This is a genomic window from Sphingomonas adhaesiva (assembly GCF_002374855.1).
Classification (GTDB): Bacteria; Pseudomonadota; Alphaproteobacteria; order Sphingomonadales; family Sphingomonadaceae; genus Sphingomonas; species Sphingomonas adhaesiva.
Genome location: NZ_NWVC01000004.1, coordinates 170,726 through 228,396 on the forward strand (window position 1 = coordinate 170,726; position 57,671 = coordinate 228,396).

Below are 57,671 nucleotides of genomic sequence, written 5' to 3' on the forward strand. Positions count from 1 at the left end.
CCCCGGGGGGCGTTCCCCCGAAAGACCCCAGCCTTCGCTGGGGTGACGGATGGGTACACAGCGCGCATCCCGCTCGCCCAAATCGCGTCGCCCCTGCGACGATGCCCGAACGTCATCCCAGCGAAAGCTGGGATCTCCCGTCACGATGCGCCCGGCCTGCCCCGCGGGCACTTCGGCCTGATCGCTACCGCCCCGCGCTCACCCGCCAGATCGCATTGCCCACGTCGTCCGCCACCAGCAGCCCGCCGGCCCGGTCGGTGATGACCCCCACCGGGCGGCCGTGCGCCTTGCCGTCGTCATTGACGAAGCCAGTCAGCACGTCGACCGGCTTCGCGCCCGGTACGGGCCAGCCCGCTTCGTTGAACGGTACGAACACCACCTTGTAGCCCGACAGCGGCGAGCGGTTCCATGATCCGTGCTCGCCGATGAAGGCGCCGCGCGCGAAGCGGTCGCCCAGCTTCGCGTCGGCGGCGAAGGTCAGGCCCAGCGCGGCGACGTGCGGCCCCAGCGCATAGTCGGGACGCTTGGAATATTGCTGGAGCTGCGGGTTCTTCGGCTCGACGCGATTGTCGACATAGCCGCCCCAATAATACCACGGCCAGCCGAAATGGTCGCCCAGTTCCACCGCGGTCAGGTAATCGGGGACCAGGTCGGACCCCAGCATGTCGCGCTCGTTCACCACCGTCCACAGCCGGTTGGTGCCCGGCACCAGCGCCATGCCGTTGGGGTTGCGCAGGCCGGCGGCGAAGACGCGATAGGTCTTGTCCTTGGGCCATACCTGCAGGATCGCGGCGCGGTTGCGTTCGGCGGCCAGCCCGTTCTCGGCGATGTTCGACGCCGAGCCGACCGACACGTACAGCGTCCTGCCGTCCTCCGCCGGGATGACGTTGCGCGCCCAGTGGTTGCCGCCGCCGGGCAGCTTGACGACCAGTTCGGGCTTGGCGGTGATCTTCGTGGCGCCCGCGGTATAGGGCACGCGCACCAGCGCGTCGGTGTTGGCGATGTACAATTGCCCGTCCAGCAGCGCCATGCCGAACGGCGAGTTCAGCCCGGTCATGAAGGGCGTCTTCAGTTCCGCCACGCCGTCGCCATCGGAATCGCGCAGCAGCGTGATGCGGTTGGCGGACGGCACGCCCGCGCCGACGCGGCCCATCATCACGCGCATCACCCAGCCGGTGATCCCGCCGCCCTCGCGCGGGGGCGAATTGGTCTCGGCGACCAGCACGTCGCCGTTGGGCAGGCGGTACAGCCAGCGCGGATGGTCCAGCCCGGTGGCGAAGGCGGCGACGCGCAGCCCCGCGGCGGCGGTCGGCGTCTGTCCCTGGGCCCAGCCGATCGGCTTGGCGGTCTTGACCGTCGGGATCACCTGTTCGCGCGGTTGCGTGATGTCCGGCCGTGCGCCGCTGACGGCGGCGATATCCTCGCGCGCCTTGTCGGGCCAGGCGAGCCACGCGAACGCCGCGATCGCGATGACGATGAGGAGGGCGAGCACGCGAAGGATGTGTTTGCGCATGGGCTGGGTCTATCGCCTTGGCGGGGCGGGGGCCATCCCCATGATGCGCCCCCCCGGGCGTCCTACGTGGCAGCGGCCGCACGGTTCCGCCCCTTTCCCCAAACGACGTGCCACAAACGAAACGCGCTGCCGCCCCCGGTGCGGGTGGCGACAGCGCGTGAGTGGTCGGGGAAGGCCGCCGACGTGGGGGGCACGCCGACGACCCCCGGCCTGACAGCGTTCGGGCGACCCGAAGGGCTTGCCTGGCCGGTAAGCGAGGGAGGGACGGGCCATCGACGGGTGTGTCGGCCGATCCCTCCCAATTCGTCAAAGGCTTGCTAGCCGATCGATCAGCGCTTGGCCAGATCAAATCGGTCAGCGTCCATGACCTTGCACCATGCCGCGACGAAGTCCTTCACGAACTTTTCGTGCGCGTCGGCGCTGGCATAGACCTCGACCAGCCCGCGCAGCTGCGAGTTCGAACCGAACACCAGGTCGGTGCGAGTCGCGGTCCACTTCCGCTCGTCGGTGGCGCGATCGGTGCCCACATAGGTCTCGTCGCCCTCGCCATCGACCTGCTTCCACGCCGTGCCCATGTCGAGCAGGTTGACGAAGAAGTCGGTGGTCAGCTGCCCGACGCGGTCGGTCAGCACGCCGTGCGGCGAGTCGCCATGGTTGACGCCCAGCACGCGCAGCCCGCCGACCAGCGCGGTCATCGCCGGCGCGCTCAGCCCCAGCAATTGCGCCCGATCGACCAGCAGTTCCTCGGTCGGCACGTTGAACCGCACCTGCAGGTAGTTGCGGAACCCGTCCGCCTTCGGCTCCAGCACGTCGAAGCCTTCGGCATCGGTCTGTTCCGCGGTCGCGTCGGTACGGCCGGGGGTGAAGGGCACGGTCACGGCATGCCCGGCATCCTTCGCCGCCTTCTCGATCCCGGCGGCGCCGCCCAGCACGATCAGGTCGGCGATCGACACCTTCTTGCCGCCCGTCGCCGCGCCGTCGAACTCGGCCTTCACCTGTTCCAGCACGCCCAGCACGCGCGCCAGCTTGGCGGGTTCGTTGACGTCCCAGTCCTTCTGAGGGGCCAGGCGGATGCGCGCGCCATTGGCGCCGCCGCGATGGTCGGACCCGCGATAGGTGCTGGCCGATGCCCAGGCGGTGCGCACCAGATCGGCGACCGACAGGCCGGACGCCAGCAGCTTGCCCTTCAGCGCCGCGATGTCGCCCGCGTCGATCAGCGGGTGGTCGACCGCGGGGATCGGATCCTGCCAGATCAGGTCCTCGGCCGGCACGTCGGCGCCCAGGTAGCGCGCTTTCGGCCCCATGTCGCGGTGGCACAGCTTGAACCACGCCCGGGCGAAGGCGTCGGCGAAGTAGGCGGGGTCCGCCCGGAACTTCTCCATCACCTGGCGATATGCCGGGTCCACCTTCATCGCCATGTCGGCGGTGGTCATCATCGTCGGCACGCGGCGGTCGGGGCTGTGCGCGCCGGGCGCCAGCGTTTCGGCCGGGTTGCCGACCGGCTGCCACTGCTTGGCGCCCGCCGGGCTGCGCACCAGTTCGTATTCATGGTCCAGCAGCATGTCGAAATAGGTCATGTCCCACTGGATCGGCGTGGGCGTCCACGCGCCCTCGATGCCGCTGGTGATCGTGTGATCGCCAAAGCCGCTTTCGTGCGTCGATTGCCAGCCCAGGCCCATCTGCGCGATGTCCGACCCTTCCGGCTCGGCCCCCACCAGCGAGGCGTCGCCCGCGCCGTGCGCCTTGCCGAACGTGTGGCCGCCCGCGGTCAGCGCGACGGTTTCCTCATCGTTCATGCCCATCCGCGCGAACGTCTCGCGGATGTCGCGCGCCGACTGCGCGGCGTCGGGGTTGCCGCCCGGCCCCTCGGGATTGACGTAGATGAGGCCCATCTGGATCGCGGCGAGCGGGCTTTCCAGCACCATCTCGCGGTCGGGCTGGATGCGGGTCTGGTTGTCGGCATGGCCGACCCATTCCTCCTCGGTGCCCCAGTAGACGTCCTTCTCCGGCTCGTAATCGTCCTTGCGGCCGCCGCCGAAGCCGAACACCGGGCCGCCCATCGATTCGATCGCGACGTTGCCGGTCAGGATGAACAGGTCCGCCCAGCTGAGCTTGCGGCCGTATTTCTGCTTGATCGGCCACAGCAGCCGGCGCGCCTTATCCAGGTTGGCGTTATCCGGCCAGCTGTTGAGCGGGGCGAACCGCTGCGCGCCCGACGACGAACCGCCGCGGCCGTCGCCGGTGCGATAGGTGCCGGCCGAATGCCACGCCATGCGGATGAAGAACGGGCCGTAATGGCCATAGTCCGCCGGCCACCACGGCTGGCTGTCGGTCATCAGTGCGCGCAGATCCGCCTTCACCGCCGCCAGGTCGAGCGACAGGAATTCCTTCGCATAGTCGAAATCGTCGCCCCACGGATTGCCGGTGACCCCGCGCTGGTGGAGGATGTCGAGGGGCAGCTGGTTGGGCCACCAGTCGCGGTTGGTGCGGCCCAGCAGCGAGCGCAGCGCGCCCGGCTCCTTCATCGGGCAGCTCAGCGGGCTGCCATCGGCGATCTTGTCCATCGGGGTCATCTCCTCTCAACCGCCGCCCGTTCCGGGCGATCGACGCGGACAATGTGCCCGCGCCTTCGTACGGATCAATGACAGGAAGCTAGATCAGACCCACTGATCGGGAAAATGCGAATTACTGGATGGTATGATCGACCGGGGCGATCAGATGCCCTCGTCGCTCGCCAGCGGGACCGGGGGATGCAGCCGGACGCGGTTGATGCGCCGTTCGTCGGCATCGACCACCTCGATCCGCCACCCGCTGGGGTGGTCGATGCAGGTGCCGGCCTCGGGCACATGCCCGACCAGCACCGCGGTCAGCCCGCCGATCGTGTCGACGTCGCTCTCCGCTTCGGCCAGTCGCATGTCGACCGCGCGGCCGACATCCTCCAGCTCGACGCGCGCGTCGACGTCCCATGCGCCGTCGTCCAGCGGGACCAGCAGCACCTCGGGCGCCTCGTCATGCTCGTCCTCGATCTCGCCGACGATCTCCTCGATCAGATCCTCGATCGTGACGAGCCCCTCGGTGCCGGAATATTCGTCCAGCACCACCGCCAGGTGGATGCGCGACTGGCGCATGTCGGCCAGCAGGTCGAGTGCGCCGCGGCTCATCGGCACGTACAGCGGCTGGCGGATCAGCGCGGCGATGCTGGCGGGGCGCGTGCCGCCGGCCGCCATGATCGCGAACACGTCCTTGATGTGGACCATGCCGATGATGTGGTCCAGGCTCTCGCGATAGACCGGCAGGCGGCTGACCCCGGCCTCGGCGAACACCTGTACCAGATGGTCGAAGGTGGTGGCTTCCTCCACCGCGATTACGTCGGCGCGCGGCACGCCGACGTCGCCGGCATCGCGTTCCCCGAAATGCAGCAGGTTGCGCACCATCTGCCGTTCCAGCGGGGTCAGGTCGCCCTTGGCATCGGGTGCGGGATCGCCCTCGTGCCGGTCGATCACTTCCTCCAGCCGGTCGCGCAGCGTTTCCTCGTGCTGTTCGCCGAAGATCAGGTTGCGCAGCCCGGCCAGCAGGCCATTGTCGTGATGGTCGCCGTTGCCGGCGCTACTTCGGTCGTCGGCCATCGCCGTTCGTTCAGTCCTCGCGTATCTGATAGGGGTCGGCGATGCCCAGACCGGCCAGCGCGGCGCGCTCGATCTCCTCCATCGCATCCCCCTCGTCGTCGGTCAGGTGGTCATAGCCTAGCAGATGCAGCGTGCCATGCACCATCAGATGCGTCAGGTGATGGTCGACCGGGATGCCACGCTCCGCCGCCTCCGCCGCGCAGACGCCATGCGCCATCACGATATCGCCCAGCAGCACCTCGCCGTCGTCCGAATTCTGCGTGACGGTGTCGATCAGGTCGGGCTGCACCATCGGAAAGGACAGGACGTTGGTGGGCCGGTCCTTGTCGCGATACTGGCGGTTGAGCGCCTGCACCTCGTCGTCGGCGGTCAGCCGCACGCTGATCTCGACCTGCGCGCGCGCGGTCAGCAGCGCGCCATGCGGCGTCTGCGCGATCGCGGCCCGCGCGGCGGCGGCGGCGATTTCCTCCCACGCGGCATCGGCGGGCCACGGATCCTCGCGGGTCAGTTCGATGTGGATCATCCGAGGGTTGCGTCCTTCAGGTCGGTAAGGGCAAAATCCTCGCCCTTGAACAGGATCATGTCGGCGTGCCGGCGGGTCGCGGCATAGGCGAAGCAGTCGCCCATGTTGAGCGCCGCGGCGTTGACGCCCTTTCCGAATCTGACATGCGCGTCGACCGCGCCATCGGCGTCCGCCGGCTCCACCGCTACCGTGTCGATGCGTGCGTCGCTAAGGAAGTCCAGGATCAGCGCGTGCGCTTCGCCGACGTCCACGCCGCGGATCCGCTCGACGGCCCTTGCCGCCTCCCAGATGGCGATGGGCGAGGTCAGCCGTGCCGACATGATCCCCAGCACGTCGGCCAAGGTCGTCGCCTCGGGCTCGCGCCCGATGATCGCCGCGATCGCGGAGGCATCGACGAAGACCTTCACTCTTCGTCGTTGAGCGAATCGTAGAACCGCTTGTCCGCCTCCAGCCCGGTCGGCAGCGGCAGGGGGTATTCGCGCCAATAGCGTTGCAGCCATTCGGGTGCCGGGCTGGCGAGCGCATGGCGCGCCGCATAATCCTCGATCGCCAGCGCCACGATCTGCCGCATCGCGGTACCGCGTTCGTCGGCCAGCCTCGCGATGGCGCGGACGACCTCCTCGTCCTCGATCAGGAACGGGGCGGACAGTGCCTGCCGCTCGGCGCGTGTCGGGGGGGAGTGCGGTGCATTCATCTCAAGCCTCCTTCCCCTCATACGCCTCCACGATCCGGCCGACAATCGGATGGCGCACCACGTCGGCGGCGGTGAAGCGGCACAGCGATATGCCCTCCACCCCCTCCAGCCGCATCGTCGCGTCGGCCAGCCCGCTGGCGGCGACCCCGCCGGGCAGGTCGGTCTGGTTCGGGTCGCCGCAGATCACCATGCGGCTGTTCTGCCCGAACCGGGTCAGGAACATCTTCATCTGCGCCGGCGTGGTGTTCTGCGCCTCGTCCAGGATCACGAAGGCGTCGCCCAGCGTGCGCCCGCGCATGAACGCGATCGGCGCGATCTCGATCTCGCCCGATGCGATGCGACGCTCCACCTGCTCGGCGGGCAGGCAGTCGTACAGCGCATCGTACAGCGGGCGCAGGTACGGATCGACCTTCTCCTTCATGTCGCCGGGCAGGAAGCCCAGCCGCTCGCCCGCCTCCACCGCCGGGCGCGACAGGATCAGCCGCTGGACGCTGCCGGTGATGAGCTGCGCCACCGCCTGCGCCACCGCGATATACGTCTTGCCCGTGCCCGCCGGGCCGAGCGCGAAGATCATGTCGTGGGTGGTCAGCTCGCGCATGTAATGCGCCTGCGCGGGGGTGCGCGGGACGATCGTCTTCTTGCGCGTGCGGATCATCACCGACGGCGCGGCACCGCGTTCGGCCGAGATGATGCCGTCCAGCACCGGTTCGGCCGCCATCGCGATCGCGGCGTCGACCAGCCCGGTATCGACCTCCTCGCCGCGCTGGATGCGCTGGTACAGGTCGTTCAGCACGTCGCGGGCCAGCGCCACCTGCTCGGCGGTGCCCTCCAGCCCGATGCGGTTGCCGCGCGCGGTGATATAGACGCCCAGCCGGTTCTCCAGCGCCACCAGATGCTGGTCGTACTGGCCGAACAGCTGGCTCAGCAGCTGCGGCCGGTCGAACAGCAATTCGACACGCGAACGTTCGCCGGTGCGGGCGGGAAGGGGCTTGCGGCTCATGCGGCTCCTTGGTGGTTCGACGATGGGCGGTGGCACGATGCACGGCCGGGTGATGCGCCGCGGCGGCGGCGCGACGGGCGCGATTCGGGGCGGCGCACGGGCATCGGTGGTCAGTGTGACAGGCCCGGCGGCGGGCGAACAGCGCAAAAATCGGCGCGGTGGATGATCGGCGTCAATTCCCGAACGGGCGCGGCGGGCGGCCGCGCAGATACGCCGATGCGATGTCGCGGAACGGAAAGCCCTGCGCCGCCAGCGCGCCCAGCAGACGGCGGAGGTTCGCGTGGCTCTCCCCGCTTGCCGAACGCGCCTCCTCGGTGGCCAGCCACACGTCGTTGATGCTCAGCCCGCCCGGCCCGACGATCAGCGGCCCTTCCAGCAACCGTTCGACGCGGCGGCGCACGGTCGCGTCCGACAGGCCCAGCACCTGCGCGACGCGCGGGATCCGGATCGGCGCGCGCATCTGCGACGGCAGCGGTTCGGCATCGGGGGTGGCGAACCGCCGCGCCAGCGCCGGATCGGCGACGATGCGCTGGTCGTTCGCGGCCAGCACGGTGGAAAAGATCACCAGGTCCAGCCGGTCGTGATGCGTCTGCTGGTTGGCGCGCGCCACCGACAGCATCAGGTCGACCGAGGCACGGACCCCGCTGTGCCAGTGATAGGGCCGCGGCGAGGCGGGGAAGGCGGGCAGCGCGTCGATGCGAGCCATGTCCTCGATGAAGCGCACCAGCGCGTCATGCGCCAGCGCGCCGATCGAGGCATAGGGCTCGTCCTCCAGCGTCGCGACCGTCACGATGCCGCCGCGCCGGCGCGCGCACAGCCCCGCCTCCACCAGCCCCGCCACATGCCGCCGCGTCGTCTCGAACGGCAGCCCCAAGCTGTCGGCCAGCGCCAGCACCGGCGTGGCCAGCCCGCCGTCCAGCGTGCGGCGCACCAGCAGGGTGTAGATCATGAACCGGTCGACCCGCCCGTCGAACAGCGGCAGCGCCGCCGACATGATCGACGTCTGCATTTCCGCCAGCAGCCGCGTCATCGCGCGAATCGGGGGAGTGGGGGCGAGCATGTCCCCAAAATAACTGATCCGGGTTGAAAGCCAGCCGCACTTCGTCAATTCGGGTATACGAATTCCGTATATGCGCGCAGGCCTGCTTCCGGTCGATCAGGCCGGTTCGGTCACCGGCGGCGCGACCATCCCCGCCAGCGAATTCGGTCCCGCCTGCATCAGCGTCACGCGCACCAGATCGCCCGGCGCGTGATCGCCCACGACATGCACCGATTGCAGCCATGGCGACTTGCCCAGCCACTGCCCCGGCAGCTTGCCGGGACGCTCGATCAGGACGTCGCACGTGCGCCCGACCGATGCGGCGTTGAACGCGGCCTGATCGCGGTTGAGCGCGGCCTGAAGCCGCTGGAGCCGCTCGTCCATCACCGCGGCGGGCACCTGGTCGGGCATCGTCGCGGCGGGGGTGCCGGGGCGCGGCGAATATTTGAAGCTGAACGCCTGCGCATGGCCGACCGCATCGACCAGGCTCAGCGTGTCGGCGAATGCGGCCTCGGTTTCCCCCGGGAAGCCGACGATGAAGTCGCCCGACAGCGCGATGTCCGGGCGCGCGGCGCGGATGCGGTCGATCAGCCGCAGGTAGCTGTCGCGGGTATGGCTGCGGTTCATCGCGCGCAGCACGCGATCGTTGCCTGCCTGTACCGGCAGGTGCAGGAACGGCATCAGGCTTTCGACGTCGCGGTGCGCGTCGATCAGCCCCTGCGCCATGTCGTTGGGGTGGCTGGTGGTATAGCGGATGCGCGCCAGCCCGGGGATGCGGTCCAGCGCGCGGATCAGGTCGTGCAGCCCGCGCCCGTCGCCGCCGTCCCACGCATTGACGTTCTGCCCCAGCAGCGTGATCTCGCGCGCGCCGGCATCGACCAGCGCCGTCGCCTCGTCGACGATCGCCACGAACGGCCGGCTCACCTCGGCCCCGCGGGTATAGGGGACGACGCAATAGGTGCAGAATTTGTCGCACCCCTCCTGCACCGTCAGGAACGCGCCCGGCGCCACCTTGCGCCGTGCGGGCAGCGCGCCGAATTTCGACGCGGCGGGCATGTCGGTGTCGAGCGCCGGGGCGCCCCGTGCCGCGCGTGCGACCAGGTCGGGCAGGTTGTGATAGGCTTGCGGCCCGACCACCACGTCCACCTTGGCGCGGCGGACGATTTCCTCGCCCTCCGCCTGCGCGACGCAGCCGGCGACCGCGATCATCGGCGCGGCCCGGCCATGTTCGCGCGCGTCCTTGCGCAGCCGCCCGATGTCCGAATAGACCTTCTCGGTCGCCTTCTCGCGGATGTGGCAGGTGTTGAGGACGACCAGATCGGCATCGCCCGGCGCCGCCGCCGCGGTCATGCCCTGCGCCGCCATCAATTCGCCCATGCGTTCCCCGTCATAGGCGTTCATCTGGCAGCCGAACGACTTGACGTGAAAGGTTTTGGGCGGGGCGGCGGCGGGGGCGGACATGGCGCGCGGCCTTAGCCGATAATGACCGCCCGCGCCAACCCGCGCCGGATCAGCGATACAGTGCGGACACGTCCGATTTCCACCCGTGCAGCCCGGTGACGCGGCGTTCGGTGACGATCGGCGCGGCGACCAGCCGCATCCACCGCACCCCCGCCCCGCGCAGGCGCACGTCGATCGTGAAGCCGCGGCAATGGCGGATCGCATGGGCGCGCAACCGCTCCATCGCGGCGCGCGACAGTTCCTCGTACCGCCACAGCGCGTGGGTGCGATCGGCGGCGGCATCCGGCGCCATGCCGAACAATTCGCGCACGCCCGGCGCCCATGTCAGTTGCCCGCTGGCCAGATCGCAATGCCAGTGGCCGGCACTGCCGGCGCCCGCGGTCGCCGCCCCGTCCGGGCCGGAATCGAGCAGCAGCCCCAGGTCGAGGCGGGCATCGCGCTCATAGAGCGGCCAGCTGTGGTGAAGCGGCAATGGTTCCTGCGGCGCCATATCCTGTCCTCGTCGGGCTTGATATGGATCAACAGACTTAAGTGTGCGTTACCGCACCGGAAAAATCCTCGCCGGCGGCCAGGATGCGCGCACGCGCCTGCGTCGCGATCGCCTTTCGCCCGCCCGCCGGGGCGAAGGGAGGCAGGAAGTGCAGCGTCGCGGTGAAGCTGCCGCGGCGATTGAGCACGCGCGTCGCGTGCGACTGTCCCGGCTCGTCGCCGACCCATGCCAGCTCGTCGTTGGCCGCGCCGTAGTCGATCCGCACCGGCTGGATCATCAACCCCGGCGGCGGCGGGTCGATCGCCCCCAGCAGCGCGGCCTTGAACGGCAGCAGTTCGTGCCCGTCGCCGGTCGTCCCTTCGGGAAAGATCGTGATCGCCCAGCCATGCGCCAGCGCGTCGCGCAATTCGGCCACCTGCCGCTCGATCCCCATGCGGTCGCCGCGGCGGACGAACAGCGTGCGGTTCAGCGTGCACAGCCAGCCGACCAGCGGCGCCGTGCGCAATTCGGCCTTGGCGACGAACGCGCTGCCGGTCGCCCCGGCCAGCAGCAGGATGTCCATCCAGCTCAAATGGTTGGACAGGAAGATGACGTCGCGGCGCAGCGGCGTGCCGATGATCCGCGCGCGCGCACCGAACAGCCGCGCCGCGCTGCCCAGGAACAGCCGCGGCCATGGGGAGGGCAGGCGCAGCAGTCGCCACAGCCCGTGCACCGCCAGCGCCGCCGCCAGCAACGCCACCAGCGCGGCCAGCCGCGCGACCGCGCGGGCGGACAGGCGCGGGGCGGGGCGGGCGGTCAACCGCGCCTCGCCGTCAGTCGCGGCGCAGCGCGACGCCGTACAATTCCATCCGGTGATCCACCAGACGGAAGCCCAGCCGCTCCGCGATCGCCTTCTGCAACAGCTCCAGCTCGGGATCGACGAATTCGATCACCCGCCCGCTCTCCACGTCGATCAGGTGATCGTGATGCGCCTCGGGCGAGGGTTCGTAGCGGGCGCGCCCGTCGCCGAAGTCATGCCGGTCGAGGATGCCGGCCTCCTCGAACAGCCGCACCGTGCGATAGACGGTCGCGATCGAGATGCCCGGATCGATCGCGGAGGCGCGGGCATAGACCTTTTCCACATCGGGATGGTCTTCGGCTTCCGACAGGACGCGCGCGATGACGCGGCGCTGCTCGGTGATGCGCAGACCCTTTTCGTGGCAAAGGGCTTCTAGATCGATCTTGCGGGGCATGGACCCCATGTAGTGCGAACCGCTTGTTGCGAAAAGCGCTACCGACTCGCAATTGAGGCGGGTCGAACGAATTGCCGGCCACTCACCGACGTCCGCAGGGGCATCGTCACCCCGTGACGGCGCGAAACCTGCGCGAAGGCCCGCTCCGTCATGCCGGAACAGGTCCGGCATGACGATCCGCTCGCACCGCTGGCCCCTCGCGCTAATCCCCCAGCGTCCGCGCATAGGTGTGCGCGTCGAACGTCGCGCCGTCGCGCCCGCGGTAGTAATTGCGGCGCACGCCGGCGGGGGCGAAGCCGTGCGCGGCGTACAGTGCGATCGCCGGATTGTTGGCGCGCACCTCCAGGTGCAGCTTGGCGACGCCGCGCGCGCGGCAATCGGCGATCACCCCGCGCAGCAACGCGCCGCCCACGCCCGCGCGGCGGTGCGCCGGGTCGACCGCGATCAGCAGCAGTTCGGCCTCGTCCATGATCGCGCGGGTCAGTGCGAAGCCCGCCGCGACCCCGTCGACACGCGCCAGCGTCAGCCACACGCCCGGCATCGCCAGGATGCCGATGCACTGGCTGCGCGTCCACGCCTCGCCATATTGCGGGTCGAAGGCGGCGGCCATGATCCGGTCGACGGTGTCGGCGTCGGCGGCCCCGGCGCTGGCCAGTTCGACCATCCGCGATCGCGTGCTCATGCCGCGGCCACCCCGCCCGGCAGCTTGGCATCCGGCGCGCGGCCGTAGAAGGGCGTCGCCGGCAGCGCGCGGTCCCCGGCGGGCAGCAGCAGCGCATGGCGCGCATCGGGCAGCGCCTCGACCGTCGCAATCGCGGGGTCGATCGCGGTCAGCCAGCGCGTCCCGCTGCCGATCGCGCGGCCGCCGCCCAGCGCCGCCAGCGCATCGGCGGGCGTCAGCGACCGGGGCGTGTCCAGCGCGGCGAACGGCGCGGCGAACGCCTGGACGAACACCTCGCCATGCCCGCCCTCGGCCACCACGGTCAGCATGTCGCCATCGGCGGCGCCGTCCAGCGCGGCGGCGGCGACCACAGCCAGCGCGCCATAGCCCGATACGATCGCGCCCCAGCCCAGCGCCAGCCCGCGCGCCGCGGCGATGCCGACGCGGATGCCGGTGAAGCTGCCCGGCCCAACGTCCACCAGGATATGGTCGGCGCGCCCGCCATCGGGAAGTTCGGCGATCATCGGCACCAGCCGCTCGGCATGGCCGCGCCCGACCACCGCGTGGCGTGCGTCGATCAGCCGCCCGTCCTCGAACAGGGCGACGGAACAGGCGGCGGTGGCGGTGTCGATGCTCAGGATACGCGGCGGCATCGCACCCTCATGCCACGGGGCGCGCGCTTCGCAAGTCCCGCGCCCTGCGCGTCACGCGATCCGGTTGAACTTTTCGAACGCCGGCCGCGGGCTGCGGTCGAAGATCGACGCGGGATCGCCATAGCCCAGCGTCGAGATGAAGTTGGTGCGCACCGATGGCGTATCGGCGAAGAACGCCTTGTCCACCGCGCCCGCGTCGAACCCGGACATCGGCCCGGTATCCAGCCCCAGCGCGCGCGCCGCCATGATGAAATAGCCGCCCTGCAGCGAGGAATTGCGGAACGCCGACGCCTCGCGCAGCTCGCGATTGCCGTCGAACCAGCTCTTGGCGTCGGTGTGCGGGAACAGCTCGGGCAGATATTCGTGGAAATCCACGTCCATCGCGATGATCGCGGTCACCGGCGCGCCCAGGATCTTCGGCTTGTTGGCGGCCGAACATGCCTCCGCGACCTTCGCCTTCGCCTCGTCCGACACGCACCACACGATCCGCGCGGGCAGCTGGTTGGCGGACGTCGGCCCCATCTTCATCAGGTCCCAGATCGCGCGCAGCGTATCCTCGCCCACCGGTTCGTCGCGATAGCCGTTGTAGCTGCGCGCGGTGCGGAACAGCTGGTCGAGCGCGGCATCGTCAAGGGCACGGGACATGGCGGGGCAGCCTTTCGCGAAGGGGGGCAGGGGGGCGACGGGCGCGCGCCGATCAGACCGCGCGCACCTCGGTCACTTCGGGGACGTAATGGCGCAGTAGCTGCTCGATGCCGTTCTTCAGCGTCGCGCTCGACGACGGACAGCCCGCGCACGCGCCCTGCATCCTCAGGTACACCTTGCCCTTGTCGAACCCGCGATAGACGATGTCGCCGCCGTCGTTGGCGACAGCGGGGCGCACGCGCGTTTCGATCAGGTCGCGGATCTGCGCGACGATATCGGCGTCGGCGGGATCGTCGGCGATGCCGTCATCGTCCGCCGGCACCGCGAAATCGGCGGAGGCGGCGCGGAACAGCGGCATCTGCGCGGTGAAATGGTCCATCAGGATCGCCAGCACGTCGGGCTTCAGCATCGTCCATTCGGTGCCGGGCGCGGCGGTGACCGACACGAAATCGCGGCCGAAGAACACGCCGGTCACGTCGCCCAGGTCGAACAGCGCGGTCGCCAGCGGGCTGGCCTCCGCTTCCTCGGGAGTGGCGAAATCGCGCGTGCCCGCTTCCATGACGGTGCGGCCGGGCAGGAATTTCAGCGTGGCCGGGTTGGGCGTGGCTTCGGTTTCGATCAGCATGGCCGCGATGTGGCGCGGGACGCGGCGCGGATCAAGCGCACGGGCGGAAAGGAAGTGTTTCCGCCCGCCAAGCCGTCATGGTCGGCGCCGCATCCACCGCAGCATTCGCCCCGCCACCCAGCGCCCCGGCTGGCGCAGCGGGCGCGCGAACCGGATCGCCAGGACGATGCGCGCGCCGCTGCTGTCGTTCCACATCTCGTGCGGGCAGGTGTCGTCGAACACCAGTGTCTCGCCCTCCGCCCAGCGGACGATGCGGTCGTGGACGCGCATCCGCACGTCGCCGTCGCGCGGCACCGCCAGCCCCAGGTGACAGGTCAGCAGCGCGCGCGTCGGCCCGCGCCGCGCCGGAACGTGCGCGCCCGGCGCCAGCGCCACGAACGCGGCCTCCTCCACGCCGGGGATCGCCGCGATCAGCGCGCGCGTCGCCGGCCGGTGCGCCAGCGCGGCGTCGACCGGCGCGCCGCCGCGCCACAGCGGCGTGTCGTCACCGCCGCCGGGGATCGCTTCCGCCCGGATCACCCGCCAGTCGGCGCGCAGGCCGGCGGTCCAGCCGAACCCGCGCATGTCCAGCACCGGATCGCCCGGCACCAGCGACCAGCCCGCGATCGGCCGGTCCATCAGCCGCCACGCGCGCCCGGCAAGCGTGACGCGCGGCGGCGGTGAGGGGGGCGGGGCGGGGACGGGCGCGGGCGCCAGCACGCGGGTGCGCGGCGCGGCCGGCTGCGCGGCGACGGTGCGCGCCCGGTCGTCGCCCTCGTCGCGCAGGCGCACGGCGGCACGGTCGATCATCGCTCCACGTCCTCCCGCTCGCCGCACGGTGCGCCGGCATGGCGCCCGATCCCTGATCGCTACCGACGCAACGCGACCAAAACATGGCGCCTTGCGGGCGATGTCATGGGCGGGGTCATGGGCGGGGCCACGGGCAGCGACGATCTGCGGCGATCGGCGGCAGCGATGTTGCCGCCGCCGGGGCTGGCGCCTACAAGATCGCCATGTCATCGTACCCGCGCGCCGTTGCGGCGCCGCTCACCGCCCTTCTCCTCCTGTCGGTCGCGCTGCCGGCCCCGGCGCAGCAATCGACGCATCGCGCCGCCGCCGCCGCGGCGGCGCCGTCGATGGCGGGGGTCGATACCGCGCCGTGGCTGTTCAAGGGCTCGGACATTCCGCCCGATCCGGAATGGTCGTTCGGGCGGCTGCCCAACGGGCTGCGCTATGCCGTGCGCCGCAACGGCGTGCCGCCGGGGCAGGTGGCGGTGCGCGTGCGGATCGACGCCGGGTCGCTGTATGAGCGGGACGACGAACAGGGGTTCGCGCACCTGATCGAGCATCTGTCGTTCCGCGGCTCGAAATATGTCCCCGATGGCGAGGCGAAGCGGGTGTGGCAGCGGTTCGGCGCCACCTTCGGTTCGGACTCGAACGCGCAGACGACGCCGACGCAGACCGTCTACAAGCTCGACCTGCCCGGCGCGACCGAGGCGAAGCTGGACGAAAGCCTGCGCATCTTCTCCGGCATGATGGCGCAGCCCGCGATCACCACGGCCGGGCTGGCGGCGGAGCGCCCCGCGGTGCTGGCGGAACAGCGCGAGGCGCCGGGGCCGCAGGTGCGCTACGGCGATGCGATCCGCCAGACCTTCTTCGCCGGGCAGCCGCTGGCCGAACGCTCGCCGATCGGCACGATCAAGACGCTGGAGGCGGCGACCCCGCCCGCGGTGCTGGCGTTCCACCAGCGCTGGTACCGGCCCGAACGCGCGGTCGTCATCATCTCCGGCGATATCGACCCCGCGGTCGCCGCCGCGCTGGTGGTCAAGAATTTCGGCGGGTGGAAGGGCGTCGGCCCCAATCCCGCCGACCCGGACTTCGGCAAGCCGGATGGCAAGGAACCGGCGACCCGCACGATCGCCGAACCCGCGCTGCCGCCGGTCGTGGCGACGGCGGTGCTGCGCCCGTGGATCTATCGCGACGACACGATCATCTTCAACCAGAAGCGGCTGGTCGATTTCCTGGCGATCCGCCTCATCAACCGCCGGCTGGAAACGCGCGCGCGGGCGGGGGGCAGCTTCCTCCAGGCGTCGGTCAGCCTCGACGACGTGTCGCGCTCGGCCAACGGCACCTTCACCAACGTCATCCCGATCGGCGACGATTGGGAAGCCGCGCTGAAGGACGTGCGCGCGGTGATCGCCGACGCCATGGCCTCGCCCCCGACGCAGGGGGAGGTCGACCGCGAACTGGCGGAATTCGACGCCGCGATGAAGAACGAGGTCGCCACCGCGCGGGTGGAGGCGGGCGCCAAGCAGGCCGACGACATGGTCCAGGCGCTCGACATCCGCGAAACCGTCGCGGGGCCGAAGACCAGCTACGATATCCTTCAGAACGCCCGCGCCAAGGGGATGTTCACCCCCGCCGCGATGGTCGAATCGACCAGCCGCCTGTTCAAGGGCGACGCGGCCCGCGCGCTGGTCAACACCCGCACCGCCGATGCGACCGCCGCGGCGAAGCTGGCGACCGCGCTGACCGCCGACGTCTCCGGGCTGGCGGGCAAGCGCGCGCAGCAGGCGGCGGTCGATTTCTCGCGCGTGCCCAAACTGGGCGCACCGGGGAAGGTCGCCGCGCGCAGCACCGTCGGCGATCCCGCGATGGATCAGGTGACGTTCGCCAACGGCGTGCGCGCGCTGGTCTATTCCAACCCCTCCGAAACCGGGCGCGTGTACCTGCGCGTGCGGTTCGGTCGCGGTTATCAGGCGCTGCCCGGCAATCGCCCGACCCCGGCCTGGGCGGGGGAAACCGCGCTGATCGCCAGCGGGATCGGCACGCTCGACCAGGGCGATCTCGACCAGCTGACCACCGGGCGGCGGATGGGGCTGGATTTCGACATTACCGACGATGCCTTCCTGTTCGGCGCGCAGACGACGCCGGGCGACTATGCCGACAATCTGACGCTGATGGCGGCGAAACTGGCCGCGCCGCGCTGGGATGCCGCACCGGTTGCGCGCGCGCGTGCCGCGATGCTGGCGGGCTATCCGGGGTTCGACAGCTCGCCCGACGGCGTGCTGTCGCGCGATCTGGAAGGGTTGCTGCGCGACGGCGATCCGCGCTGGGGCATCCCCCCGCGCGCGCAGGTCGAGGCGCTGAACGCCAAGGATTTCCGCAAGCTGTGGGAACCGCTGCTGGCGACCGGCCCGATCGAGGTCGACGTGTTCGGCGACGTCAAGACCGACGAGGCGATCGCCGCCGTGGCGAAGAGCTTCGGCGCGCTCAAGCCCCGCAAGCCCGATGCCACCGCCCCCGCGCCGGTGCGCTTCCCCGCGCATGTCGACACGCCGGTGATCCGCACGCATGACGGCGACGACAACCAGGCCGCGGCGGTGATCGCCTGGCCGACCGGCGGCGGATCGGCGGACCATGCCGAACAGCGCCGGCTCGACGTGCTGGCGGCGGTGTTCGCCGACCGGCTGTTCGACCGGCTCCGCTCGGTCGCGGGCGCCAGCTATTCGCCCAGCGCGCAAAGCCAGTGGCCGGTCGGCCAGCCCGGCGGCGGCCGCCTGATCGCGATCGGCAAGGTCGCGCCCGACAAGGTGCCGCTGTTCTTCCAGCTCTCGCGCCAGATCGCCGCGGAGCTGGTCGCCACCCCGATCGCCGACGACGAACTGCGTCGCACAGTCGTCCCGATGCTGCAATATATGGCGCGCGCCTCGTCCGGGAACCAGTTCTGGCTGGCGCAGACCTCGGGCGGCACCTTCGACCCCAAGCGGATCGAGGCGACGCAGAGCATCGTCGGCGACATGACCGGCATCACGCCGGCGACATTACAGGAAACCGCCGCCCGCTATCTGCGCCCGGACAAGGACTGGACGATGGCGGTGGTGCCGAAGGGCGCGGCGGCCAAGCAATAGCGCCGCCGCCCCGCGGGATCGCCGATGCCGTGGGTCTACGTCATGACCAACGCCCCCAGCGGGACGCTGTATATCGGCGTTACCGCACATCTGGCGGCGCGGGTCATGCAGCACCGCGAGGGTCGCGGTTCCGGCTTTTGCCGCGAACACGGGCTGACTCGGCTGGTCCATGTCGAGGAACATGCGACCATGCTGGACGCCATCGCCCGCGAAAAGGCGTTGAAGAAGTGGAAGCGGGGCTGGAAACTGAACCTGATCGGCCGCACCAACCCCGACTGGCACGACTTGTGGGATGTCATCAACATGTGACGCGGGCCAGCCATCGACCCTGATGGCAGGATTACCGCTGACGGGGAACGCATACCTACCGCCAACCCCGTCGCCCCTGCGCAGGCAGGGGCCCATGACTGCCGCGTGTCGCGCCCTCGCTGACGCAAACCGGGCGCCGCCGTGTCGACGATCGGTCGCGCCGTCGCTGTCGCACCTCCAGCCGCAACAGCGATAGGCCCCTGCCTCCGCAGGGGCAACGGGGGGTAGAGGCGCGCGCGTCCTGCCCAAACCCTGTCGCCCCTGCGAAGGCAGGGGCCTATCGCTGTAGATTGTCGCGCGCCGGCTCGCCTTCGCAGCGGGCGGCTGTGTCAGTGAGGCATTACGCCCCCCACCCCCATCACCCCCGATGCAACGCGTTCAGCCGCTCCCCGTACACGCCCCGCAGCACATGCCGCCGGATCTTCAGACTCGGCGTCAGCTGTTCGTTCTCGATCGTGAAGGGCGCGTCGGCCATGATCCAGCGGCGGACGCGCTCGATCACCGACAGGTCCTTGTTGGTGCGGTCCACCGCCGCCTGGATCGCGGCGCGGTACGCCGGGTCGTCGGCCAGCGCGGCGTCGTTGGCGCGGCCGTTGGCCTTCGCCCAGTCGGCGGTCCATTCGTCGTCGGGCACCAGCACCGCGACCATGTGCGGCTTGCGGTCGCCCGCGATCATCGCCTGCGCGATCTCGGGCTGGAGCGTCAGCATCCCCTCCACCTTCTGCGGCGCGACATTGTCGCCCTTGTCGTTGATGATGAGGTCCTTCTTGCGGTCGGTGATGCGGATGCGCCCGGCCGCGTCGATCTCGCCGATGTCGCCGGTGTGCAGCCACCCGTCCTTCAGGACGCGCGCGGTCTCCGCCTCGTTGCGCCAATAGCCGTGCATCACCAGTTCGCCGCGCACCAGGATCTCGCCGTCCTCGGCAATCCGCACCTCGGTATCGGTCAGCGGCGGGCCGACCGAATCCATCGTCACCCCCGCGCTGGGGCGGTTGCACGAAATGACCGGCGCCGCCTCCGTCTGGCCATACCCTTGCAGGAAGGTCAGCCCCAGCGACTGGAAGAACAGCCCCACCTCCGGGGTCAACGGCGCCCCGCCCGAAATCATCGCCTTCAGCCGCCCGCCGAACTTCTTCGCGATCTTCGGCTTGAACAGCGTGTCGACCAGCAGCGCCCTGGGCCGGTCGGCCAGCCTGAGGCCGCCGCCCGCGCGCTTCGTGCCCACGTCCAGCGCCGCCGCCAGCAACCGCGCGGACATTCCGCCCTGCCGCTCGATCGCCTTGCTGATCCGCGTGCGCAGCACCTCGAACAGCCGCGGCACGACGAACATGATCGTCGGGCGCACCTCCTCGATATTCGCGGCCAGCTTGTCGATCCCCTCGGCGTAATAGATCTGCCCGCCCATCCCGATCGGGAAATGCTGCCCCCCGGTATGTTCGTAGGCGTGGGACAGCGGCAGGAACGACAGGAACACCTCGTCCCCCCAGCCGAAATCCTCCGCCACCACCGCCGAACAGCCCGCGACATTGTGCAGGATCGCGCCGTGGTGCTGCATCACCCCGCGCGGCGCCCCGCCGGTGCCGCTGGTATAGATGATGCACGCCAGGTCGCCGCGCGCGAAATCGGCCTGCGCGGCGACCTCCGCCGCCGTCGCGTGGTTGCCCGCGATCAGCGCGTGCCAGTCATGGACCTCGACCGGCACCTGTCCCAGCCGCATCGGCTCGATCCCGATCAGCATCTGCGGCCGGATCGACCGCAGGATCGCGGGCAGCAGCGTGCGCGCCAGCTTCGCGGTCGATACGATCACCGCCTTGGCGCCCGAATTCTCGATGATGTGCGCGTGGTCGCGTTCGGTATTGGTGGTATAGGTGGGGACGGTGACGCAGCCCGCCGCCATGATCGCCAGATCGGCCAGGCACCATTCCGGGCGGTTTTCGCTGACCAGCATCACGCGGTCGCCGCGCTCCAGCCCGATCGCCCTCAGCGCCGTCGCCAGCCGCGCGACCGTCTCGGCCGCCGCGCGCCAGCTGATCGGCTGCCACGCGCCGTCATGCTTGTGCCACAGGAACGGGGCGTCGCCCTTCTCCTGCGCGCGGGTGAAGAACATCGTGACCAGATTGGGGAAATGTTCGAGCCTGCGCATCGCCTCTCCTCGCGGCCCTGTTCCCGGGCCGTCGCATGTCGTCGGTCGTCGTCGTTACTGTTGCAGCGAATTGCCCGGGCTGCGCGGGTCGGCCGCGCCGATCCAGCGGCCGTCGGGCAGCCGTTCGGCGGCATTGGCCTTCAGCCCCAGTCTGCCCAGCGTGACATGCTGGCCGCGCGCCTCCAGCGGCGCCTTCATCGCCTCCAGCGTGGTGCCCTGTTCCAGCACCAGCCCGTCCTTGTCGAAGAAGACGAGGCCCAGCGCGATCGCGTCCTGCGCCGACAGGCCCCAGTCGAAATGCGCGATCAGCGCCTTGGCGATCTGCATGATGATCGTGCGCCCGCCCGCCGCGCCGATCGCGAAGACCGGCTTGCCGCTGCGGTCGTAGACGATCGTCGGCGACATGCTCGACATCGGGCGCTTGCCGGGCTGGACGCGGTTGGCGACCAGGGCGCCGTCGGGGCCGACCGGCGCATGGCTGAAATCGGTCAGTTCGTTGTTGAGGACATAGCCGTTGGCGGTCAGCTGGCTGCCGAACGCGCTTTCGACGGTGTTGGTCCAGCTGACGATATCGCCCGCGGTGTCGACCGCGACGAAATGCGTGGTGCCGCCCAGCTCGCCCGGCGCGGCCGGGGTGCGCTTGGGCGCGCCCGGCGGAATCCCCGGCTCGTACCGGCCGCGCGCCTTCGTGACGGAGATCAGCGCCGAGCGCCGCTTCAGGTAATCGCGGTCCAGCAGCCCGGCGACCGGCACGTCGACGAAATCGCGGTCCGCCTCGTACAGGTCGCGGTCGGCATAGGCCAGGCGCATCGCCTCGCCGATCACCTGCCACGATCGCGCGTCGTCCTTGCCCCAGCTGGCCAGCGGGAAGCGTTCGACCATCGTCAGGATCTGCAGCACGCTCAGCCCGCCCGACGACGGCGGCCCCATGCCGCACACCGTCCAGCTGCGATACGGGCCGCACACGCCGGGGCGATCCTTCGCGACATAGCCCGCCAGGTCGGCTTCGGTCAGCGGCACCGGGTTCTTCGGCGCGTTGGTGACCGCGTCGGCGACCGCTCTGGCGTTGTCGCCGGCATAGAACGCCTGCGGCCCCTCCGCGGCGATGCGGCGCAGGATCGCGGCCATCGCGGGGTTGCGGAACGTCTCCCCCTCCGCCAGCGGGCGGCCGTCGCGCCAGTAGAGCGCGCGCATCGCCGGGAAATCCTTCCACACCGGCGCCACCTGCTTCAGCGCGCCGGCCAGCCGCGCGTTCACGACGAAGCCATCGTCGGCCAGCTTGATCGCGGGCGCGAACAGCGCCGCCCACGGCAGCTTGCCCCATTTGGCGTGCGCGCGCTCGGCCAGCCGCAGCGATCCGGGGACGCCCACCGAATAGCCGCCCGGCCAGATCTCGATGAACGGGCGCGGCTTGCCGTCGGCGCCCAGGAACCGGTCGGGCCGCGCGGCGGCGGGCGCCATCTCGCGCCCGTCGATCGTGTCCAGCGCGCCGGTGGCGCCGCCGTGGTGGACGATGAACCCGCCCCCGCCGATCCCGCTCGACTGCGGCTCGACGACGTTCAGCGCCAGCAGCATCGCGATCGCGGCGTCGGTGGCGCTGCCGCCCTGCCGCAATATCTCCTGCCCGGCGGCGGTCGCACGCGGATCGGCGGCGGATACGACACCCTGCGCCGCGGCGGGGGTGGCGGTCGCCGGGGCGACGGGCAGGGGGGCCAGGAACAGCGCGGCGGCGATCAGCTTCTTCATCGCCGCCGACCCTATCGCCGCGCCGCCGCCGCGCAACCCGTAACGTCCGGCATGGCCCCGTGCCCGCGGGCTATGCCCCCACCGCCGCGCGCGCCGCCGGTTTCCCGCCAGCCCCCTCTCTGCAAAACACGCTCCGCCCTCCGCACACCCTCCGTCACCCCGGACGTGTTCCGGGGTCCACCGTTGCGCATGATCGCCGGCCCGTCGCTATGCCCCCACCGCTTCCGCGACGCTCGCAAAGCCGTCGCGCGCCAGCAGCGCGGCCAGTTCGGCGACGATCCGCCGCGGCAGGCCCGGCCCGTCGTAGACCAGCGCGGTATAGACCTGCACCAGGCTGGCCCCCGCGCGGATGCGGGCATAGGCCTCCGCCCCGCTGTCGATCCCGCCGACCGCGATCAGCGGCACCGCCGTGCCGGTCGCGCGGCGCATGTCGGCCAGCCGCGCGCGCGCCAGATCGCGCAGCGGCGCGCCCGACAGCCCGCCGGTCTCGCCCGCGTCGCGCGCGGACAGCGGCGGGCGCGACACGGTGGTGTTGCCCATCACCAGCGCATCGACCCGCGCGTCGATCGCGGCGCGCGCGACGCCGTCGATCATCCCGGCGTCCAGATCGGGCGCGACCTTCAGGAACAATGGCGTGGCGCCGCGCGCGGCCATGCACGCCGCCAGCAGCTCCGCCAGCGCCGCGCCCTGCTGCAGGTCGCGCAGGCCCGGGGTGTTGGGGGAACTGACGTTGATCGTGATGTAATCGGCGACCGGCGCGGCGGCGGTGACGCCCGCGACATAATCGGCGACGCGGTCGGTCGCATCCTTGTTCGCACCGACGTTGATGCCCAGCACCCCGGTGCGCCTCGCGGCGCGCGCGCGGGCGATCCCCGCCGCCAGCCCGCCGTTGTTGAACCCCATTCGGTTGATGACCGCGCGATCCTCGACCAGCCGGAACAGCCGCGGCTTGGGGTTGCCCGGCTGCGCGCGCGGGGTCAGCGTGCCGACCTCCACCGATCCGAAGCCGAGCGCGAACAGCCCGGCGATCGCGCGCGCATCCTTGTCCAGCCCCGCCGCCAGCCCGACCGGATTGGGAAAGTCGATCCCCGCCACCCGCGTCGGCAGCGCCGGGGCAGGCGGCGCCATCGGCGTTCCCGCCGTGCCCCACGCCGCCAGCGCGCGGATCGCGGCGACATGCGCGGTTTCGGGATCGATCGCGTGGATGGCACGTTGCAACAAGGACGGCATGAAAAACCTTTCGGATGATGCGTGCGCGGCGTCAATCGCGCAAAATTGTAAGAATTCTCGGGGTATCTGTCGTATCCATCCAATAATTCGCGTCGGTGATCCGGGTAAGTCCGGCGTGCGACCCGAAGGGCTTCCGGTGGGAAACCCTTTAGACTTGAAAGGCTCGGCCATCGGCCGGGCCTTTTTTTCGTGCGCGCTGCGGCGCGCGGCCGGCACGCGGTTGATTTCGCGCCGGCGAGCGACCATCTGGCAATCGGAACGAATCGGTCTGATTTGAGAGCGGTTCGCAACAGGTGCCCGCGAAGCCATGCGTTTGTCCAGTCTCACCGATTATGCCGTCGTGCTGCTGAGCGCCGCCGCGCGGCATTGCGGCGGGCTGGCGCGGATGAACGCGACGCGGCTGGCGGAGGAAACCGGCGTACCGCTGCCCACCGCGCAGAAACTGGTCAGCCGGCTTGCCGCGGCGGGGCTGATCGACAGCACGCGCGGCACCGGCGGCGGCATCCGCCTGTCGCGTCCGCCCGCGACGATCACGCTGGCGGACATCATCGAGGCGGTCGAAGGGCCGATCGCGATGACCGCCTGCGTCGATGCGGGCCACCATGACTGCGGCATCGCGGGCAATTGCCGCGTGAAGCCGCACTGGAATGCGGTCAACCGGGCGGTGCGCGGCGCGCTCGCCGGGGTGACGCTGGCGACGCTGGCCGCGGAAGCGGCCGCGCCCGAGATGATGAAGGTCGAGGCTTAAGATGGCGACGAAGAACGCAGAGGCCCATGCGGCGGTCGCGAAGAAGTACGAATGGGGCTTCGCCACCGAGGTGGAGCAGGACTTCGCACCCAAGGGGCTGAGCGAGGATACCGTCCGCTATATCTCCGCTAAGAAGAACGAGCCGGAATGGATGCTCGACTGGCGGCTGAAGGCGTTCCGCCTGTGGCAGACGCTGGAGGCGCCCGACTGGGCCAAGCTCAACGTCCCCCCGATCGACTATCAGGACGCCTATTACTACGCCGAGCCGAAGGCGAAAAAGACGATCGCCTCGCTGGACGAGCTCGATCCCGAAATCCGCCGCACCTACGAAAAGCTCGGCATCCCGATCGCCGAACAGGAAGTGCTCGCCGGGGTGGAGGGTGCGCGCCGCGTGGCGGTGGACGCGGTGTTCGACAGCGTCAGCGTCGCCACCACCTTCCGCAAGGAACTGGAGGCCGCCGGCGTCATCTTCCGCTCGATCAGCGAGGCGATCCGCGAATATCCCGACCTGGTCCGCAAATGGCTGGGCAAGGTGGTGCCGCAGCGCGACAATTACTTCGCGACGCTCAATTGCGCGGTCTTTTCGGACGGCACGTTCGTCTACGTGCCCAAGGGCGTGCGCTGCCCGATGGAGCTGAGCACCTATTTCCGCATCAATGCCGAGAATACCGGCCAGTTCGAGCGCACGCTGATCGTCGCCGACGAGGGCAGCTACGTCAGCTATCTGGAGGGCTGCACCGCGCCAATGCGCGATGAAAACCAGCTCCACGCCGCGGTCGTCGAACTGGTCGCGCTGGACGATGCCGAGATCAAATATTCGACCGTCCAGAACTGGTATCCCGGCGACGAGAACGGCGTCGGCGGCATCTACAATTTCGTCACCAAACGCGCGCTCTGTCAGGGCCGGAACAGCAAGGTGTCGTGGACGCAGGTCGAAACCGGCAGCGCGATCACCTGGAAATATCCGTCGTGCGTGCTGGCGGGCGACGGCTCGGTCGGTGAATTCTACTCGGTGGCAGTCACCAACAACCGCCAGCAGGCCGATACCGGCACGAAAATGATCCACCTGGGCAAGAACACCAAATCGACGATCGTGTCGAAGGGGATCAGCGCCGGTCGCTCCGACAACACCTATCGCGGCCTCGTCCGCGTCGCGGCAACCGCGGAGAACGTCCGCAACTTCACGCAATGCGACAGCCTGCTGCTGTCCGACCAGTGCGGCGCGCACACCGTGCCGTATATCGAGGTGAAGAACCCCAGCGCGCAGATCGAGCATGAGGCGACCACCAGCAAGATCAGCGAGGACCAGCTCTTCTACGCGATGTCGCGCGGTCTCGATGCGGAGGCGGCGGTCGCGCTGATCGTCAACGGCTTCGCGCGCGAGGTGCTGCAGCAACTCCCGATGGAGTTTGCGGTCGAGGCGCAGAAGCTGCTGGGGATTTCGCTGGAGGGGAGCGTTGGCTGACGATCCGCTTTCGTGGTTGCAGGATTTCTACGCTACCCTCTGTGACGGTGATTGGGAGCACTCGTATGGTTGCGACATCGGCAACATCGACAACCCTGGTTGGATGTTGAAGTTCGATTTCACCGACACCGAGTACGAGACGGCCACATTTGGCTGCGTCAGAATAGAACGCAGCGAAACGGATTGGTTGGATTGCCGGAAGGAGGGCGCGATTTTTGCCAGCGCCGGCGGGGTGAAGAACCTGTGGGAAATGATCTCGATGTTGCGTCAGTTTGTCGAGGCGGCGCCAGCTGCCAACGGTCAGGATTAAGAATGCTCAAGATTGAAAACCTGCACGCCGAAATTGACGGCAAGGAAATCCTCAAGGGTCTCTCGCTCGAGGTGAACGCGGGCGAGATCCACGCGATCATGGGGCCGAACGGCGCGGGCAAGTCGACGCTCGGCTATGTCCTGGGCGGCCGCCCCGGTTATGAGGTGACCGCAGGGTCCATCCGCTTCCTGCCTCCGTGCTCCGGCGAAGGCCGGAGCGGTGGCGAGCGCGAGGCTGACGACGACCACGGCTCCGGCCTGCGCCGGAGCACGGCGGACGGCTGGATCGACCTCCTCGACCTCGAACCGCACGAGCGCGCCGCCGCCGGTGTCTTCCTCGGCTTCCAGTATCCGGTCGAAATCCCCGGCGTGTCGAACGTCCAGTTCCTGCGCGAAAGCCTCAACGCGCAGCGCGCGCAGCGCGGCGAGAAGCCGCTGTCGGGCGCGGAGTTCCTGAAGCTCGCCCGCGCACAGGCCGATGCGCTGGGCCTCCAGCAGGACATGCTCAAGCGCCCGGTCAACGTCGGTTTCTCGGGCGGCGAGAAGAAGCGCAACGAAATGGTGCAGATGGGCATCATCGACCCGGCCTTCGCGATCCTCGACGAAACCGACTCCGGCCTCGACATCGACGCGCTGCGCATCGTCGGCGACGGCATTAACCGCATCATGCGCCGCCCGGACAAGGCGGTGCTGCTCATCACCCATTACCAGCGGCTGCTCGATTACGTGAAGCCGGATCGCGTCCACGTGCTGGCCGACGGCCGCATCACCCGCTCGGGCGGCCCCGAACTGGCGTTGCAGCTGGAACGCGAGGGCTACGTCGGCGTCGGGGCCGAGGTGGCGGCGTGATGACGGTCACGCGACGCCGCGACGACGCGAAGAACGTTGTTCGCGCAGAGACGCAGAGGCGCAGAGAGGGATCGCGCGCGGCAGCGCGCCCTCATCATCGCGACGGAGATGTCGAAGGGCCGCTGTCGCGGCAGTCTCCCACCTCTCTGCGTCTCTGCGTCTCTGCGCGATATCCCCTTCTTCGTCGCGCCGTCGCGTCTTCGCGTGCACAAACCCCGCGGAGCGCCGCATGACCGACGTCCTCGACCTGCCCTCCACCCGCCAGGAAGCATGGCGCTGGGCCGATACCGGCGGGATAGCCGCCGCCGCCGCGCTCGCGCCGGTCGCGCCGGCGAAGGCCGATTTCCTCGACCTGCCCGGCGCCAGGCTGCTGTTCGTCGACGGCGTGCTGGATGACGCCGCCAGCGACCTGCACCGCGTCCGCATCGGCGACCTGACCCCCGGCGACCATCCGCTGGGCGCGCGCGCGACGCACGGCTGGTCGCTCCACCTCGATGCCGGGGCGGTCGCCGATCCGGTACAGATCGTCCACGTCGCGACCGGCGGGCAGAACCATGTCGCGGCCGAGATCGTGCTCGCCGCCGACACGTCGGCGCAGCTGGTCGAAACCTTCGTCGGCGCGGGCTGGTCGAACCGCCACACGCGTATCCGGCTGGGCCATGCCGCGCGGCTGATGCGCGCGGTGCGGATGACGCAGGACGCCGGCTTCGTCTCGCTGCGCGACGATGCGGAACTGGGGGAGGGCGCCAGCTATGTCGCGACCGTGCTGGGCGCGGGCGATCAGGGCGCACGCGTCGATGCCGCGATCACGCTGGCCGGGGCGGGCGGCTACGCCGAGTTCGGCGGCGCGCTGCTGACCCGCGACGCGACGAAGCAGGAATGCGCCGTCCGCGTCCGCCACGCCGCCCCCAACGGCCAGTCGCACCAATTGTGGCGCGCGGTCGCCGCCGACACGTCGCAGGCCAGCCTTGCCGCCGCGGTCGAGGTGGCGCGCCATGCGCAGAAGACCGATGGCGAACAGTCGCTGCGCGGGCTGCTGCTGCAACGCACCGCGACGGTGAACCTGAAGCCCGAGCTGGAGATCTTCGCCGACGACGTGAAATGCGCGCATGGCGCGACGGTCGGCGAGCTGGATGCGCGCGCGCTCTTCTACATGGCCAGCCGCGGTATCCCCGCGCCGCGCGCCAAGGCGCTGCTGACCCGCGCCTTCGTCGCCGACGCGCTCGACCGGATCGCGGACGATACGGTGCGCGACGCCTTCGCCGCCGATGCCGACGCCTGGCTGGAGCGCGCGTTATGACGCGGCTGTCCTACACCGCCCGATCGGCCGATGGTGCGGCCATGACCACGAATGTCGAGTCTTCCGCGATACCCCGCGATCGTCTCAACATTCGCAACATTGGCGGTGCCGCATGACCGTGTCCGCCACCGAAGCCCCGCTCGACGTCGTCGCGGACTTTCCCGCGATCCCCGACGGTTGGGCCTATCTCGACACCGCCGCCACCGCGCAGAAGCCGCGCGCGGTGATCGACGCGATCGCGCGCGGCTACGACACCACCTACGCCACCGTCCATCGCGGCGTGTACCAGCGGTCGGCCGACATGACGCTCGCCTATGAGGCCGCACGCGGCACCGTGGCGCGCTTCGTGGGCGCGAAGCCGGACGAGATCGTGTTCGTGCGCGGCGCGACGGAGGGGATCAACCTCGTCGCCAACAGCTGGGCGGCGAACCAGCTGAAGGCCGGCGACCGCATCCTCCTGTCGCAGCTGGAGCATCACAGCAACATCGTGCCGTGGCAGATGGTGGCGGAACGGGTCGGCGCCGCGATCGACGTCGTGCCGCTGACCGACGATCACCGCATCGACCTGGACGCGATGGCCGCGATGATCCGGCCGGAACACAAACTGGTCGCGCTGGCGCATGTCTCGAACGTGCTCGGCTCGGTGCTCGACGTGGAGCGCGCCTGCACGATCGCGCATTCGGTCGGCGCACACATCCTGATCGACGGATGCCAGGCGGTTGCGCGGCTGCCGGTCGACGTGGCCGCGCTGGGCTGCGATTTCTACGTCTTTTCCGGCCACAAGCTCTACGGCCCGACCGGCATCGGCGTGCTGTGGGCGCGGGGCGAACTGCTCGACGCGATGCCGCCGTACCAGGGCGGCGGGTCGATGATCGACCGCGTGTCGTTCGAACGCACCACCTACGCCCCCGCGCCGACCCGGTTCGAGGCGGGCACGCCGCATATCGTCGGCGCGCTGGGGCTGGCGGCGGCGGTCGATTACGTGACCGGCATCGGCCTGTCGCGCATCCACGCGCACGAAACCGCGCTGGTCGCGGATGCGCGCGCGGCGCTGTCGCGGATCAATTCGCTGCGCCTGTTCGGGCCGGCGGATTCGGCCGGGATCGTCTCCTTCGCGCTGCAGGGGGTGCATCCGCACGACATCGGCACCATCTTGGACGAACATCGCGTGGCGATCCGCGCCGGCCATCATTGCGCGCAGCCGCTGATGGGGGTGCTGGGGGTGGAGGCGACCGCGCGCGCCAGCTTCGGCGTCTATAACGGCGCGGCCGATATCGACGCGTTGGTCGCGGGCATGGAACGGGTAGTGAGGATTTTCGGATGAGCGACCCCATCAAGGTCGAGGAAGTGGACACCGTCGCGCCGCCGCCGCGCGCGCGCGTCGAGGATGCGGCGGAGGGATCGCCCCCCGCCCGCGAGCCCGCCCGCGAGCGCGACTATCTGGCCGGTTTCCTGGCGCAGAAACCCGCGTCGGACGGCGCCCCCCACGAACCGGGCGGCGCGCTGTACGAAGGTGTGATCGACGCGCTCAAGGACATTTTCGACCCCGAGATCCCGGTCAACATCTACGACCTGGGGCTGATCTACGGTGTCGAGGTGACCGATGCGGGCCATGCCGTCGTCACCATGACGCTGACGACGCCGCATTGCCCTGTCGCCGAATCCATGCCGGGCGAGGTGGAGATGCGCGTAGCCGCGGTGCCGGGCATCGCCTTTGCCGACGTCAACCTCGTCTGGGACCCGCCCTGGGATCCGCAGAAGATGTCGGACGATGCCAAGCTCGAACTGGGGATGCTGTAATGGCCACCGTCGCCCGCCCGCGCCCCGCGGCGCTCAACCTCACCGCCACCGCCGAGGCGCGCATCGCCGAACTGATGGGCAAGGCGCCGGAAGGCGCGATCGGTGTCAAGCTGTCGACCCCGCGCCGCGGCTGTTCCGGCCTTGCCTATTCGGTCGATTACGTGACCGAGGCGACGCCGTTCGACGAGGTGATCGAGACACCCGGCGGCACGCTCTATGTCGACGGCGCGTCGATCCTGTACCTGATCGGCTCGACGATGAACTGGGTGGAGGACGATTTCACCGCCGGCTTCGTGTTCGACAATCCCAATGCCAAGGGCGCGTGCGGCTGCGGGGAAAGCTTCACCGTCTGACCGGCACGCGGACCCGCCCGGCCGCTCCCGCGTTCCCCCGTCATGCGGGCAAATCTTTCCTCCGCCGATTTCTGGCGTGAATTCCGGCGCGACTGGTGGGGTATGCTGCGGCGCGCCTACACCGCGTCGAACGACGACAACCTCGGGCTGATCGCGGCGGGCACCGCCTTCTACGCCTTTTCCTCGATCGCGCCGATCCTGGCCGCGTCGGTGCTCACCTACGGCCTGATAGCGGATGCGCAGACGGTACAGGCGAACATCCGCGTGCTGTTCGACCTGCTGCCCGCCGATGCCGCGCGGCTGATCGGGCAGCAGATGGACATGGTAGTCTCCGGCAGCGAGGGGAAGAAGGGGCTCGGTCTCGTCATCGCGCTGGTGATCGCGATCTACGGCGGCAGCCGCGCCGCCACCGCGATGATGACCGCGCTCAACGTCGCCTACGAGGCGAAGGAGAAGCGCAACTATCTCGTCTGGATGCTGACCGCCTTCGCGGTCGTGGCGGGCGGGGTGGTGCTGATGCTGGTCGGGGTCAGTTCCAGCACGGTCACCGCCTTCCTGGGCAACCTCATCCCCGGCACTCCCGCGATCGTGCGTACCGCGATCGGGCTGTGCACCTACCTGCTGATGGCGGCGGTGGCGGTGACCGGTGCGTCGCTGCTGTTCCGCTTCGCGCCGTATCGGCCGCGCGCCCGGCTGCGCTGGGGCACGCCGGGCGCGGTGCTGGCGACGATCGTGTGGCTGGCGGCGACCACGGGGTTCAGCATCTATGTCGTGAACTTCGGCAATTACGGCGCCACCTATGGGTCGCTGGGGGCGATCGTGGTGCTGCTGACGTGGCTGTGGCTCAGCGCCTATGCGTTCCTGCTGGGCGCCGCGCTCGACGTGCAGCTCTACCGCGCCTGCCACGCTTCGCCGGTGGAGGGGGCGCCGCCCGCAGCCACCCCGCCGCCGCTCGCGGCGGACAGCGGCCTGCTCGCCACCGCTGGCCTCGCCGCGCTGGGTCTTGCGTTGTTCGCGTGGCGCGCGCGCAGCAGGTGACAAGCGCGCCGCGCTGTGGCTAGGCTCGCCAGCGACATCGCCGCTGGGGGGACGATCTTGACCGTTACGAACGACACCGCGCGCGGGCCGCTGGCGCATGCCATCGTCGACACCTTGGTCCACCGCATCGGCAAGGACGAACATGCCGCGCTGCCTCACGACTGGCTCGCCGCGACGATCCTGACCGTCCGTAACGAGATCGTCGAACGCTGGATGGATTCCACCCGCGCCGCGCATGCCGCGGGGGCCAAGCGCGTCTATTACCTCAGCCTGGAATTCCTGATCGGGCGGCTGCTGCGCGACGCGCTCGCCAATCTGGCGCGCCGTGACGAGGTGGCCGAGGCGCTGGCGCAGCTGGGCGTCGCGCTGCCGGAGCTGGAGGAGATCGAAAGCGACGCCGCACTGGGCAACGGCGGCCTCGGGCGGCTGGCGGCGTGCTTCATGGAAAGCCTCGCGACGCTAGACCTGCCTGCTTATGGCTACGGCATCCGCTACGTGAACGGCATGTTCCGCCAGCGGATCGACGACGGCTGGCAGACCGAACTGCCCGAAACCTGGCTGGCGCACGGCAATCCGTGGGAATTCGAACGGCGCGAAAGCGCTTATTTCGTCGGCTTCGGCGGGGAAGTGATCGGCACCGAACAGGGCGTCGTGCAATGGGTCCCGGCCGAGGCGGTGGAGGCGGTCGCGGTCGACACGCCGGTCGTCGGGTGGCGCGCGCGCCGCGTGAATACGCTGCGGCTGTGGACCGCGATCAGCCTCGATCCGTTCAAGCTCGACGCGTTCAACCGCGGCGATTTCCAGGGCGCGCTGGCGGACCAGCTGCGCGCCGAAACGCTGGTGCGCGTCCTCTATCCCAACGATTCCACCGCCGCCGGGCAGGAATTGCGGCTGCGGCAGGAATATTTCTTCTCCTCCGCCTCGATCCAGGACATCGTGCGCCGGCACGTCCAGTATTTCGGCGATATCCGCACGCTGCCGGACAAGGCGGCAATCCAGCTCAACGATACCCATCCGGCGGTGTCGGTCGCCGAACTGATGCGGCTGCTCATCGACCATCACGACCTGTCGTTCGACGAGGCCTGGGGGATCACCCAGAAGACGTTCGGCTACACCAACCACACATTGCTGCCCGAGGCGCTGGAAAGCTGGCCGCTGCCGCTGTTCGAGCGGCTGCTGCCGCGCCACATGCAGCTGGTCTATGCGATCAACGCCCGCCTGCTGCGCGAGGCGCGCAAGGCCGATGGCGTGGACGAGCGCGCGATCGCCGCGATCAGCCTGATCGACGAGGGCGGGGAACGCCGCGTGCGCATGGCCAACCTGGCCTTTGCCGGCGCGCACAGCGTCAACGGCGTCGCGGCGCTGCATACGCAGCTGATGAAGAGCACCGTCTTCGCCGACCTGCACCGCCTGTATCCCGACCGGATCAACAACAAGACCAACGGCATCACCCCGCGTCGCTGGTTGCAGGAATGCAATCCGGGGCTGACCGCCCTGGTGCGTGAGGCGATCGGCGACGGCTTTTCCGACGATGCGCTGAAACTGACCGCGCTGGTGCCGATGGCCGACGATGCGTCGTTCCGCGAACGCTTCGCCGCGATCAAGCGCGCGAACAAGGTGGCGCTGGTGCATCACCTGCGCGACGCCATGGGGCTGCGGCTCGATCCCGACGCGCTGTTCGACGTGCAGATCAAGCGCATCCACGAATACAAGCGGCAGCTGCTCAACATCATCGAGACGGTCGCGCTCTACGACCAGATCCGCAGCCACCCCGAACGCGACTGGGTGCCGCGCGTGAAGCTGTTCGCCGGGAAGGCCGCGTCCAGCTATCACAATGCCAAGCTCATCATCAAACTGGCCAACGACGTCGCGCGGCGCGTCAATTCCGATCCGTCGATCGACGGGCTGCTGAAGGTCGCGTTCGTCCCCAATTACAACGTCAGCCTGGCCGAGCGGATGGTGCCGGCCGCCGATCTGTCCGAACAGATCTCCACCGCCGGCATGGAGGCATCGGGCACCGGCAACATGAAGTTCGCGCTCAACGGCGCGCTGACGATCGGGACGCTCGACGGCGCGAACATCGAGATCAAGGATCATGTCGGCGACGACCATATCGTCATCTTCGGCCTGACCGCGGACGAGGTCGCGGCCAAGCGCGCCGACGGCTACCGCCCGCGCGAGGTGATCGAGGGGTCGAAAGAATTGTCGCAGGCGGTGAACGCTATCGCTTCCGGAGTGTTCTCTCCCGATGACCCCAACCGTTACCGCGATCTGATGAACGGCCTGTACGACAGCGACTGGTTCATGGTCGTTGCCGATTTCGATTCGTATACGGCGGCGCAGCGGCAGGTCGATGCGCGCTGGGCGGACCGTGACCGCTGGCGGCGCTCTACCATCCTCAACGTCGCGAACATGGGCTGGTTCTCGTCCGATCGCACCATTGCGGAATATGCGCGCGAGATCTGGGGCGTGATGTGAAGCCCCCCGCGGCCGCGATCAGGGCGCTGCTGGACGGGACCAGCGACGATCCGTTCGCCCTGTTGGGGCCGCATGAGGGGCCGGCCGGACTCTTTGCGCGAGCGTGGATACCCGGGGCGGATACGGTGGGGGCGCATGATCTGTCGGGCAAGCCGCTGGGCACGCTCGACCGGGTCGACGACGCCGGCCTGTTCGAAGGGGTCATCGACGGCCCGCGCCAGCCGCTGCGCTATCGCGCGCAGGGCGGCGGCGCCGAATGGTGGGTCGGCGATCCGTACAGCTACGGCCCCGTGCTGGGGCCGGTCGACGACTTCCTGATGAACGAGGGGACGCACACCCGGCTGTACGACAAGCTGGGTGCGCATCTGATCGAGCATGAGGGCGCGGCCGGGGTCCATTTCGCGGTCTGGGCGCCGAATGCGCGGCGCGTCGCGCTGGTTGGCGACTTCAACGACTGGGACGCGCGCCGGCACATCATGCGGCGGCGCGGCGATACCGGGGTGTGGGAAATTTTCCTGCCCGACATCGGTGCCGGGCGTGCCTACAAGTTCTCGATCATCGGGCCGGACGGGACGCTCCAGCCGCTCAAGGCCGATCCCTTCGCCTTCGCCACCGAATTGCGGCCGAAGACCGCGTCGGTGACCGCCGCGCCGCTGGCGCACGAATGGGGCGATGCCGCGCACCGCGCCGCCTGGGCCGCGGTCGATCCGCGCCGCGTGCCGATCAGCATCTACGAGGTCCATGCCGGGTCGTGGGACCGCGACGAAAACGGCTGGTTCCTGTCGTGGGACCAACTGGCGGAACGGCTGATCCCCTATGTCGTGTCGATGGGGTTCACCCACATCGAATTCATGCCGGTGTCCGAACACCCCTATGATCCCAGCTGGGGCTATCAGACGACCGGGCTGTATGCGCCCAGCGCGCGGTTCGGCGATGTGGAGGGGTTCGCGCGCTTCGTCGACGGCGCGCATCGCGCCGGGCTGGGCGTGCTGATCGACTGGGTGCCGGCGCATTTCCCGGTCGATGCGCATGGCCTGTCGCGCTTCGACGGCACCGCGCTCTACGAACATGACGATCCGCGGCTCGGCTTCCACCCCGACTGGAACACCGCGATCTACAATTTCGGACGGCGCGAGGTGGCGGCGTTCCTGGCCAACAATGCGCTGTTCTGGGCCGATCGCTATCATGTCGACGGGCTGCGCGTCGATGCGGTCGCCTCGATGCTGTACCGCGACTATTCGCGCCCCGCGGGCGAGTGGATCCCCAACGAGGCCGGCGGGCGCGAGAATTGGGAGGCGGTGGACTTCCTGCGCCAGACCAATCGCGCCGTCTATGCGCAACATCCCGGCGTCTTCACCGTCGCGGAGGAATCGACGAGCTGGCCCGGCGTGACGACACCCGCCTTTGCGGAAGGGCCGCGCGAAAGCCTGGGGTTCGGGTTCAAGTGGAACATGGGCTGGATGCACGACACGCTCCAGTACATGGCGCGCGAGCCGGTGCACCGCCGGCATCACCATCACGAAATCACCTTCGGGCTGGTCTATGCCTTTACCGAGAATTTCGTGCTGCCGCTCAGCCATGACGAAGTGGTGCACGGCAAGGGATCGCTGCTCGCCAAGATGTCGGGCGACGACTGGCAGCAATTCGCCAACCTGCGCGCCTATTATGCGCTGATGTGGGGCTATCCGGGCAAGAAGCTGCTGTTCATGGGGCAGGAATTCGCGCAGCGCCGCGAATGGAGCGAGGAACGCGCGCTCGACTGGCATCTGACCCGCTCGGCCGCGCACGACGGGGTGCGCAAGCTGGTGCGCGACCTCAACCAGCTCTACCGCACCCGCCCCGCGCTCCACGCGCGCGACTGCGAGGGCGAGGGGTTCGAATGGCTGATCGCCGACGATGCCGACCAGTCGGTGTTCGCCTGGCTGCGCCGCGCGCCGGGTGCGCCGCCGGTCGCGGTGGTGGTCAACATGACGCCCGTCGCGCGGATGCCGTACCGCGTGCCGCTGCCGCATGACGGGCGCTGGCGCGAGATACTCAACACCGACGCGCACGATTACTGGGGCTCGGGCCTGGGAAATCTGGGCGGCGTCGTGGCAAGCGACGGGGGCGCGCACGTGACGCTGCCCGCGCTCGGCACGGTAATGCTGGAATTTGAACCGGCGTGATATTGGGGAGAGGCGACGTGGACGAACGACGGGGGCAGCCGCTGGCACGCGATGCCATGGCCTATGTGCTGGCCGGCGGGCGCGGCAGCCGGCTGAAGGAGCTGACCGACACGCGCGCCAAGCCGGCGGTCTATTTCGGGGGCAAGAGCCGGATCATCGACTTCGCGCTGTCGAACGCGCTCAATTCGGGCATCCGCCGCATCGGCGTGGCGACCCAGTACAAGGCGCATTCGCTGATCCGCCACCTTCAGCGCGGCTGGAACTTCCTGCGCCCGGAACGCAACGAAAGCTTCGACATCCTGCCCGCCAGCCAGCGGATCAGCGAATTCCAATGGTATGAGGGGACCGCCGACGCGGTCTACCAGAACATCGACATTATCGAGGATATCGCGCCGGAATACATGGTCATCCTGGCCGGCGACCATATCTACAAGATGGATTACGAGATCATGCTGCGCCAGCATGTCGACAGCGGTGCCGACGTCACCGTCGCCTGCATGGAGGTGCCGCGGATGGAGGCGGTCGCGTTCGGCGTGATGCACGTCGACGCGAACGACCGCATCGTAGATTTCGTCGAGAAGCCCGCCGATCCCCCCGCGATCCCCGGCCAGCCCGACGTCGCGCTCGCCAGCCTGGGCATCTACGTCTTCCATACCCGCACGCTGATCGAGGAGCTGCGCCGCGACGCCGCCGATCCCAACTCCAGCCGCGATTTCGGCAAGGACATCATCCCGCATCTGGTGAAGGGCGCCAAGGCGGTCGCGCACCGCTTCTCCGCCAGCTGCGTGCGCTCGCCCGAGGAACCCGCCGCCTATTGGCGCGACGTCGGCACCGTCGATGCCTATTGGGAAGCGAACATCGACCTGACCGACGTCGTGCCGCAGCTCGACCTCTACGACCGCGAATGGCCGCTGTGGACCTATGCCGAGCTGACCCCGCCCGCCAAGTTCGTCCATGACGAGGAAGGGCGCCGCGGCCAGGCGGTGTCCAGCCTGATCTCCGGCGACTGCATCATCTCCGGCGCCAGCATCCACCGCAGCCTGGTGTCGACCGGCACCCGCGCGCGCAGCTTCTCCTCGCTCGATGAGGCGGTCGTGCTGCCCTATTGCAAGATCGGGCGCGGTGCGCGGCTGTCGCGCGTCGTGATCGACCGCGGCGTGGTGATCCCCGACGGGCTGGTGGTGGGTGAGGATGCGGACCTCGACGCCCGCCGTTTCCGCCGCACCGACAAGGGCGTCTGCCTCATCACCCAGCCGATGATCGACGCGCTCGGATGACGATGCGGTGGTCCGTGCGTACCGCCGCCGGTTCGTGCCGCGCCGCTGGCGGCGGCCGCGCGCGATGACCATCGCGGCCCTGTCCGTCGCGTCGGAGGCGTATCCGCTGGTCAAGACCGGCGGGCTCGCGGACGTGGTCGGCGCGCTGCCCGCCGCGCTCGCGCCGCACGACGTCGCGGTCACGACCTTGCTGCCCGGCTATCCCGCGGTTCTGCGCTCGCTCGACAAGCCGCGCGCTATCCACCGCTGGCCCAGCCTGATGGGCACGCCCGCGCGGCTGCTGGCGGGCACGCTCGACGGCACGCATCCGCTGCTGGTGCTGGAGGCGCCGGCGCTGTTCGCGCGCGACGGCGGCCTGTACACCGATGCGCTGGGGCGCGACTGGGACGACAACTGGCGCCGCTTCGCCGCGCTGTCGCGTGCCGCCGCGGACCTGGCGTCCGGCGTGGTCAGGGGGCGGCGGTTCGACATCCTGCATGCACATGACTGGCAGGCCGCGCTCGCCGCCGCCTATCTGCGCTACGCCCCCGGTCCGGGCACTCCGGCGCGCACGGTGGTGACGGTTCACAATATTGCCTTCCAGGGCCGCTACGACGCGGCGGTGTTCCCCGACCTCGATCTTCCCGCCGAAGCGTTCGCGATCGACGGCGTCGAATATTACGGCGGCGTCGGCCTGCTGAAGGGCGGGCTGGAAAGCGCCGACGCGATCACCACCGTCAGCCCCACCTACGCGCGCGAGATACTGGACCCCGCATTCGGCATGGGGCTGGAGGGGCTGGTCGCTGCCCATGCCGCGCGCGTTACCGGCATCGTCAACGGCATCGACCCGGCGGTGTGGAACCCGGCGACCGACACGGCGCTGGCCGCGCGCTATACCGATCGCACCCTGTCGCGCCGACCTGCGAACAAGCGCGCGGTGGAGGCGCAATTCGCGCTGGATGCCGGCGACGGCCCGCTGTTCACCGTCATCAGCCGGCTGACGTGGCAGAAGGGGATGGACGTGCTGGCCGAATGCGTCGACGCGCTGGTCGCGGCGGGCGGGCGGCTGGCACTGCTCGGCTCGGGCGACGCGGCGCTCGAACATGCCTTCCGCCTTGCCGCGGATCGCCATCCGGGGCGCATCGGCGTGCGCATTGGCTATGACGAACCGTTGTCGCACCTGTTGCAAGGCGGGGCGGATGCCATCCTGATCCCGTCGCGGTTCGAACCGTGCGGGCTGACCCAGCTGTACGGCCTGGCCTATGGCTGCGTACCCGTCGTCGCGCGTACCGGCGGGTTGGCCGATACGGTGATCGACGCCAACGAAGCCGCGCTCGACGCGGGCGTGGCGACCGGGGTACAGTTCAACCACGTGTCGCGCGACGCGCTGGATACGGCGATCGCGCGCACCATCGCGCTGCACGCGACGCCGGATCGCTGGGCGATGATCCAGCGGCGCGGGATGCGCAGCGATTTTTCCTGGGCGAAGAGCGGCCTGCGCTACGCCCAACTCTACCGGGGGCTTTGCACCGAATGATCCGTACCGTCCCGACCCAGCCGTTCAGCGATCAGAAGCCGGGCACGTCCGGCCTGCGCAAGAAGGTGAAGGTATTCCAGCAGCCCAACTATGCCGAAAACTTCATCCAGTCGGTGTTCGACGTGGTGGAGGGGAAAGAGGGTTCGACGCTGGTGATCGGTGGCGACGGCCGCTACCTCAACCGCACCGTCATCCAGACCGCGATCCGCATGGCCGCCGCCGCCGGCTTCGCGCGCGTCGTGGTGGGGCAGGGGGGCATCCTGTCCACCCCCGCCGCGTCCCACCTGATCCGGCGGCGCGGCGCGCTGGGCGGGCTGGTGCTGTCGGCCAGCCACAATCCCGGCGGCCCGGACGAGGATTTCGGCATCAAATACAATGTCGCCAACGGCGGCCCCGCCCCGGAAAAGGTGACCGAGGCGATCCACGCGCGCACGCTGTCGATCACCGAATGGCACGCGGCGAGCGGCCCCGACGTCGATCTCGACACCTTGGGCGAGGTGACGGTGGAGGGGATGACGGTCGAGATCGTCGATCCCGTTGCCGATTACGCCGCGCTGATGGAATCGTTGTTTGATTTCGACGCGATCCGCGCCGCCGGGCTGACCATCGCGTTCGACGCGATGAGCGCGGTCACCGGGCCGTATGCGACCGAGATTCTCGAACGCCGGCTGGGCTTCGCGCCCGGCACGGTGCGCAACGGCGTTCCGCTGGAGGATTTCGGCGGGCATCACCCCGACCCCAATCTGGTCCATGCGCGCGACCTGTACGATCTGATGATGTCCGCCGACGCGCCCGATTTCGGCGCCGCGTCGGACGGCGACGGCGATCGCAACCTCATCATCGGTCGGGGACGCTTCGTCACCCCGTCGGACAGCCTGGCCATGCTCGCCGCCAACGCGCACCTTGCCCCCGGCTATGCCGCCGGGCTGAACGGGATCGCGCGGTCGATGCCGACCAGCGCCGCCGCCGATCGCGTCGCCGCCGCGCTCGGCATCCCGGCGTTCGAAACCCCGACGGGCTGGAAGTTCTTCGGCAACCTGCTCGACGCCGGCATGGCGACGATCTGCGGCGAGGAAAGCGCGGGCACCGGCAGCGACCATGTCCGTGAAAAGGACGGGCTGTGGGCGGTGCTGCTGTGGCTCAACATGCTGGCCGCGACGGGCAAGAGCGTTGATGAGATCGCGCGCGATCACTGGGCGCGGTTCGGCCGCAATTATTACGCGCGGCACGATTATGAGGGCGTGGACAGCGCCGCCGCCGACGCGCTGATGGCCGCGTTGCGCGCCGATCTGCCGGTGCTGCCGGGGCGGCGCTACGGCCCGCTGACCGTCGCGGCGGCGGACGACTTCGCCTATCGCGATCCCACCGACGATTCGGTCAGCGCCAACCAGGGCGTGCGCGTGCTGTTCGACGGCGGAAGCCGCGTCGTCTTCCGCCTGTCGGGCACCGGCACCAGCGGCGCCACGCTGCGCGTCTATCTGGAACGTTACGAGCCGGCGGACGGCTATCTCGATACCGATACCGGCACGATGCTGGCCGACATCGTCGCCGCGGCGGAGGAGATCGCCGGGATCGCGCGCCACACCGGCCGCACCCGGCCCGACGTGGTGACGTGACCGCGACGATCGCGGGCGACGCCGTCGCCTTTTCGGTGCGCAGCCCGCGTGCCGATGCGGTCTGGTTGTGCCTGTTCGACGAGGATGGCGGTGAAGGCCGCATCCCGATGCAGCGCGACGGCGACGACTGGCGCGTCACCGTTCCGGGGATCGGGGAGGGCGCGCGCTACGGCTTGCGCGCCGACGGCCCGCCGCCGTTCGACGTGGCGAAGCTGCTGGTCGATCCCGCGGCGGTGACGCTCGATCGCCCGTTTGCCTATGACCCCCTGCTCGGCATCGTCGGGCAGGATACCGCCGCGCTGGTGCCGCGCGCGGTCGTCACCGCGCCGCTGCCCGCGCTTGACCTGCCGCCGCTGTTCGAACCGGGCGGCGTGATCTACGAACTCAACGTCCGCGGCTTCACGATGCGGCATCCCGACGTGCCCGCGGCTCAGCGCGGGACGATCGCAGCGCTGGCGCATCCCGCGGTGATCGCGCATCTGCGCCATATCGGGGTCGATGCGGTCGAACTGATGCCCATCGTCGCGTGGATCGACGAACGCCATCTGCCCCCGCTCGGGCTGTCGAACGCCTGGGGCTACAACCCGGTCGTGCCGATGGCACTCGATCCGCGCCTGGCGCCCGGCGGCATCGCCGAACTGCGCGCCACGGTCGCGGCGCTGCGCGCGGCCGGGATCGGGGTGATCCTCGACCTCGTGTTCAACCATACCGGCGAAAGCGACCTGCTGGGGCCGACGCTGTCGCTGCGCGGGCTGGACGATGCGGCCTATGCGCGCGCGCCCGATGGCACGCTCATCAACGATGCCGGAACCGGCAATACGCTCGATTTCGCGAACCCGGCGGTGCGGCGGCTGTTCCTGGCCTCGCTGCGGCATTTCGTGACCCAGGCGGGGGTCGACGGCTTCCGCTTCGATCTGGCGACCGTGCTGGCGCGCGGGCCGGGGTTCGACGCGGCCGCGCCGGTCTTTGCGGAGATCGCCGCCGATCCGCTGCTGGCGCGCCGCGTGATGATCGCCGAGCCATGGGATACCGGGCCGGGCGGCTATCAATTGGGCGCCTTTCCCGACGGCTGGCTGGAATGGAACGACCGCTTCCGCGACGACGTGCGCCGCTTCTGGCGCGGCGATGGCGGGGCGGGGGCGCTGGCTACGCGGCTGGCGGGGTCGAGCGACGTGTTCGGCGCGCATCGCACCCGCAGCGTCAATTTCGTCGCCGCGCATGACGGCTTCACCCTCGCCGACACGGTCCGCTACGCCGAACGCCGCAACCACGCTAATGGCGAGGACAATCGCGACGGCCATCATGGGGAAGTGTGCTGGATCAGCGCCGACCCTCATGCCGACGCGCGTGCGCTGCTGGCGACGCTGTTCGCATCGCGGGGAACGATCCTGTTATGCGCCGGGGACGAATTCGGCCGGACGCAGCGAGGCAACAACAATGCCTATGCGCAGGACAATGACGTCACCTGGATCGACTGGACGGGCCGCGACCGCGATCTGGAGGCGTTCGTGGCGCGTCTGTCCGCGCTTCGTCGCGATGCGTCCGTCCTGCGCACCGCGGCATTTCGTCACGATCTGGGGTGGTTTTCGCTCGACGGGACGCCCTTGGACGACGCCGACTGGGCGTGCGCACCGGGCTTCGTGATGGTGCTCGACGACGTGCGCGTGACGGTCGATCGCGCCGCGCGGCTGGTTACGATCGCGGACGGGCGTCGCGCGTCGCCTCGCTGACGCGCAAAAGCTCCGCGTCGGTCAGCGGCTTGGCGAACTCGCACCCGAACAGCTCGCCTTCGCCCCACACGATCCGCGCGTGCCGGATCAGCTCGCCGGGCAGCGACAGGTTCAACACCGACCCCACCCGCAACTCCACCCCGGCTCGCACCCGCACCCCCAGGTGCGACACGTCCACCACCGTCACCGGCAACGCCACCCGCGCCACCGCCCGGCAATCCGCGGCCAACCTTTTGTCGGCCCGCTGTTCGTGATCGTCGATCTTCGCCTGTGCCATGCCCGTCACGATAGCGGGCGGCGGTAAAGAAGAGGTGAGCGTGGCGCGCCCGCCATGCTTAACCGGCGGCCCGGCGGGTCGGCCGAAAATTCTGTTTTGTAGACAGCGTCATAGTAGTTTTCGAAGCGGGTCTTAGGGGGCTGTTAAGTCCGCCTGCTTACCGGTCTCCCGTGTCTCAGGGGCCACTGGCGGTCCCGCAATCTTCCGGGGGAATATGCAGCGTTTTCATAGCGGATCGGGTCGCCGTCACGCGGCGACCAAGGCCAGCCTGCGCCGTACCATTTCGGCATCCGCATTGGTCGCGACCATCGTGGCCGGCGCGGTGGCCGCCCATGCGACGCCGGCCGTCTTCTTTAACGCCGATCTTGTCGCCGGTGAGCAGACCTTCCGCGACACCGCCGCCGCCGCCGACGCTGCCTATAACGCCGCCAATTCCGGCGCGACGCAGAGTTCCTCGATCTTCCGGATCGACCTGACCAACACCACGGGCGCCAATTTCTCGGTCACCAATGGCGGCACCACCGTCTATGTCACGACGACGCGCGGCGGATCGGCCGCGACGAACAACAGCAACGGCGACGAAGGGGGTAACGGCTTCACCAACTGGAGCGTCAGCTACGCCGCGGGCAACTTCAACTCGGCGATCACTGCCGGTTACACGCTCTCGTTCTTCTCGGATGCTGCGCGCACCACGGCATATAATGTCAATGCCGTGGGCCTTCACGTGTCGGACTGGGGCACGTGCTGCACCACCGGCAATACGGTGCCCGGCGGCGGCACCGCCAATGCGTCGCAAATCTACATGATGTTCAACGGCTCCACCCCGCTGCTGGTCGGCGGGATCAGCACGCCGATCCGCGGCGAGGAGCATTTCGTCGCCGCGATCGACGACCGCAACAGTTTCAACCGCGTCACGCTGGTACCGAATGGCAGCGGTGAAGCCTTTGGCGCGGGCGGCGTGCTGGTCTTCTCCACGCTCCAGCTGAACAGCGTTCCCGCCAATTCGTCGGTGGTCACGCTGCCCGGTGGCAGCACCCCCTCGGTACCCGATATCGGCGGCGCGGGTGCGACCTATACCGATGCGCAGCTGATCGCGGGCGCAGTGTCGTCGGTGTTCGACGGCGGTACGCTGGCCTCCACCTCGTCGATGACGCTGGGGACGAACTTCACCATCCGCAATCCCGGCGGCACGATCGACACCGGCGCCAATGACCTGACGCTCAACGGCACGATCGCCAACGCTTCCGGCGCATCGGGCGGGCTGGCCAAGACCGGCAGCGGCACGCTGACGTTGACCGGAGCGAACAGCTATTCGGGCGGCACGACGGTCAGCGGCGGCACGTTGGTCGGCACGACCACCTCGCTGCAGGGCAATATCGTCGACAATGCGGCGGTCACGTTCGACCAGTCCGCTAACGGCACCTACGTCGGCACGATCAGCGGCACCGGTACGGTGACGAAATCCGGCACCGGCAACCTGACGGTGACCGCGCCGCAGACCTATACCGGCGCGACGACGATCGCCGGCGGTACGCTGTCGCTGGGCGGTAACGGCAGCATCGGCAACTCGCAAACGGTCGCGGTCGGCGGTACGCTGGACGCCAGCGGCCACAATGGCGACGTGTCGCTGCGGTCGGTGTCGGGCAACGGCACGGTGGCGCTGGGGGCGAACGGGCTGGTCCTGACGGCGGCGGCCGATCGCTTCGACGGCAGCATCGGCGGGAGCGGCGGCGTCACGGTCGCGGGCGGTACGCAGCGGCTGGCCGGAACCAACGCCTATACCGGCCGCACCACCATCGCGAGCGGCGCGACGCTGGGGCTGATCGGCAACGGCAGCGTGGCGAGCTCCAGCGGCGTGACGAACAACGGCGTGCTCGACATCGCCGGCCACACCGGCGCCGCCTCGATCCGTACCCTCAGCGGTTCCGGCACGGTGGCGCTGGGCGGCAACGGTCTGGTCCTGACGGCAGCGGCCGATCGCTTCGACGGCAGCATCGGCGGCACCGGCGGTGTGACGATTGCAGGCGGCGCGCAGCAGCTGGCGGGCAGCAACGGTTACACCGGCCGCACCGTCATCGTGAGCGGCGCTAGCCTGGGGTTGACCGGCAACGGCAGCGTCGCGACGTCGAGTGGCGTCACGGCCAACGGCACGTTCGATATTGCCGGCCACAACGGCGCCGCCTCGATCCGAACGCTGGACGGTGCCGGCACGGTCGCACTTGGCGCGAACGGTTTGATCCTGACGGCGGCGGCGGACCACTTCGACGGTAGCATCGGCGGCACCGGCGGTGTGGCCGTCACCGGCGGTGCGCAGCAGCTGGCCGGCACCAACGGCTACACCGGTCGCACGACGATCGCGCAGGGTGCGACGCTGGGGCTGACGGGTGATGGTAGCGTCGCCGCATCGAGCGGCGTTACGGCCAACGGCGCGTTCGATATTGCCGGCCACAACGGCGCCGCCTCGATCCGCACACTGGACGGTGCCGGCACGGTGGCGCTGGGCGGCAACGCGCTGGTCCTGACGGCGGCGGCGGACCGCTTCGACGGTAGCATCGGCGGGACCGGCGGCTTGACTGTCTCGGGCGGCACGCAGCAGCTGGCCGGAAACAACGGCTATACTGGCCGCACCACGATCGCGCAGGGCGCGACGCTTGGGCTGACCGGTGACGGCAGCGTCGCCAATTCCAGCGGCGTCACGGCCAACGGTACGTTCGATATTGCGGGCCACAACGGTGCCGCCTCGATCGGCACGCTCGACGGTGCCGGCACGGTCGCGCTTGGCGCGAACGGTCTGATCCTGACGGCGGCGGCGGACCACTTCGACGGTAGCATCGGCGGCACCGGCGGTGTGGCCGTCACCGGCGGTACGCAGCAGCTGGCCGGCACCAACGGCTACACCGGTCGCACGACGATCGCGCAGGATGCGACGCTGGGGCTGACGGGTGATGGTAGCGTCGCGGCATCGAGCGGCGTCACGGCCAACGGCGCGTTCGATATTGCGGGCCACAACGGCGCCGCCTCGATCCTCACGCTGGACGGCAACGGCACGGTGGCGCTGGGCGGAAACGGTCTGGTCCTGACGGCGGCGGCGGACCGCTTCGACGGCAGCATCGGCGGCACCGGCGGTGTGACTGTCTCGGGCGGCGCGCAGCAGCTGGCCGGCAACAACGGCTATACTGGCCGCACCACGATCGCGCAGGGCGCGACGCTGGGGCTGACCGGTGACGGCAGCGTCGCCAATTCCAGCGGCGTCACGGCCAACGGCGCGTTCGACATTGCCGGCCACAACGGCGCCGCCTCGATCCGCACGCTCGACGGTGCCGGCACGGTCGCGCTTGGCGCGAACGGTCTGATCCTGACGGCGGCGGCGGATCGCTTCGATGGCAGCATCGGCGGGACCGGCGGTGTGACCGTCGCGGGCGGCACGCAGCAGCTGGCCGGCAACAACGGCTACACTGGTCGCACGACGATCGCGCAGGGCGCGACGCTGGGGCTGACGGGCGACGGCAGCGTCGCGGCGTCGAGCGGCGTCACGGCCAACGGCGCGTTCGATATTGCGGGCCACAACGGCGCCGCCTCGATCCGCACGCTGGACGGTGCCGGCACGGTTGCGCTGGGCGCGAACGGTCTGGTCCTGACGGCGGCGGCGGACCGCTTCGACGGCAGCATCGGCGGGACCGGCGGTGTGGCCGTCACCGGCGGTACGCAGCAGCTGGCCGGAAACAACGGCTACACCGGCCGCACCACGATCGCGCAGGGCGCGACGCTCGGGCTGACGAACGACGGCAGCATTGCGGCGTCGAGCGGCGTCACGGCGAACGGCGCGTTCGACATTGCGGGCCACAATGGCGCGGCGTCGATCCGTACCCTCGACGGCGCTGGCACGGTCGCGCTGGGCGGCAATGGGCTGGTCCTGACGGCGGCGGCCGATCGCTTCGACGGCAGCATCGGCGGGACCGGCGGTGTGGCCGTCACCGGCGGTACGCAGCAGCTGGCGGGCGTCAACAGCTATACCGGCGGGACGCTAATTTCGCAGGGTGCCGGGCTGGTCGTCAGCGGCGGACAGGCGCTGGCGGATGCGGGCGCGCTGCACAATGACGGTACGTTCGAACTGCAATCCTCCGAGCAGGTCGGCGCGATCAGCGGCAGCGGCGCGATCCGCCTGACCGGCGGCACGCTGACCACCGGCAACGGCGGCGCCACGATCTACCGCGGTGCGATCTCCGGCAACGGCGGCCTGACCAAGATCGGCGACGGAGTACTGGCACTGGCGGGCGACAATACCATGACCGGCGGCCTCACCGTCGCCGGCGGGGTGGTGGCGGTGGAACGTGCCGCCAACCTGGGCGGCGGCACGGTGACGATCGGGGCCGCGACGCTGGCGACGGTCGGCGATATCGTCACCGACCGTGCCGTCGTGCTGACCGATGCGAACAGCGCGATCGACACGCTGGGCCACGACGTCACGCTGAACGGCGTCGTCTCCGGGACAGGCAAGCTCAACAAGCTGGGTTCGGGCACGCTGACCCTGACGGGTGCCAATACGCAGAACGGCATCAATGTCGGCGGCGGCACGCTGGCCTTCACCTCGGATGCCGCGCTGGGCGCAGCCGGCGGGGTGGTGACGATCCAGGACAACACCGTCCTGCGCACGCTGGCCGACATGACCATCGCGCATGCGATCGAGGTCAACAATACCAAGCTGGCAGCGTTCGATACCGGCACGCACGACGTCACCATCGCCGGCAACATCCAGGGTTCGGGCATCGTCCAGAAGATCGGCGCGGGCACGCTGACGCTGACCGGCGCGAACAGCCAGGTCGTCATCGACGTGCTGGGCGGTCGCCTGCTGGCGACGCAGCAATCGGCGCTGGGCGCTGCGGGCGGCGATATCTTCCTGCGCCAGGACAGCCGCTTCTCGGCCGGATCGGACATGACGGTGACGCAGGACCTGCACGTCACCGGCAGCAACGCGGTGCTGGACACCGGGGCCAGTACCGTCCGCCTGACCGGCGACGTCGACGGCAGCGACTGCCTCATCAAGCAGGGCGTGGGTCAGCTGAACCTGCTGTCGGTCGCCAGCAATGCGGTGGGCGCCTGCATCCAGCAGGGCACGCTGAGCTTCAACAACGCCTTCACCGGCAATGTGTGGGTGGATCGTGACGGCGCCGCCGCCGGATCGGGCATGGTCAACGGCGGCATGGAAGTGCGCGGCGTGCTGGCCCCGGGCAATTCGCCGGGCCGCCTGGTCGTCAACGGCAGCGTCACGCAGTTCGCGGGCAGCACCTTCGCGGTCGACGTCGACGGCACGACGGCGGGGATCGGCGCGGGCCATTACGACACGCTGGTGCTGAACGGCGCGAACAGCGTGTACACCGCGGCGGGCACGATCGCGCCGAAGCTGCGCGGCATCACCGGCGATGCCACCAACAGCTTCACCCCCACCATCGGGCAGATGTTCCCGGTCGTCACTGCGGAGGGCGGCGTCACCGGCAGCTATGCCGGGCTGACCCAGCCGGCCAGCGGGCTGGCGCCCAACAGCCGCTTCGACGTGCTGTACCGGCCGAACGCGGTCATCCTGACGATCACTGCGGCCAGCTATGGCACGCTGTTCCAGGGGGTGAACGGCAATGCCGCCAGCACCGGTACCGCGGTGGACGGCTTCCGCGCCGCGGCGGGCGTGCGCGACGCCAGCAACAAGGGCACGTTCGCCAACGGCCTGATGGGCCTGTCGACCGACCAGCTGGGCCGCACCCTGACCCAGGCGTCTGGCGAGATCTACGCCGATGCGATGGACACGGTGGTGCAGGGCAGCCGCGTCACGCGCAACAGCGTGTCCGATCACATGCTGGACCGCGCGTCGGCCGGCACGGCGGCGGACGAGCAGGCGCTCAGCCGGCGGCTGTGGGGCACGATCGCGGGCGTGCGGCAGAACGTCAGCGGCGACGGCTTCGGCCAGGGCTATCGCGGCACCGGCACGATCATGACGATCGGCATGGACACGACCGTGTCCGACACCGCGATCGTCGGCGGCGGCCTGTCCTATGCCCGTACCAACGCCTCGGCGATGGATCAGGGCCAGGGCCGGATGAACAGCTATCAGCTGCTCGCCTATGCCCAGTGGCGCAGCGGGCTGCTGTACGCCAACGGCGTCGTGACCAGCGGGCTGGACCGCTACAAGGTGTCGCGCAAGGTCGATCTGGCCACCGGGACCGATCGCCTCTCGGCGCTGCCGCGCGGCACGTCCGTGGGCGGGGACCTGGAACTGGGCGCTCGACTGGGCGGGGGCCGCACGACGATCATGCCCGCGGTCGGCGTCGCCTATGACCGGATCCAGCGCGAGGCGCTGGCTGAGCGGGGCGGCTCCATCACCGCGCTCACCGCGCAGACCGACCGGCGCGAGGCGGTGCAACTGCGCGCCGGTGCGCGGCTCGCCACCAGCTTCGACCTGGGCGGGGCGCAGGTGCGGCCCTATGCCTCGGCCTTTGCGGTGCGCGAGGTGGGCGATGCCTATGCCACGATCAACCCGACGCTGTATGGGCAGCGCTTCGCCGTGCGCGCCGCCAATGCCGGGGATACCGCGTTCCGCGGCGCGGTGGGCGTCGATGCGACGGTGACGCCGGGGGTCAGCCTGCGGGCCAGCTATCGCTATGGCGATGCGGCGGGTTCCGACAGCAGCACCTATACCGGCGGGATCAGCGTTCGCTGGTAAGCCCGGCGCCCGGCCGCGGCGCTGGTCGCGGCCGGGCGATGTGATACGAAGGGACGGCGCGGGATGATGACCGGACGACATGTGATGACGGCGCTGCTGGGTGCGGCGGCGATGGTGGCACCGGCGCTGGCGCACGCGCAGACCTCGGCCCCAACCCCGGCCGCCCCGGTGGTGCAGGGTTCCGACCGCCCTTTCCAGGCGTGGAACCTGCATTGCGAGACCCGCACCGATCCGGCGCCGCGCGTCCGCATCTGTGGCCTGATGTCGACCGTGACGCTGCAGGACGACACGGGCGCCAGAAACGTCGCGCTCCAGTTCATGCTCCGCTCCCTGCCGGGCGGGAAGGGCTGGCAATTGTCGGTCGACACGCCGATCGGCGTCTGGCTGCCCGATGGCGTGCAACTGGTCCGCCAGGGCAAGGAACTGGTCCGGCTGCCGTTCGTCGCCTGCCAGCCCAAGGGGTGCCAGGCCGGCGCCATGCTGACCCCCGCGCAATTCGCCGCCCTCGTCGCGGTGACCGACCAGGCCGACGCGGTCTACCGCCTCCAGATCCGCCAGACCGTCACGCTCACCTTCTCGATGCTCGGCTTCGCCGATGGCGCGGCGGCGCTGGCGAAGAGCGCGGGCTGACGGGGGCGGGGCGGGGTTGTAGTGTCGGTGTCGTTTCGATGCGCGGCTCCGTGGGAGGGGCGGCCGATGGAGAGGATCATGCCGATGATCCTGATGAGTTTCGATCCGCGCCCCCGCGTGAGGGGCGACACCCATTCCAGCACCGACAGCGACTTACCCACGTTGTTTCGATCCACGCCCCCGCGTGAGGGGCGACGTCCACAGCTGCGCCATCAGTCGTCCTTTGCCTGGTTTCGATCCACGCCCCCGCGTGAGGGGCGACCCGCTGCTGGTCCTGCGGGCAAGAAACGATGACGGTTTCGATCCACGCCCCCGCGTGAGGGGCGACCGGCAACGTCGATCTGATCGTCGTCAACGGCTCGTTTCGATCCACGCCCCCGCGTGAGGGGCGACAAGTCGCCCGCCGCCTGGCGCTCCTGGTAATTGTAGTTTCGATCCACGCCCCCGCGTGAGGGGCGACCACCGCGGATGCACCACGATATCGTAGGATTGCATGTTTCGATCCACGCCCCCGCGTGAGGGGCGACGCGATGTCCTGGTCACGGGCAACGTCATGGTCATGGTTTCGATCCACGCCCCCGCGTGAGGGGCGACGCACCCGCACAGCGTCCGGGCACAGCGGGCGCAGTTTCGATCCACGCCCCCGCGTGAGGGGCGACGCGTTCTGCTTGCGTGCCATGTCGTCTCTCCATGTTTCGATCCACGCCCCCGCGTGAGGGGCGACGTTGCGGGCGGTAGTGGCCGCCGTCTGGATCGTGGTTTCGATCCACGCCCCCGCGTGAGGGGCGACAGCGACACCCCGCGCACCGTCAGGTCCTTACGGGTTTCGATCCACGCCCCCGCGTGAGGGGCGACTTGGCCGCCTTGTCCTGCCAGTCGCTGACCTGCCGTTTCGATCCACGCCCCCGCGTGAGGGGCGACGCCTGCGAGATCGCCGTCTTCAGCAGCGTCTCCGTGTTTCGATCCACGCCCCCGCGTGAGGGGCGACATCGGAATGGACGCTGCAAACGCAACACAAGGCCGTTTCGATCCACGCCCCCGCGTGAGGGGCGACTGTCTCCCGTCCGGCGGGGCGCCAGGTGTGGGAGTTTCGATCCACGCCCCCGCGTGAGGGGCGACCGCCGGTGGAGACGGTCGGCTTCATCACCAACAACGTTTCGATCCACGCCCCCGCGTGAGGGGCGACGCGATCGGCCAGCTCGGCTTGCGACAGGCCGCGGTTTCGATCCACGCCCCCGCGTGAGGGGCGACACCCGGTTCTTGGGCAAGTCGCCCGACGGGATGTTTCGATCCACGCCCCCGCGTGAGGGGCGACGAGGACACCGCTATGCGGCTGATCGCCCAGGCATGGTTTCGATCCACGCCCCCGCGTGAGGGGCGACCTTCGACACCGCCTCGGCGCAGTCGTTCATCGGGTTTCGATCCACGCCCCCGCGTGAGGGGCGACGCCCAGGCCGGTCAGCACCAGGACGCCGGATACCAGGTTTCGATCCACGCCCCCGCGTGAGGGGCGACCTGGGCGCCAAACAACTTCTCGGTGACGGGCGCGCAGTTTCGATCCACGCCCCCGCGTGAGGGGCGACCAGCCGGACGGTAGCGCCACGGCGGCGGACGCCGTTTCGATCCACGCCCCCGCGTGAGGGGCGACCATCGTGGAAGGCGAGCGCCGCGTCGACAACGAGTTTCGATCCACGCCCCCGCGTGAGGGGCGACATAGAGCGGATACGACCGCAGCACGACGTCCATGTTTCGATCCACGCCCCCGCGTGAGGGGCGACGCCAGGCCGCGCTGAGCCTGGCCGACAATGCCTGTTTCGATCCACGCCCCCGCGTGAGGGGCGACGCCAGGTTCGTCGATGCGCATCCGCCGCGCGATGAGTTTCGATCCACGCCCCCGCGTGAGGGGCGACCTTGCGGAACAGGCCAGCGCCGCCCGTGGTGCCGTTTCGATCCACGCCCCCGCGTGAGGGGCGACGCACCGGCGGGGCCGTCAGTCGGGATGTTGTCGCGTTTCGATCCACGCCCCCGCGTGAGGGGCGACCACCATCACCGGGCGGCACAGGCGGTGGCAGTAGTTTCGATCCACGCCCCCGCGTGAGGGGCGACGTGGCGTCACGCGGCTTATCCTTCGTGATCGACAGTTTCGATCCACGCCCCCGCGTGAGGGGCGACCGGCGATGTCGAACTGCGTTTCGAGCGTCACCGCGTTTCGATCCACGCCCCCGCGTGAGGGGCGACGTTGGGCTTCAGCGGCCGGTCGCGATCGAAGATCGTTTCGATCCACGCCCCCGCGTGAGGGGCGACCGCGCTGATCGAGCAGCGGCTGGACGTGCTGGCGTTTCGATCCACGCCCCCGCGTGAGGGGCGACCCCGGACTGCCTCAGCCGACCTGTTGCCTCGGTGTTTCGATCCACGCCCCCGCGTGAGGGGCGACAGCAGCTGGCGCGCGATCGTGGACCGCGCCAGCTGTTTCGATCCACGCCCCCGCGTGAGGGGCGACCGCCGACGCCTTGTCGGAGCCGATCGCCGAGATGTTTCGATCCACGCCCCCGCGTGAGGGGCGACCCTGGCCTACCGCCTCGTAATAGTCGATCACGCGTTTCGATCCACGCCCCCGCGTGAGGGGCGACGGCCCGGCGCGATGCGAGCGCCTGACGAACGTCGGGGTTTCGATCCACGCCCCCGCGTGAGGGGCGACCACCAGCAGCGCCGGTCGTCCTGGCCGGTACACGTTTCGATCCACGCCCCCGCGTGAGGGGCGACCAGCACCGCATGATGCGGCGGCTTGACCGTGCTGGTTTCGATCCACGCCCCCGCGTGAGGGGCGACGCCCTCCAGCGAGATCGTCCCGCGTACCGACGTGTTTCGATCCACGCCCCCGCGTGAGGGGCGACGGTACCGCTAGTTTCACATTGAGAAACAACGCGCAATCCGCCGCTTTGCGCGAACCGCTTCGCGCGCGCGCCGGTGCGGCCCCGCCCCGGCTGAACCGCGACGGCGTGGCATCGGTATATCAACGACTTGGGCTGCGCGCGAATCTCCGGCTGGGGGGCGCGTCGCTTCCGGTTCGCGCGGCGCAGGCCTACAGGATGATCGCGCCGGTCAGGTCGGGCGCGGCCTTGGCGCCGACATGCTCGATCTTCATGCGCCCTTTCGCGCCCAGCGCGTAGAAGCGCAAGCTGTCCTTCGCGGGGTCGATCTCGTCCAGCAGCGCGGCGCGCAGCATCGCCCATTGCGCCGGGTCGACGTCGCATTCGAACACCGAATTCTGGACCCGCTGGCCGAAATCCTTGCACGTCCGCGCGACGCGGCGCAACCGGCGGCGGCCGGCGGGGTCCTCGGTTCCGACGTCATAGGTCACGAGCATCAGCATCGCGGCGCCGCTATTTCCACAGGAAGGGCGGATAGCCGTCGAGATCGCCGCGCAGGTGCCGGGCGAGCAGCTGCGCCTGGATGTGCGGGACCAGGCCCAGCGTCACCGCCTCGCCCAGGAACGGGTGGCGCAGTTCCTCCTTCTTCCGCTCGGTCCACGCCTCCAGCACGGTGCGGCGGGCGGCGTCGGTCAGTGTGATCGCGCCGCCTTCGTCGACAACGAAATCCGGCGCGGTCAGCTGGCGCCGGTTGACGAGGCTGAGCGCGAGGCGATCGGCCAGGACGGGGCGGAATTCCTCGATCAGGTCCAGCGCCAGGCTGGCGCGGCCCGGGCGGTCGGCGTGGAGCAGCCCGACCTGCGGATCCAGCCCGACGCTTTCCAGCGCCGACCGGCAATCGTGACCCAGCAGCGCGTAGAGGAAGTTGAGCAGTGCGTTGACGCGGTCCAGCGCGGGGCGGCGCGAACGCCCGCCGAAGCGCAGCGTTGGGTCGTCGACGCGGATCAGGGCGTTGAACGCAGAGAAATAGGCATTCGCCGCCTCTCCCTCGACACCGCGTAGCGTGGCGATGTCGCCCGCCTGCAAGGTGCGCCGGGCACAGCCGCCCAGCCGGGCCTCCGCCAGTTCCAGTGCCGCCCGGTCCGCCTCACCCATCCGCGTGCCATGGTCGCGCAGCGCGCGGCGGATCACCGTGCGCTGGTTCGCCGCCTTCGCCGCCACCACCCCGCGCGCGAACGGTACGGCCTGCGCCGGATCGTCGGCGGCGCGATATTGCGCGCGACGCAGCAGGACGTTGCCGGTGCGCGGCCCCTCGATCCGCCCCTGGAAGCGGCCGTGCGGGGCCAGGAACGACACGCTGACGCCCGCTTCGGCACAGGCCGCCATCAGGGCCGGGGACATGCCGGCACGGGTGAAGCAGACGATCCCGCCGATCATGTGGATCGGCGCGCGGCCGCGTTCCGCGCCGTCCACCTCGACGACGATGTTGGCGCCGTCCTTGCGCACCCAGGCGTCGGGCGTGGTGACGTAGATGGTGTTGAGGTGGCGGCGCACGCGCGTCAGTCCGCCAGCGTCGCGGCCAGCTGGCGTTCGAGCCAGCGGTGGACGACGGGCCGCGTCGCGATCGCCTGCGGCCGGCACAGCGGCTCCAGCGAGCAGCGGCGGCACCCCGGCGTGACCACCGGCGCGGGCGTCACCCCGCCGGCCAGCATCGTGCGCACCTCGCCCGCCACGCAGAGGGTCAGCGCGCGCAGATCGGCGTCGATCGCCACGATCGTGCGGTGGCGGGTCTGGCCGTAGAACAAGGCGCCTTCGGAGACGTCCGTACCGAACATCTCCTCCAGGCACAGCGCCTGCGCGCACAGCTGCACCTCGTCGGCGCGGTGCGCCTTCGGCCGGCCGCGCTTGTATTCGACGGGGTAGGGGCGCCAGCCGGGCGCGCGGCCGTGCAGCTCCACCGCATCGGCCTTCCCGATCAGGCCGTGCGCCACGCTGCGCAGCGCCAGCCCGCGAACGGTCCGCACGTCACGCCGCCGCTCGCGCCCGCCGCCGTCGACCCGCTCGTGCAGGATCCGTCCCTCCGCGGTCGCGCCATCCTCCAGCCACTGCTGCTCGACATGGATCAGCGCGCACTGGCGCGGGCAGAAGAGCTGGTGCTGCAGCGCCGAGATGGGGACGATGGCGTCGTCGTCTTCCATCATTGACTTCTCCCGTATGTGAGCTAATCCGTCCTCACCCAAGCTGTCTGAGGGTCCTGAGGATGCGACGTTCGACGATCCGAAAAATCACTCTCACGCTTGGGTTTCTCAAGATCGAGATTGATCTTGAGCCTATATAACAGTCGCCGTTGGGCGTGGATCGAAACTCCCGAATGTGCGCTATTTCAGCGCAGAATATTGGTCCTCGACCGGCTGATGGTCGAGGACCTTCTCATTTCAGTATTTTAACTCCTGGCGGAAGGTTGTCTTTGTCCACGGTCACCACATAGTCATCGAAACTGCGCGCCGGCCCCCAATTGTCGGTTTCGGCCGCGCCGATCGGGTGGCGGTTCGCCGCGTCGCTGCCGTCGGCGTCGGGGCGCTTGCGCCACACCTTGACGCGATCGAACAGCGCGTCGGCATGGGCGTTGCCCAGCTTGCTGTCATGTTCGAACACCACCAGCCGGCGGGTCGCCATCTCGCCACGCGCGGCGGAGCGGTCATGTTCGAACATGTTGCCCAGCGCTTCCCACAGCAGCGCCAGGTCCGCCTCGGTAAAGCCGGTGCCCTTCACCTCATGACTGGCGAGCGGGGCGGAGACGAACCCGTGCGCGCGGTACAGGCCATAGGGGATGATGTGCTTGCGCCCCATCGTGCGGTTGTCGGTCCGCTCGTCGTCGCCGCTGCCTTCGTCGCGCTGCTTCTTGTCGGCTTCGCTGGTGGCGGCCATGCGGGTGATCGACACCTCCAGCGGCAGCACCGGCTCGACCGAGCGGGCGAAGGTGATCTGCACCGGCCCGCGCACCTGGCCGGCGTTGATACCGGTCGACAGCACCCCGCCGAAGGTGCGGATGTCGAAGAAATTGTCGCACATCCAGTCGCGGATGCGCTTCGCCTCCTCGTCGCTCTTGGGGCTGAGCTTTTTCGCGCCGCGCACCTCGGCGCTGTCGCCGCGTTCGGCGACATAGGCTTCGCGGTGCTTCTCGTTCAGGATCGCGCCTTCGGTGACGTAGATGCGATACCCGCTCTCCCCCTCCCTCGCCAGTTCGACATAGTTCCTGATCTTGCGCTTCAGGCACACGTCGGTGACCAGCCCGCGGTTGGTTTCCGGGTCGAGCCGCGGCAGGTTGCCCGCGTCGGGATCGCCGTTCGGGTTGCCGTTCGTCACGTCGAAGAAAAGGACGAAATCGTGGCGGCGGGTAAGCTTCGGGCTGGTGTCGGTCATTCGCTGTCCCCGTTTGTGGTCGCGGATTCCGCGGGCGCCGCATCCTTCTTGCGGAAACGCCCGCTGCGCTGGTGATAATAGCCGATCGCGAACCGGCCCTGATCCTCAAGGCGGAGGCTGCGGGGGAAGCCGCTGCCCACGCCTTCCATCACTTCGCGCAATTTGCCGTCGATGCTCTTCGCAGCACCGATGTTCTTCTTGCGTAACGCGCTAAGGTGATTCATCGCGCCGCGCACCAGCAGCGGAAACACGCTGGCCGGTGCCGACGATGCCGCGCCAAAATAGCGGTCGCGAATCGTCGCATTGATCTCGCGGTCCAACGCCTTCTCCTGCGCTTCTTCCAGCACGGCGAACAGACGGCCGAGCCGGTAGCCTTGGTTCTTATCCTCGGTGTCGAGACCCACGGGGGCACCTCCTTCTGTTCGCATGAGCACCGCGCGGATCGCGGCGGCGTGCCAGCCGGTCGCGGGCGAATCGCCTGCGCGCAGCCGCATGATCGCGTTGGACAATAACGTCCGCGGATAGGGCGTCCCGGCCAGCACGGCGCGGGCGACGTCGCCGGCCAGCAGCGGCGGGATATTGTCCCATTTTTCCTGAGCGGCGACGGTGTTGACCAGCAGCCGGTTGATCGACGGCCCGACGCCCCAACTGCGCGGCGGCGGCTCGATGCGGCAATGGTCGCGGTGTTTCAGCGCGCGCTGTGCGATCGTCCCCAGGCTGTGCGTTTCCCACAATCGCACCGACAGCCGCGCCGCATTGGGGGCAAGGCCAAGGATATGGATCGTCACCCCCGGCGGAATCTCCTCGGTGCCGATCGCCACCGGGCGTCCGGCTGCCAGACGTTCGAGCTGGTCGCGCACCATCGCGGCGAAGGTCGCATCCTGGCCGAGCGTGGGGTCGGTATCGCCCTCGATCGGCTCGCCCAGGCCCGCGGCGACCAAGGCCTCTGCGGCGGCCAGCACCTCCTCCTTGCGGCCCGAGGCATCGGCCCAGAACACCGTCGTCGCATCGCCGATGCTCAGCCGCTGGCGGTGGCGCACCGCGACGGGCCGGCGACGACCGGGATCGAGGTTTGCGTGGTCGACCAATTGCGTCCGGTTGCGGCTCGACCGGTCGAGCAGGCGATTGAGCGCGGCGCCGTAGCGCGCCGCCGCCGCCTGTCCGGTGGGGGCGTTGGCACCCTGTTCGTTTCCCCAGGATTCGTATGCCGCCGCGTTGAACGACACCAGCGCCGCGCCGGCGGTCTGTGCCCCGTCGACACCCTTGATGGCCGGATGCAGGCGGGCGATCGGCCCGGTGACGCCGGTCACCAGGCACAGGCCGGACACACCGTCGCCGCTACGCGCCTCGATCAGCGGCAGCGCGGCGGGTCGATCGTGGATCGCCCGCATTCCGCCTTCGTCGCCTTCCAGACGGAAGATGACGTTGGCGTCGAGCATGTCGGGCGTGAACGGCGCGTCGGCAAAGCGCTCTGGCGTCCAGGCCTCAAGGAAGCGACGCAGCGCGACCAGTCCGGCGTCGTCGCTGTCGCGCAGCAGATCGAGGTGAAGGTCGCGGAAGGCGGCATGTTCCTGCGCGGTGCGCTTGCCCTCGGCCGCGGTCACGCCCAGCGCATAGGCGGTCTTGTCCCACAGG

The 57,671-nt window shown here is 69.6% G+C and carries 45 protein-coding genes and 1 CRISPR repeat array (1 of these 46 cut by a window edge); of the genes, 19 read left to right on the forward strand and 26 right to left on the reverse strand.

What is annotated here, in order from left to right; all coding sequences use genetic code 11:
- Positions 1-184 precede the first annotated feature (184 nt).
- From COA07_RS10465 to COA07_RS10545, 17 genes are all read right to left on the reverse strand, one after another.
- Positions 185-1,513 carry a PQQ-dependent sugar dehydrogenase gene (locus COA07_RS10465; protein ID WP_066710445.1) on the reverse strand — a complete coding sequence of 443 codons (1,329 nt, stop codon included), beginning with the start codon at positions 1,511-1,513 and terminating at the stop codon, positions 185-187.
- Between the two features lie 329 nt (positions 1,514-1,842).
- Positions 1,843-4,077 carry a catalase/peroxidase HPI gene (gene katG / locus COA07_RS10470; RefSeq protein ID WP_066710469.1) on the reverse strand — a complete coding sequence of 745 codons (2,235 nt, stop codon included), beginning with the start codon at positions 4,075-4,077 and terminating at the stop codon, positions 1,843-1,845.
- A 150-nt stretch (positions 4,078-4,227) separates the two neighbouring features.
- On the reverse strand, positions 4,228-5,139 hold the full coding sequence (locus tag COA07_RS10475) for a hemolysin family protein (protein WP_096640957.1): 912 nt from the start codon (positions 5,137-5,139) through the stop codon (positions 4,228-4,230).
- Positions 5,140-5,149: 10 nt separating this feature from the next.
- Positions 5,150-5,662 carry an rRNA maturation RNase YbeY gene (gene ybeY / locus COA07_RS10480; RefSeq protein ID WP_066711893.1) on the reverse strand — a complete coding sequence of 171 codons (513 nt, stop codon included), beginning with the start codon at positions 5,660-5,662 and terminating at the stop codon, positions 5,150-5,152.
- Positions 5,659-6,069: a type II toxin-antitoxin system VapC family toxin gene (locus tag COA07_RS10485; protein ID WP_066711895.1), complete on the reverse strand. Its 411-nt coding sequence runs from the start codon at positions 6,067-6,069 to the stop codon at positions 5,659-5,661. Before COA07_RS10485 ends, ybeY begins: the two co-directional genes overlap by 4 nt.
- A complete protein-coding gene (locus COA07_RS10490) occupies positions 6,066-6,356 on the reverse strand; it encodes a hypothetical protein (RefSeq protein ID WP_066711897.1) in 291 nt (96 codons plus the stop codon). The genes COA07_RS10485 and COA07_RS10490 overlap by 4 nt, the downstream gene beginning before the upstream one ends.
- 1 nt (position 6,357) lies before the next feature.
- Positions 6,358-7,356, reverse strand: a complete 999-nt coding sequence (locus COA07_RS10495; protein ID WP_066711899.1) for a PhoH family protein — start codon at positions 7,354-7,356, stop codon at positions 6,358-6,360.
- A 172-nt stretch (positions 7,357-7,528) separates the two neighbouring features.
- Positions 7,529-8,416: a hypothetical protein gene (locus COA07_RS10500; RefSeq protein WP_141396507.1), complete on the reverse strand. Its 888-nt coding sequence runs from the start codon at positions 8,414-8,416 to the stop codon at positions 7,529-7,531.
- Between the two features lie 96 nt (positions 8,417-8,512).
- Positions 8,513-9,856: a tRNA (N6-isopentenyl adenosine(37)-C2)-methylthiotransferase MiaB gene (gene miaB / locus COA07_RS10505; RefSeq protein WP_083956950.1), complete on the reverse strand. Its 1,344-nt coding sequence runs from the start codon at positions 9,854-9,856 to the stop codon at positions 8,513-8,515.
- Between the two features lie 49 nt (positions 9,857-9,905).
- A complete protein-coding gene (locus tag COA07_RS10510) occupies positions 9,906-10,346 on the reverse strand; it encodes a hypothetical protein (RefSeq protein ID WP_066711906.1) in 441 nt (146 codons plus the stop codon).
- Positions 10,347-10,383: 37 nt separating this feature from the next.
- Positions 10,384-11,145 carry a lysophospholipid acyltransferase family protein gene (locus COA07_RS10515; protein ID WP_245842112.1) on the reverse strand — a complete coding sequence of 254 codons (762 nt, stop codon included), beginning with the start codon at positions 11,143-11,145 and terminating at the stop codon, positions 10,384-10,386.
- A 13-nt stretch (positions 11,146-11,158) separates the two neighbouring features.
- On the reverse strand, positions 11,159-11,578 hold the full coding sequence (locus tag COA07_RS10520; RefSeq protein WP_066713894.1) for a Fur family transcriptional regulator: 420 nt from the start codon (positions 11,576-11,578) through the stop codon (positions 11,159-11,161).
- Between the two features lie 202 nt (positions 11,579-11,780).
- Positions 11,781-12,260, reverse strand: coding sequence for a ribosomal protein S18-alanine N-acetyltransferase (gene rimI, locus COA07_RS10525; protein ID WP_066713897.1), 480 nt, complete (start codon positions 12,258-12,260; stop codon positions 11,781-11,783).
- The gene (gene tsaB / locus COA07_RS10530) at positions 12,257-12,892 is read right to left on the reverse strand and encodes a tRNA (adenosine(37)-N6)-threonylcarbamoyltransferase complex dimerization subunit type 1 TsaB (RefSeq protein ID WP_096640959.1); all 636 of its coding nucleotides are present in this window, start codon (positions 12,890-12,892) and stop codon (positions 12,257-12,259) included. Before tsaB ends, rimI begins: the two co-directional genes overlap by 4 nt.
- 51 nt (positions 12,893-12,943) lie before the next feature.
- A complete protein-coding gene (locus tag COA07_RS10535) occupies positions 12,944-13,537 on the reverse strand; it encodes a malonic semialdehyde reductase (protein ID WP_066713682.1) in 594 nt (197 codons plus the stop codon).
- A 52-nt stretch (positions 13,538-13,589) separates the two neighbouring features.
- Positions 13,590-14,162, reverse strand: a complete 573-nt coding sequence (locus COA07_RS10540; protein WP_066713687.1) for a NifU family protein — start codon at positions 14,160-14,162, stop codon at positions 13,590-13,592.
- A gap of 75 nt (positions 14,163-14,237) precedes the next feature.
- A complete protein-coding gene (locus COA07_RS10545) occupies positions 14,238-14,951 on the reverse strand; it encodes an aspartyl/asparaginyl beta-hydroxylase domain-containing protein (protein WP_096640961.1) in 714 nt (237 codons plus the stop codon).
- A 203-nt stretch (positions 14,952-15,154) separates the two neighbouring features.
- Here COA07_RS10545 and COA07_RS10550 point away from each other — a divergent pair, with 203 nt between their 5' ends.
- Positions 15,155-18,052, forward strand: a complete 2,898-nt coding sequence (locus COA07_RS10550) for a M16 family metallopeptidase (RefSeq protein WP_066711739.1) — start codon at positions 15,155-15,157, stop codon at positions 18,050-18,052.
- Between the two features lie 24 nt (positions 18,053-18,076).
- A complete protein-coding gene (locus tag COA07_RS10555) occupies positions 18,077-18,361 on the forward strand; it encodes a GIY-YIG nuclease family protein (protein ID WP_066711738.1) in 285 nt (94 codons plus the stop codon).
- A gap of 358 nt (positions 18,362-18,719) precedes the next feature.
- Here the strand turns inward: COA07_RS10555 and COA07_RS10560 are convergent, their stop codons facing one another.
- The 3 genes from COA07_RS10560 to COA07_RS10570 form a co-directional block, all read right to left on the reverse strand.
- Positions 18,720-20,504, reverse strand: coding sequence for an AMP-dependent synthetase/ligase (locus tag COA07_RS10560; protein WP_066711737.1), 1,785 nt, complete (start codon positions 20,502-20,504; stop codon positions 18,720-18,722).
- A gap of 54 nt (positions 20,505-20,558) precedes the next feature.
- Complete coding sequence (gene ggt / locus COA07_RS10565) at positions 20,559-22,250, reverse strand: gamma-glutamyltransferase (protein WP_096641007.1); 1,692 nt, start codon at positions 22,248-22,250, stop codon at positions 20,559-20,561.
- A 207-nt stretch (positions 22,251-22,457) separates the two neighbouring features.
- On the reverse strand, positions 22,458-23,480 hold the full coding sequence (locus COA07_RS10570; protein ID WP_096640963.1) for a quinone-dependent dihydroorotate dehydrogenase: 1,023 nt from the start codon (positions 23,478-23,480) through the stop codon (positions 22,458-22,460).
- 307 nt (positions 23,481-23,787) lie between these two features.
- Here COA07_RS10570 and COA07_RS10575 point away from each other — a divergent pair, with 307 nt between their 5' ends.
- From COA07_RS10575 to COA07_RS10645, 15 genes are all read left to right on the forward strand, one after another.
- Positions 23,788-24,228: an SUF system Fe-S cluster assembly regulator gene (locus COA07_RS10575; protein WP_066708485.1), complete on the forward strand. Its 441-nt coding sequence runs from the start codon at positions 23,788-23,790 to the stop codon at positions 24,226-24,228.
- 1 nt (position 24,229) lies between these two features.
- Positions 24,230-25,693 (forward strand): Fe-S cluster assembly protein SufB, encoded by a 1,464-nt coding sequence (gene sufB / locus COA07_RS10580; protein ID WP_066708482.1) that lies wholly within the window; start codon positions 24,230-24,232, stop codon positions 25,691-25,693.
- Entirely contained in the window at positions 25,686-26,003 is a 318-nt protein-coding gene (locus COA07_RS10585; RefSeq protein WP_169803501.1) for an immunity 53 family protein, read from the forward strand. Before sufB ends, COA07_RS10585 begins: the two co-directional genes overlap by 8 nt.
- 2 nt (positions 26,004-26,005) lie before the next feature.
- Complete coding sequence (sufC, locus tag COA07_RS10590; protein WP_066708476.1) at positions 26,006-26,851, forward strand: Fe-S cluster assembly ATPase SufC; 846 nt, start codon at positions 26,006-26,008, stop codon at positions 26,849-26,851.
- Between the two features lie 229 nt (positions 26,852-27,080).
- Positions 27,081-28,151 carry a SufD family Fe-S cluster assembly protein gene (locus COA07_RS10595; RefSeq protein WP_066708473.1) on the forward strand — a complete coding sequence of 357 codons (1,071 nt, stop codon included), beginning with the start codon at positions 27,081-27,083 and terminating at the stop codon, positions 28,149-28,151.
- A 112-nt stretch (positions 28,152-28,263) separates the two neighbouring features.
- On the forward strand, positions 28,264-29,475 hold the full coding sequence (locus COA07_RS10600; RefSeq protein ID WP_066708470.1) for a cysteine desulfurase: 1,212 nt from the start codon (positions 28,264-28,266) through the stop codon (positions 29,473-29,475).
- The gene (locus COA07_RS10605; protein ID WP_066708467.1) at positions 29,472-29,951 is read left to right on the forward strand and encodes an SUF system Fe-S cluster assembly protein; all 480 of its coding nucleotides are present in this window, start codon (positions 29,472-29,474) and stop codon (positions 29,949-29,951) included. The genes COA07_RS10600 and COA07_RS10605 overlap by 4 nt, the downstream gene beginning before the upstream one ends.
- Positions 29,951-30,304: a HesB/IscA family protein gene (locus tag COA07_RS10610; RefSeq protein WP_066708464.1), complete on the forward strand. Its 354-nt coding sequence runs from the start codon at positions 29,951-29,953 to the stop codon at positions 30,302-30,304. Before COA07_RS10605 ends, COA07_RS10610 begins: the two co-directional genes overlap by 1 nt.
- Positions 30,305-30,346: 42 nt before the next feature.
- A complete protein-coding gene (locus COA07_RS10615) occupies positions 30,347-31,342 on the forward strand; it encodes a YihY/virulence factor BrkB family protein (RefSeq protein ID WP_083956760.1) in 996 nt (331 codons plus the stop codon).
- 57 nt (positions 31,343-31,399) lie between these two features.
- On the forward strand, positions 31,400-33,820 hold the full coding sequence (locus tag COA07_RS10620) for a glycogen/starch/alpha-glucan phosphorylase (RefSeq protein WP_373853873.1): 2,421 nt from the start codon (positions 31,400-31,402) through the stop codon (positions 33,818-33,820).
- The gene (gene glgB / locus COA07_RS10625) at positions 33,817-35,985 is read left to right on the forward strand and encodes a 1,4-alpha-glucan branching protein GlgB (RefSeq protein WP_066708458.1); all 2,169 of its coding nucleotides are present in this window, start codon (positions 33,817-33,819) and stop codon (positions 35,983-35,985) included. The genes COA07_RS10620 and glgB overlap by 4 nt, the downstream gene beginning before the upstream one ends.
- A gap of 17 nt (positions 35,986-36,002) precedes the next feature.
- Positions 36,003-37,262 (forward strand): glucose-1-phosphate adenylyltransferase, encoded by a 1,260-nt coding sequence (glgC, locus tag COA07_RS10630; RefSeq protein ID WP_066708455.1) that lies wholly within the window; start codon positions 36,003-36,005, stop codon positions 37,260-37,262.
- A 64-nt stretch (positions 37,263-37,326) separates the two neighbouring features.
- Positions 37,327-38,778 (forward strand): glycogen synthase GlgA, encoded by a 1,452-nt coding sequence (gene glgA / locus COA07_RS10635; RefSeq protein ID WP_066708490.1) that lies wholly within the window; start codon positions 37,327-37,329, stop codon positions 38,776-38,778.
- Positions 38,775-40,394 (forward strand): alpha-D-glucose phosphate-specific phosphoglucomutase, encoded by a 1,620-nt coding sequence (locus COA07_RS10640; protein ID WP_066708452.1) that lies wholly within the window; start codon positions 38,775-38,777, stop codon positions 40,392-40,394. The genes glgA and COA07_RS10640 overlap by 4 nt, the downstream gene beginning before the upstream one ends.
- Positions 40,391-42,124 carry a glycogen debranching protein gene (locus COA07_RS10645; protein WP_066708449.1) on the forward strand — a complete coding sequence of 578 codons (1,734 nt, stop codon included), beginning with the start codon at positions 40,391-40,393 and terminating at the stop codon, positions 42,122-42,124. The genes COA07_RS10640 and COA07_RS10645 overlap by 4 nt, the downstream gene beginning before the upstream one ends.
- Here COA07_RS10645 and COA07_RS18285 read toward each other — a convergent pair.
- Positions 42,087-42,401 carry a PilZ domain-containing protein gene (locus tag COA07_RS18285; RefSeq protein ID WP_066708448.1) on the reverse strand — a complete coding sequence of 105 codons (315 nt, stop codon included), beginning with the start codon at positions 42,399-42,401 and terminating at the stop codon, positions 42,087-42,089. The genes COA07_RS10645 and COA07_RS18285 overlap by 38 nt on opposite strands.
- A 214-nt stretch (positions 42,402-42,615) precedes the next feature.
- Here COA07_RS18285 and COA07_RS10655 point away from each other — a divergent pair, with 214 nt between their 5' ends.
- Complete coding sequence (locus tag COA07_RS10655) at positions 42,616-49,113, forward strand: autotransporter-associated beta strand repeat-containing protein (protein ID WP_096640965.1); 6,498 nt, start codon at positions 42,616-42,618, stop codon at positions 49,111-49,113.
- Positions 49,114-49,179: 66 nt separating this feature from the next.
- The gene (locus COA07_RS18810; RefSeq protein ID WP_425442596.1) at positions 49,180-49,743 is read left to right on the forward strand and encodes an invasion associated locus B family protein; all 564 of its coding nucleotides are present in this window, start codon (positions 49,180-49,182) and stop codon (positions 49,741-49,743) included.
- A gap of 97 nt (positions 49,744-49,840) precedes the next feature.
- Positions 49,841-52,637: direct repeats of the CRISPR family, unit length 32 nt; unit sequence GTTTCGATCCACGCCCCCGCGTGAGGGGCGAC.
- A gap of 188 nt (positions 52,638-52,825) precedes the next feature.
- Here the strand turns inward: COA07_RS18810 and cas2 are convergent.
- The 5 genes from cas2 to cas8c form a co-directional block, all read right to left on the reverse strand.
- Entirely contained in the window at positions 52,826-53,116 is a 291-nt protein-coding gene (cas2, locus tag COA07_RS10665) for a CRISPR-associated endonuclease Cas2 (RefSeq protein WP_066710479.1), read from the reverse strand.
- Between the two features lie 10 nt (positions 53,117-53,126).
- Complete coding sequence (cas1c, locus tag COA07_RS10670) at positions 53,127-54,167, reverse strand: type I-C CRISPR-associated endonuclease Cas1c (protein ID WP_066710476.1); 1,041 nt, start codon at positions 54,165-54,167, stop codon at positions 53,127-53,129.
- A gap of 5 nt (positions 54,168-54,172) precedes the next feature.
- Entirely contained in the window at positions 54,173-54,811 is a 639-nt protein-coding gene (gene cas4 / locus COA07_RS10675) for a CRISPR-associated protein Cas4 (RefSeq protein WP_066710488.1), read from the reverse strand.
- Positions 54,812-55,043: 232 nt separating this feature from the next.
- Positions 55,044-56,036, reverse strand: coding sequence for a type I-C CRISPR-associated protein Cas7/Csd2 (gene cas7c / locus COA07_RS10680; protein WP_066710474.1), 993 nt, complete (start codon positions 56,034-56,036; stop codon positions 55,044-55,046).
- A protein-coding gene (gene cas8c, locus COA07_RS10685) for a type I-C CRISPR-associated protein Cas8c/Csd1 (protein WP_083956843.1) crosses the window boundary here: on the reverse strand, positions 56,033-57,671 show its 3' portion. Its footprint extends 230 nt past the window's final position; 1,639 of the gene's 1,869 nt are visible here — the last part of the coding sequence; its start codon lies off the right edge, out of view — the gene reads right to left on this strand; it ends in the stop codon at positions 56,033-56,035. Before cas8c ends, cas7c begins: the two co-directional genes overlap by 4 nt.

What these genes read in the sequence shown, in the direction of transcription:
- COA07_RS10615 (WP_083956760.1), top strand. Translation starts at nt 30,347, where the DNA reads ATGCGGGCAAATCTTTCCTCCGCCGATTTCTGGCGTGAATTCCGGCGC.
- COA07_RS10500 (WP_141396507.1), bottom strand. Translation starts at nt 8,416, where the DNA reads ATGCTCGCCCCCACTCCCCCGATTCGCGCGATGACGCGGCTGCTGGCG.
- COA07_RS10550 (WP_066711739.1), top strand. Translation starts at nt 15,155, where the DNA reads ATGTCATCGTACCCGCGCGCCGTTGCGGCGCCGCTCACCGCCCTTCTC.
- ggt (WP_096641007.1), bottom strand. Translation starts at nt 22,250, where the DNA reads ATGAAGAAGCTGATCGCCGCCGCGCTGTTCCTGGCCCCCCTGCCCGTC.
- COA07_RS10605 (WP_066708467.1), top strand. Translation starts at nt 29,472, where the DNA reads ATGAGCGACCCCATCAAGGTCGAGGAAGTGGACACCGTCGCGCCGCCG.
- COA07_RS10570 (WP_096640963.1), bottom strand. Translation starts at nt 23,480, where the DNA reads ATGCCGTCCTTGTTGCAACGTGCCATCCACGCGATCGATCCCGAAACC.
- COA07_RS10600 (WP_066708470.1), top strand. Translation starts at nt 28,264, where the DNA reads ATGACCGTGTCCGCCACCGAAGCCCCGCTCGACGTCGTCGCGGACTTT.
- glgA (WP_066708490.1), top strand. Translation starts at nt 37,327, where the DNA reads ATGACCATCGCGGCCCTGTCCGTCGCGTCGGAGGCGTATCCGCTGGTC.
- COA07_RS10610 (WP_066708464.1), top strand. Translation starts at nt 29,951, where the DNA reads ATGGCCACCGTCGCCCGCCCGCGCCCCGCGGCGCTCAACCTCACCGCC.
- COA07_RS10495 (WP_066711899.1), bottom strand. Translation starts at nt 7,356, where the DNA reads ATGAGCCGCAAGCCCCTTCCCGCCCGCACCGGCGAACGTTCGCGTGTC.
- COA07_RS10540 (WP_066713687.1), bottom strand. Translation starts at nt 14,162, where the DNA reads ATGCTGATCGAAACCGAAGCCACGCCCAACCCGGCCACGCTGAAATTC.
- tsaB (WP_096640959.1), bottom strand. Translation starts at nt 12,892, where the DNA reads ATGCCGCCGCGTATCCTGAGCATCGACACCGCCACCGCCGCCTGTTCC.
- cas7c (WP_066710474.1), bottom strand. Translation starts at nt 56,036, where the DNA reads ATGACCGACACCAGCCCGAAGCTTACCCGCCGCCACGATTTCGTCCTT.
- cas4 (WP_066710488.1), bottom strand. Translation starts at nt 54,811, where the DNA reads ATGGAAGACGACGACGCCATCGTCCCCATCTCGGCGCTGCAGCACCAG.
- COA07_RS10520 (WP_066713894.1), bottom strand. Translation starts at nt 11,578, where the DNA reads ATGCCCCGCAAGATCGATCTAGAAGCCCTTTGCCACGAAAAGGGTCTG.
- COA07_RS10555 (WP_066711738.1), top strand. Translation starts at nt 18,077, where the DNA reads ATGCCGTGGGTCTACGTCATGACCAACGCCCCCAGCGGGACGCTGTAT.
- COA07_RS10595 (WP_066708473.1), top strand. Translation starts at nt 27,081, where the DNA reads ATGACCGACGTCCTCGACCTGCCCTCCACCCGCCAGGAAGCATGGCGC.
- rimI (WP_066713897.1), bottom strand. Translation starts at nt 12,260, where the DNA reads ATGAGCACGCGATCGCGGATGGTCGAACTGGCCAGCGCCGGGGCCGCC.
- COA07_RS18810 (WP_425442596.1), top strand. Translation starts at nt 49,180, where the DNA reads ATGACCGGACGACATGTGATGACGGCGCTGCTGGGTGCGGCGGCGATG.
- COA07_RS10475 (WP_096640957.1), bottom strand. Translation starts at nt 5,139, where the DNA reads ATGGCCGACGACCGAAGTAGCGCCGGCAACGGCGACCATCACGACAAT.
- katG (WP_066710469.1), bottom strand. Translation starts at nt 4,077, where the DNA reads ATGGACAAGATCGCCGATGGCAGCCCGCTGAGCTGCCCGATGAAGGAG.
- COA07_RS10575 (WP_066708485.1), top strand. Translation starts at nt 23,788, where the DNA reads ATGCGTTTGTCCAGTCTCACCGATTATGCCGTCGTGCTGCTGAGCGCC.
- COA07_RS10640 (WP_066708452.1), top strand. Translation starts at nt 38,775, where the DNA reads ATGATCCGTACCGTCCCGACCCAGCCGTTCAGCGATCAGAAGCCGGGC.
- COA07_RS10490 (WP_066711897.1), bottom strand. Translation starts at nt 6,356, where the DNA reads ATGAATGCACCGCACTCCCCCCCGACACGCGCCGAGCGGCAGGCACTG.
- sufB (WP_066708482.1), top strand. Translation starts at nt 24,230, where the DNA reads ATGGCGACGAAGAACGCAGAGGCCCATGCGGCGGTCGCGAAGAAGTAC.
- COA07_RS18285 (WP_066708448.1), bottom strand. Translation starts at nt 42,401, where the DNA reads ATGGCACAGGCGAAGATCGACGATCACGAACAGCGGGCCGACAAAAGG.
- COA07_RS10535 (WP_066713682.1), bottom strand. Translation starts at nt 13,537, where the DNA reads ATGTCCCGTGCCCTTGACGATGCCGCGCTCGACCAGCTGTTCCGCACC.
- miaB (WP_083956950.1), bottom strand. Translation starts at nt 9,856, where the DNA reads ATGTCCGCCCCCGCCGCCGCCCCGCCCAAAACCTTTCACGTCAAGTCG.
- sufC (WP_066708476.1), top strand. Translation starts at nt 26,006, where the DNA reads ATGCTCAAGATTGAAAACCTGCACGCCGAAATTGACGGCAAGGAAATC.
- COA07_RS10545 (WP_096640961.1), bottom strand. Translation starts at nt 14,951, where the DNA reads ATGATCGACCGTGCCGCCGTGCGCCTGCGCGACGAGGGCGACGACCGG.
- COA07_RS10655 (WP_096640965.1), top strand. Translation starts at nt 42,616, where the DNA reads ATGCAGCGTTTTCATAGCGGATCGGGTCGCCGTCACGCGGCGACCAAG.
- COA07_RS10465 (WP_066710445.1), bottom strand. Translation starts at nt 1,513, where the DNA reads ATGCGCAAACACATCCTTCGCGTGCTCGCCCTCCTCATCGTCATCGCG.
- COA07_RS10560 (WP_066711737.1), bottom strand. Translation starts at nt 20,504, where the DNA reads ATGCGCAGGCTCGAACATTTCCCCAATCTGGTCACGATGTTCTTCACC.
- ybeY (WP_066711893.1), bottom strand. Translation starts at nt 5,662, where the DNA reads ATGATCCACATCGAACTGACCCGCGAGGATCCGTGGCCCGCCGATGCC.
- COA07_RS10510 (WP_066711906.1), bottom strand. Translation starts at nt 10,346, where the DNA reads ATGGCGCCGCAGGAACCATTGCCGCTTCACCACAGCTGGCCGCTCTAT.
- cas2 (WP_066710479.1), bottom strand. Translation starts at nt 53,116, where the DNA reads ATGCTGATGCTCGTGACCTATGACGTCGGAACCGAGGACCCCGCCGGC.